The following is a 56,460-nucleotide window of genomic DNA, read 5'->3' as shown; positions in this document are numbered from 1 at the left end:
CCGAACGCGGTCATATCCACCACGAGCCCGCCGCCATTCTGCGCCGGATCCCCATAACTGCGCCCAAGCCCCCGCGCAATAACCCCGCGCGGCCCCGCCTGCCTGAGCGCCTGTGCGACCGTGTCGATATCGGGTGTGGAAAGCACATCCGCGGTGGTAGCCGCGGTGCGACTCCAGCCGGTCAGCCGCCGTTGTTGGATCGCCACTGATCCCCCTTTAGTGAAATTCACTCTCGCCACCGTAGCGCCGGATCGGCTCCACCGCAGGGAGCGAGCGCGGCAGCCCGAACCACGGCAGCGCACTGTTCTCGAAACGAGTCATGGCGCTGATCCGGTCACCGGCCAGGGTGAGCACCATGAGACCGGTGCCGTGCCGAATGCCATTGGGGGCAGTCAGATATGCCCCGAACGCGGGCTGACCATTGGCCCGGGTCGGCACCAGGCTGAGCGTCCGTCCCGAGGCGAAGAGCAGGGCGCAGAAGCGGGCGACCGCATCGCGGCCTTCGTACTCGAAGGGCATGGGCGGCATAGACACGAAGGCGTCATCGGTCAGCAATGCCACCAGCGCGTCCAGATCGGCCGACTCGTACGCGGTGACGAACCTCGCCACGATCGCATCCTCGGCGGGTGACTCGGGTGTGGGCGGGCGTTCCCGGTCGAGCGGTGGAAGCCGGTGTCGCAAGCTGGTGCGCGCCCGCTTCAATGCGCTATTGACCGATTCGACAGTCGAATCCAGCATCCCCGCCACCTCGCTCGCACGAAATCCGAGCACGTCGCGCAGGATCAGGACGGCCAGCTGACGAGGCGGCAGCACTTGCAGGGCGGTCACGAAGGCGAGGGAAATGGATTCGGTCTGCTCATAGCGCGCCTCCGGGCCCGGCGGCATATCGACCGCACCGGTCAGCAGCGCATCGGGAAACGGCTGGAGCCAGACGATTTCGCCGAGCCGGGTCGGCTCCGGCGGTTCGATTCCGGCAATATCCCACTCCTTGGCGATTCGCCGACCCGCCGCACGACGCACATTGAGACACCGATTGGTGGCAATCCGGTACAGCCAGGTCCGCAGCGAGGCCCTTCCCTCGAACCCGTCGAGTCCCTGCCATGCGGTGAGCAGCGTGTCCTGTAGCGCGTCCTCGGCATCCTGAAACGATCCGAGCATCCGATAGCAGTGCACCTGTAGCTCGCGCAGATGCGGCGCGGTCGCCGCCCGGAACGCCTCGCCGTCCCCGGCTCGCGCCTTCGAAAGCAGTTCCGCTGTCGCGCTTCTCGCGGTAGCATTCACGTCTTCGCTCACGTCGTCCTCGTCTTCCTGCGGCTGGTCACACCTTCCATCGGTATAGACACCGCCCGCGGCCCGAACTGGGCGCTCGCCGAACGCCCATTTCCTCGACGGCCCGGTGTCTACCTCATCATGAGAAAGCTGATCGTTTCGACCTATATGACTCTGGACGGGAAAGTGGACGGGATCCAGGATTGGGCACCCGCCTTCAACACGGACGAGGCGGTGAAGTACCACACCGAATTGCTCGCGGACAGCGATGGATTGCTCTTGGGCCGCAAGACCTATGACATTTTCGCCGCCGTGTGGCCTTCGCGTGCAGGGCAGCTGGCCTACGCCGACCAGCTCAACACCATGCCCAAGTACGTAGCCTCGACCACGCTCGAGCAGCCCGCGTGGGAGAACTCCCATCTGCTCGAAGGCGATATCCCGAAAGCCGTCGCCGAACTCAAGGAGCAACCCGGCCGGAACCTGATCCTCTACGGCTGCCACGACCTCATGCACAGCCTCCTGCCTCACGACCTCATCGACGAATACCGCATCTTGGTCTGCCCGGTCCTGCTCGGGCAGGGGCGAAGCTTCCTCGATAATGGTTCGGAGCGGGTGAATCTCGAACTGGTCGACAGCGTTTCGACTGCTTCGGGAATGGCGATCAACGCGTACCGGCCCGTGCGGTAGCCGGATGTCACCCAGCGCTTGAATCATGTTCTGCCGGAACATGATTCAAGCGCGTGTATACAATCTCGCCATGCCCGGAACTGAGTTTGCCACTCTGCGTGATCAGGTGGCCGCATTGCAGGCGAGGGCCGTTTCGGCCGTCGAACTGCTGGAGCAGACAATCGCGCGGATCGAAACGTACGACGACAAGGTGAACGCTGTCGTGGTGCGGGATTTCGACCGCGCACGTACCGCCGCGAAGGAGGCCGACGCGGCGTTGGCCCGCGGCGAGCGCGCACCACTGCTCGGCGTGCCGATCGCAGTGAAGGAATCCTTCAATGTCGCCGGTCTGCCGACCACCTGGGGATTTCCCGATGCCGAGGGCTGGCAGCCCGCCGAGGATGCGGCGCTGGTGACGCGGGTCAAGGCCGCGGGCGCGGTCGTGGTCGGCAAGACCAATGTGCCGCGGGCACTGCATGACTGGCAGTCCTATAACGACATCTATGGCACTACGAACAATCCGTGGGACCTGACGCGCTCGCCCGGTGGCTCATCGGGCGGCTCGGCGGCGGCGCTTGCGGCCGGGTATGTCTCGCTTGCGCTCGGTTCCGATATCGGCGGATCGCTGCGGGTTCCGGCGCATTTCTGCGGCGTCTACTCGCACAAACCGTCACGGACACTGCTGCCCGGCCGGGGACATATACCGCCCCGGACGCCCGCGACGTCCGCTCCGCAAGACCTCCCGGTGGTCGGGCCCATGACGCGAAGCGCTGCCGATCTGACATTGGCGACCCTGCTGCTGGCAGGCCCCGACGAGGTGGAGGCGGTCGCATACAAGCTGGCGCTGCCACCACCGCGCGCCGCCGAGCTGGAGAACTTCCGGGTGTTGGTGATCGACACTCATCCGCTCTTGCCGACGTCGACCGTCATCCGAGACGGCTTCGATCGGATCGTGCAGGGACTCGAGAAGGCCGGTGCCACGGTCGCCCGGGAAAGTGACCTGCTGCCCGATCTCACACTGACCGCGAACACCTACGCGACGCTGCTCATGTCGCAGTTCGGCGCGGATGTGCCAGCCGAGGCCTACCGAGCGCTGCAAGCCGTCGAAATTCCGCCGGAGGACAACACGCTGGAGGCGGTCACCCGTCGAGCGTTCGCCGCCACGCACGCGGACTGGATCCGGGCGGATCGCGTCCGCATCGATCTAACCAGCCAGTGGCGGCGTCTCTTCCGCGACTTCGATGTGGTGCTGTGCCCGATCACGCCCACGGTGGCCTTCCCACATGACCATTCGGACGTGAACACCCGCACGATCGAAATCGATGGCACCCCACACCCATACGGCCGCCACCTGGTCTGGGCGAGTATCGCGACACTGCTCGGGTTGCCCGCGACCGCGGCACCGATCGGGCGCTCTCCGGAAGGGCTGCCCTTCGGCATGCAGATCATCGGCCCGTTCCTCGAGGATCACACCACCCTGAGGTTCGCGGAATTGATCGAGCAGGAGTTCGGAGGATTCACCCCACCGCCCGGGTTCGCATAAAGCGCCTGAGAACAACGAAGGGAAAGGAGTAATCACTCCTTTCCCTTTTCAATATATAACGCACCCGGGGACTTGCGGCAAGGCCCCCGTGGTGCCGCATACTCGCTGATTCAAGCCTGAACCTGCGGCTGATTTCTTCAAGTAAATGGGAGTTACGAGTTGCGACACGATCCGTACCGAAACGAGGGGCGCATGACGGCTCAGGGGTTCGACGGCGAGTTGCGGTCCGAGCGGACCTACGTGGAGGGGCTGTACGCGCGGCTGGATGCCGAGCGGGCGCGAGCGAAGGGACTGTACGGCGAGGCTCTCAAGAGTAAGGGCGGGGCACTCGTCGATCGAGATGTCGAGGTCCGGGCGCTGAACAAGGAAGTCAGGCGGCTCGACGTAGCCGATAATGGGCTGTGCTTCGGGCGGCTCGACACGCTCGACGGCGAGGCCTCCTACATCGGGCGCATCGGGCTCTTCGACGAAGCGAACGAGTACGAACCCTTGCTGCTGGATTGGCGGGCACCGGCCTCGCGGGCGTTCTATACCGCCACCGCCGCCAACCCGGAGAACATGAGCCGACGCCGCCAATTCCACTCTCGCGGGCGGACTGTGGTCGATTTCACCGATGAAGTGCTCGGCCGCCCGAGTGGTGACGAACACGGCGGGGATGCGGCGCTGCTGGCGGCGGTCAACGCACCGCGCGGCGAGGGCATGCGCGATATCGTCGCCACGATCCAGGCCGAGCAGGACCAGATCATCCGGCTCGACCACCCCGGCGTGCTGGTGATCGAAGGCGGTCCCGGCACCGGCAAGACCGTGGTGGCGCTGCACCGGGTCGCATACCTGCTCTACACCCAGCGCGAGCGGATCGAACGCCACGGTGTGCTCGTGGTCGGCCCGAATCCGGCCTTCCTGAACCACATCGGACGCGTACTGCCATCGCTGGGCGAGTCCGACGTGGTGTTCATGACCACCGGTGACATCGTGCCCGGCATGCATGTCACCGCCGATGACGCTCCGGAAGCCGCGCGGCTCAAGGGATCTCTGAAGATTCTGGATGTGTTGAAGGCCGCGATCGCGGACCGGCAGCGCCTGCCGGAGGTGCCGATCGAGATCGACCTGGCCGATATCACGGTGCGGATCGACGCTGCCACGGCCGAGTGGGCTCGCGACGAGGCGCGTGCCAGCGGGCGGGCGCACAATGAGGCCCGCCCGGCATTCATCGAGATCATCACCTATGTCCTCACCGAGCGTGCGATCGCCAAGATCGGCAAGGGCTGGCTGAGCCGGTCGGACAAGGAAGCCTGGGAGGAGATGCGCACGGATCTGCTCCAGGAGCTCGCGGAGAACGAGAGGTTCCTCGCCGCACTCGACGAGCTCTGGCCGATCCTGACTCCAGAAACTCTTCTCGCAGAACTGTATTCGTCGCCCGAACGGCTGCGTGCCGCCGGTGCCGACCAGGCGCTGTGGCGCGCCGATGGCGAAGCCTGGACGGTATCGGACACTCCGCTCCTCGATGAACTCGTCGACCTGCTGGGCCGCGACAAGGCGGCGGACCGTGCCGCCGAACAAGCCGCCGAGCGCGAACGTAAGGCCGAGGCAGAATACGCCGCCGGTGTCATGGACATCCTGGTCGACCGCGCCGACATGATGGACGACGAAGACCATCTCTTCGCCACCGACCTCCTGTACGCCGAGGATCTCGCCGACCGCTTCGTCGAACGCGACACTCGCGAACTCGCCGAACGCGCCGCCGCGGACCGTGATTGGACCTATCGTCACGTCGTCGTGGACGAGGCCCAGGAACTCTCCGAAATGGACTGGCGAGTCCTCATGCGCCGCTGCCCCAGCCGATCCTTCACGGTCGTAGGCGATCTCGCCCAACGCCGGACTTCGGCCGGAGCGACCTCGTGGGCCACCATGCTCGACCCGTACGTCCCCAACCGCTGGGTTTACCGCTCGCTCACGGTGAACTACCGCACCCCGGCGGAAATCATGTCCGTCGCCGCAGCGGTTCTCGCCGAGTTCGCCCCCGACGTCAAGCCTCCGGAGTCGGTTCGTTCCTGCGGTGTGCAGCCTTGGTCGCGTGAGGTCACCGAGAACGAACTGTCCACTGCCATTGAGGAATTCGTCCGGGATGAAGCCGGTCGCGAGGGCACCAGCGTGGTGATCGGCCCACCCGGCATGCCCGGAACCGTCCCCGCGTCGGAAACCAAGGGGCTCGAGTTCGACGCCGTCATGCTGGTCGACCCGGACCGAATCCTCGACGGCCCCCGTGGCGCGGCCGAACTCTATGTGGCCCTGACCCGCGCCACCCAGCGCCTCGGCGTCCTGCACCAGAACCCACTGCCCCAGGTCCTGTCCGGCCTCACCGAAGTCGGAACCCCGGTCCAGGCATAGCGCTTCGTGCACGGCCTCCGGCTACATGCCGGAGGCCGGTCCCGCTTTCCACCGCTAACGAACTATCTGTTACGCTCTGTAACATCTTTGACCAGGGGTGTAGCGCGAAATGGGGCTGCGCGACCACGTGGAGGGACTGACATCCGCATGACATCAGCACGGCTCGCACACGGCAGGCGGTACGCCCGATGATTCCCGGCACCCTGCCCCTCGCGCTGCGCAACAGCTGGGCGCTGACCTTCGGCGGCGGCGTGGAAGCGCCCGTCAGAACACCCTCGACGGTCCTCTACGACCGCCCGCATCAGCAGCTCCGGCGATTCGACCGCGGCACCCCCGCCATCGGCAATCCGGTCCTGCTGGTCCCGCCGCTCGCGGTCGACGCCTCCTGCTACGACCTGCGCCCCGGCCAAAGCCTGGCCCAATTCCTGCTCGACACCGGCAGACAGCCCTACGTGATCGACTACGGCCGCATGACCGAGGCAGACCGCGACCTAGGCTTCGAGCACTGGATCGACGAAATCCTCCCCACCGCAATCGAATCCGTCAGCGCCGAGCATGAGGGCGCACCCGTCGACATCATCTCCTGGTCCCTGGGCGGCATCCTCTCCCTCCTGACCGCCGCCGACCGCGCCGACCTCCCCCTGGCCTCAGTCACCGCCCTCGGCACCCCGATCAACTTCGCGAAGAACATCCCACTCGCACCCGTCCGTCTATTCGGAAAACTCACAGGCGGCCGCGAAATCGACTATGCCACCGCCCTATTCGGCGGCATCCCCGCCTTCGCCGTCCAAGCCGGATTCCGCGCATCGGCCTTCACCCGCGAACTCACCCGCCCCTGGTTCATCGCCCGCAATATCACCGGCACCGAAGCCCTCGCCCGCATGGAAGCGATCGACCGATTCATCGACGCCATGCCCGGCTACCCCGGCCGCGTCTACCGCCAGCTCTACAAACAGGTGATCCTCCGCAACCAGCTAGCCTCCGGAACCATCCAGCTCAACAAAGACCGGGCAATAGAACTAGCCAAACTCACCTGCCGAGTCCACCTGATAGCCAGCCGCACAGACCATCTCGCCCCCGCCCCCACCGTCTCCTCCGGCACCGGCGTCTTCCCCTCAGCCAAAGAAGTCGTCTACAACGAGGTAACCGACACCAACCACCTAGCCCTCATCGCCGGTTCCGACGCCGCCACCACCACCTGGCCCTTCATCGACCAATTCCTCAGCGGTACGCGCTGAGTAGCCCAACCCCAGTCATTCGATTGCCGGAAGGTAGCCATACAGTGGGTGACGCCTAGTTCCGGAGTTTCCCCAGGGAAGGTGCCGAAATGAATGCTCGGGTAATCAGCGCTTTGATGGTCGCAACGGGGGCTGTCGCGGTCTCGCTCACCGGCGTCGGAGTGGCACAGGCGCAGGAATTCGCGGCTGGCGTGAATTGCACCGGGATGACCTGCACGAACGACAACGATGAGCCATACACGGTCTCAGGTGTCGCCTTCTGCCTGACCAACCCATACACAGCCCCCACCGTCCCCGGCCAGCCCCCCGCAGCCCAAACCCAGTACACCAACGGCTTCAGCGGCGTAGTCGGCCCACATTCAACCCTCACCTTCAACCCAGGATGCCGCGGCGGCGACAGCCTGACCGGCTTCGCAATCAACGGCGCCGCCCCCGGCGCCGCGGTACCCCCGTCCGGCTCTGGAGGCTGAGCTTCCTGTCTCCACTCGATGCGGCGAGGGCTGGAATTTCATCCAGACCCCGCCGGGCATCGATGCGGCGTCTCCAGGATGTCTATGCGACGCGGCAAGGCGAGACGTTGCTCTCGGCGTGCTCGGGCCGACCTATTGACGGGCCTACTGCCCGTCGCCGAACGGATGCGGGTGCGGATGCTTAGCGCGGCAAGGGGTTCGGGTGTCGGCTCAGGTGGCCGTCGAGCCAGGTGTGGATGTCGTCGAGTGCGGCCTGGGCCATCGGGGTCGGGTGGCCGGTGAACCCGTGGGGCGAGTCAGGGTAGACGCGGAGATCAACGTCCGCACCGCAGGCTGATAGTCGAGCGGCCATGGCCAGGTTGTCCTGAAGCAGGATGTCGGCGGTGCCGACGACCATGAGGATCGGGGGCAGGTTGGACAGGTCGGCGTAGATCGGCGACAGGTCCGGGTCTGTCCGGTCCGGTGCCGCCCCGGCATAGGCGTCGAGGAAATACTCGTCGGCGATCAGGCGTCCCGCCGGTGTTTGTGCGCTCAGGTCATAGGTTCCGAACTGCAGCACAGCACAGTTGAACTCGGTGATTCCCCGATTACGCAGGCGCAGCAGTGTCTTCATCGCCAGTGTTGCGCCAGCTGACGCGCCGCCGACAGCGAGCTTCGTTGTGCCGAAACGCTCCTGGGCATGCTCAACGAGCCAGAGTGCGGCGGTTTCGCAATCGTCGGGAGCGGCCGGCCACGGGTGCTCGGGCGCGAGCCGATAGTCCACGCTCACCACCGCGATGCCGAGTGTGTCGGCGAGTCGACGGTTGCGGACGTCGCCGGCGGCGGCCGAACCCATGTAGAAACCGCCCCCGTGGATCTCCAAGAACACCCCTTTCACCGTCGTGTCCACTGGAGTGTGGATCCGCAGCGTGGCGCTGCGTCCATCGACAGTGACGAACTCTTCGACGGCTGGCGGGTTCGCTGGGGCAGGGCTGGCGACAGCGGCTCGGAATGCGCGAAGTTCCTCCGAACTGTTCGGACCTCGTCCGGCCGGACGCTTTTCGTAGAACGCGCGCGACTGGTCAGCAAGAAGCCGTCGGCGAGGGTCGATCAGATTTGTCAGTCCGAGGTCCACGGATACCCACCATACGGATCGCTGGTTTTCGCCCGAGGATCTGCGGAACGAGGGCGATGACATCTGACCTGTTGCGGCCCAGTAGATCTGGTGAGCGCTGATAGACATGGCGGCGTGGACATTCACGAACTTCAGACGCAGGCGATCACAATCCATGACCTCTACGACGCGTTGAACCTCGCCGAGCGGGGCCGGACTTGGACCCGCGCGGACTTCATGCTCGGTTTCGTCGGCGATGTCGGCGACCTCGCGAAGCTGGTCATGGCCGCCGAAGGCACCCGTGAAATGCCCGGGGGCCGCGGCGCATTGGAACACGAACTCGCCGACTGCCTTTGGTCCGTACTGATCCTTGCCCACCGCTACGAGGTGGACCTCGAAGCGGTGTTCACCAAAACCATGAACGAACTCCAGGACAACATCACAGCCAGGCTGGCCGACCAACCGAGTCCGCAACCGTAGGGCCGCGCAACCGCTGCGTCTCAATGCTGAATCAAGACGCCAACTGGTACGTGAGCGACACGGTCGGTTGCCGACAGAGATCGGCATTGCGATCTGGCTTCGCCGGTTCAGCTGGGTCAAGACACGCAGTCCCAGTACTACCGCCACTGAAGGCCACTTCGAACGTCAATGCAGTCGACTTCGAACATCAACACCTCAGGTCTCGGTGAGTGGGGCCCGTCACTGTTTCTTTAGTTAGCAACATGCAACTATATTGGGGAGCTGTTTGCACGTTCGTTTCGCTTCTGGGAGGCAAAGTTGGCTGCGGCCCCCACCACCGATCTCGATGACGGTGATGTTCAGACCATTCGGCGACGGTTGCGCGTCGATCGCGATCATCCGCACTACAAGTGGGTGGCGCTGTCCAATACGACCCTGGGCATGCTCATGGTCACCATCAACTCGTCGATCGTGATCATCTCGCTGCCTGCGATCTTTCGGGGGATCGATCTGAATCCGCTGGAACCTGGGAATGTGAGCTACCTGTTGTGGCTGCTCATGGGGTTTCTGTTGACCTCTGCGGTGCTGGTGGTGCTGTTCGGGCGGCTGGGCGACATGTTCGGGCGGGTGCGGATCTACAACCTCGGGTTCGTGGTGTTCACGGTGTGCGCGGTGGCGTTGACATTCGATCCGTTCGATCACGGGAGCGGGGCGCTGTGGTTGATCGGGTGGCGAGTGGTTCAGGGCGTCGGCGGGGCGATGTTGATGGCCAACTCGGCGGCCATCCTGACCGATGCGTTCCCGGCCAACCAGCGCGGTGTGGCGCTGGGGATCAATCAGGTTGCGGCCGTGGCGGGTTCATTCCTGGGGCTGCTGGTCGGTGGGTTGTTGTCGGAGTGGGATTGGAAGGCGATCTTCTGGGTGAGCGTGCCGTTCGGCATTCTCGGTACCATCTGGTCGTACCGGTCGCTGCATGACTCCGGCGTGCGCACTCCGGGGTCGCTCGATCTGCCGGGAACCGTGACCTTCGCGCTCGGACTCACCGCCCTGCTCACCGGCATCACGTATGGCATTCAGCCGCACGGTGATTCGAAGACCGGGTGGGACAATCCGTGGGTGCTGGCGGCCGTGTTCGGCGGCATCGCGCTGCTGATCCTGTTCTGCTACATCGAATCCAAGGTGGAGCAGCCGATGTTCCATCTGGCGCTGTTCAAGAACCGCGCGTTCGGGCTGGGCAACCTCGCGAGCCTGATGGCGTCGGTGAGCCGCGGCGGCATGCAGTTCATGCTGATCATCTGGTTGCAGGGCATCTGGTTGCCGTTGCACGGGTACGACTTCGAATCCACTCCCCTATGGGCCGGTATCTACATGCTGCCGTTAACCCTGGGCTTCCTGGTGTCGGGCCCGCTCTCAGGCTGGCTGAGCGACCGGTTCGGCGGGCGTTGGTTCACCACCGGCGGGCTCACGCTGGCCGCGGTCACCTTCGTACTGCTGGTGATCATCCCGGTCGACTTCAACTACTGGCTGTTCGCGCTGCTCATCCTGCTCAATGGCCTCGGCACCGGCATCTTCACCTCGCCGAACACCGCCGAGATCATGTCCGCGGTCCCGGCCTCGCAGCGTGGCGTCGCCTCCGGCATGCGGGCCACGCTGATGAACGGCGGCATGGCGCTGTCGATCGGCGTGTTCTTCTCGCTCATGATCGTCGGCCTGTCCGGAACCCTGCCCGGCGCAATGGATTCCGGCCTGCGCGAGCAGGGCGTGCCCGCGAATGTGGCGGGCCAGATCGCGGATATGCCGCCCGTGGGCAGCCTGTTCGCCACGTTCCTCGGCTACAACCCGTTCAAGGAACTGCTCGGCCCCAGCGGCACGCTCGACAAGCCGGGCGTCAAGGCCGACGTGCTGACCGGGCAGGAGTTCTTCCCGCACTTGATTTCCGGCCCCTTCCACTCGGGTCTGGTGGTCGTGTTCCTCGCGGCCGCGATTATGATGCTGGTCGGAGCGGTGGCGTCGTGGTTCGCCGGCGGCGGGAAGGCACCCGACGAGGCCGAGGAACTGCGTGAGGCTGCCCGCGCCGGAATCTGATCCGATAAGCCAGGAGGCAGCGCTACCCGTGAGCTACGAGCCGACGAGTCTCGCCGACAGGTCCGCGGAGGTGCCGGCCCCCGGCCAGCTCACCGAGGCGGCCGAGCTCTACCACGCGATCGGCAGACTGCTTCGGTTACTGCGCCACGCAGGCGACCTCGGGGCCCTGAGCCCCGGGGCCGCCTCGGCGCTCGCCTCCCTGGCTCGGACCGGCCCCATGCGCCTGAGCGATCTCGCGAACATCGAACGAGTCAGCGCCCCCACCATGTCGCGCATGGTCACCGGCCTCGAGAAGGCGGGCTACCTCGTCCGCGACGCCGACCCCGAAGACGGCCGAGCCCAACTCCTCAGCGCCACAACACAGGCGCACGACCTCGTCAACGGCCTCACCTCCGCCCGCATCCAACGCTTCGCCGCGGCAATCGAACACCTCGACGGCCAGCAACGCGAAACCCTCATGACCTCCCTGAGCACCTTGATCACCGCACTGGACCAAGACCCGGCCTGATCACTGGGCCCGGCGGTAGTCGAATGTCGGTGCCTGCCGGTAACTTTCGACACATACTGATCGAATCAGTAGCTCATAGTGATCGATCGCCTTGTGGGCTGGTCGGGAGCGGGTCAGGCGGCGGATCGGCCGGATAGGGCCGAGCCCAGGCGGCGGGCCTGGTTGTGCGACTCGAGCATGGACGTCTCGTGCAGCGGCAGTAGCGGCGTCATCCCAGGCACATGCGGAGCCATGGTGAGTTCGGGAGTGATGACAGTGAGGTCGAGACCCAGGATGGGTTCTCCCAGAATGTGTTCCAGCGTCGGTACTAGATGGTCCATGCCTTCCTTCGGGGTGCCCGGTCCATAGCCGCCGCCACGGGCGGAGATCACCACGGCGGGGCGACCGGCCGTCGACACGGGCTCTGTGAGGCTCATGGTGCGGCCGACGACCAGGATCTGGTCGAGCCACGCCTTGAACACCGATGGCACGGTGAGGTTGTACAGCGGCACGGTGAACAGGTAAGCGTCGGCGCCGAGGAACTCCTCGATCAGCTCGTCCTGGATTGCCAGCGCCTCGGCCTCCTCGGCGGTGCGGTCGGCGGGGTCGGTGACGCGAGCGGTGACGCCCGCCGCGCTCAGATGTGGCACGGGGGTAAGGGCCAGGTCGCGGTGAACGACCGGCCCCTGCCACTCGTCACGGAAGGACTGGGCGACCTGACGGGAGATGGATCCCTCGCCGAGTGCGGAAGCATCGATGTGGAGCAGGTACGACATGAGAGGTTCCTCCAATTCATACTTTTTGTTCGTGGCGCCATACTGGACCAGTATTGGAGGCGATACAAAAGGCACAGCGGTGTGCGTGACGGAGAGGAATGTGTGCCATGGAGGTCAGCGACAGTTCGGGAGCGGCGGCCGCGGCAGGCCCGTGCGCGAACATCCCCGCCGAGCAGATGGATTTCATTCGCACGGTCCTCGACCGCGTCGGAGACAAGTGGAGTCTCCTCGTCATCGCCACGCTCGACGCCGGACCCCTGCGCTACACCGACGTGCATTATCGAGTCCCCGGCATCTCCCAGCGCATGCTCACCCTCACCCTGCGCCAACTCCAGCAGGACGGCCTGATCACGCGCACCGCCTACGCCGAAGTCCCCCCGCGCGTGGAGTACACCCTCACCCCCCTCGGGCGCGGTCTCCACGAGATCGTCGCCTCCCTGATCGGCTGGGCCACCGCCCATCACGACGAGATTCGTGACCACCGCGCACACGCCACCGCCACACCCTGAGGGATCGTGTCAGCGATGCCCTCGGTGATCGGGAAATTCGAGTCCGCGGATCGCGGTGGCGTACTTGATCATGCGGGTCGCAGGTTGTTCATGAGTTGGCCGAGGGCGAAATTGAAGCGGTCGTGGCTGGTGCCGGAGATCAGGGCGGCGGCGTGGCGGCGAGTGTGCGGGAATTGGTCGGCGGGGAGTGCGGTGAAGCGGTCCAGGAGTTCCTCGTGGGTGAGTACCCAGTCCTGGTCCGGGTTGCGGCGGCGTTGCTGGACCAGGGACTGCTCCAATGCGTAGCCACTGACGTAGAGGGACAGGGCGTCGCGGGCCCATCCGGCGGTCTTGGGTTCGACGCCGCCTGCGAGCAGGATTGCCAGGATTCCTTCGCCGACGCGCAGGGTTTCCAGGTTGGTCGAGACCATGGCCAGGGCGGCGCGGGAGATTCCGGGGTATTTCAGGTATAGGTCGCGGATCTGCGTGTACACATCGAGCAGCTGCTCGCGCCAAGCGGCCGGGTTCGGTTCGGGGAGAACGACTTCGGCGTAGAGCCTGCCGATCAGTAGATCGTCGATGTCGTTCTTGTTGACAATGTGCGCGTAGAGCGATGACGGACCGGTGCCGAGCAGGGTGGCGACACGGCGGATGGTCAGCGCGTCGTATCCCTCGGTGGCGACGACTTCCAGGGCCGCGTCGGTGATGCGGTCGGTAGTGATCGGCTTCTTGCGTGGTGCCGATGCGGCGGCCTCCGTTGCGGGTTGGGCGTGGCGAGCTGCGCGACGTTGGCGGGGATCGGCGGACATGTCGGCCACTATAGCTTGATACGAACTTAGTTCGTTGCGTAGAACTTAGATCGTCATAACGAACTAAGTTCGTGTCGATGTTTCGGAGGTGCGTGATGCGAGTTTCCGTTGTCGGAGCCGGTCTGGGAGGTCTGGCTCTCGCGCAGGGGCTGCGTGGGGCCGGGATCGAGGCCGAGGTGTTCGAGCGCGATCCGGGGATCGTCGCCCGTTTCCAGGGCTATCGGCTCGTGTTGAACCCGATCGGTTTTCAGGCGGTGCGCGATTGCCTGCCGACGCGCTGGCATTCGCTGCTGGACGAGATCGTCATGGAGGCTTCCGCCGAACAGCTGATCCTGGACCCGCAGCTGAACGAGATCGGCAGGCTCGGCGCGAGCCGGACCGGCATCGTGGTCGACCGCCAGGTGCTGCGGCACCTCTTGTTAACCGGCCTCACCGTGCACACCGATGCCGCGTTGACCGGCTATGGCTTGCTGGCCGACGGCAGTGTTCAGGCCCGTTTCGCCCGCCGCGACCCGGTCACCTCCGACCTGCTCGTCGGCGCGGACGGCGTCACCTCCCCGGTGCGCGGACAGTTGTCGCCGCAGACCACTCCGACCGACACCGGCGTCCGGTTCGTCATCGGCCGTACCCCGCTGACCGACGAGTTCGCCGTGCTGTCCAAGGCTTTCGGCTCGAAGATCGCGGGCGATGGCGTCAGCCTGCTGCTCGGCGCGATGCGCTTCCGCACTCCGCCCAAGCAGGCCGCCGAACAACTGGCCCCCGAGATCACGCTGCCGGATATCGGCGACTACGTGCGCTGGGCCATGATCCTGCCGCCGAATGGCTCGCTGGAGAACCTGACCGCGCAGGACGCCGTGCTGTCCAGGATGGAAGGTTGGCACCCGGAGTTGCGCGCGCTGATCGAACAGGCCGACCCGGACAATAGTGCGCTGCTGTCGATCCGGGTGGTCAAGCCCGGCGCGCGCTGGGCTTCCGGCCCGGTCACGCTGCTCGGCGACGCGATCCACGCCACCTCCCCGACCGGTGGCAATGGCGCGAATACCGCGCTGCGCGATGCCGACCTGCTGCGCCGCTGCCTCATCGAGGCCAACGAAGGCCGCCGGGATCTGCTCGGCGCGGTCGACGATTACGAGCGGCAGATGTTCGAGTACGGCGCGGAGGCCGTGCGCAGCAGCCTGGAGAGGCTGCCCGCGTTCGCCCCCGGAGCGACACTGTCCTGAGGCCGAAACTGCACCTTGTGCAATCGAATTGGCAGCCGGAGACCCGGGGCTCAGCTTTGGATGTAGCGGACCAGTTGTTCGCGTTCGGTTTCCAGCTCGGAGATCTGGCTCTTCACTACGTCGCCGATGCTGACTATGCCGATCATGCGGCCGTCCTCCATGACGGGGAGGTGCCGGATGCGGTGTTTGGTCATCGTTGCATTGAGTGTCGCGACGTGATCTTCGGGTGAGCAGGTGTGGACTATCGCGGTCATGATGTCGGAGACCGGGGCGTCCAGGACTGCCGCACCGTCTCTGTGGAGACATCGGACGATGTCTCGTTCGGAGACTATGCCGGACATGATCGCCGCATCGGGTGAGACCACCACCGCGCCGACATTGTGTGCCGCCAGCACTCTCAGCAACTCACGCACTGTTGCATTCGGTGCAATCGTGACTATGTCCGAGCCCTTACGCCGCAAGATTTCCGAGATTCGCAATATGCCCACCGCCCAACCGATCGGGTTTATCGATGTCTCTCAGGATCTCGCGATTTCGAGCGTATGACCAGCAATGATTACGATCCGATACTTAATCAATTCGTCTGTGTCATATATCCGGTAGGGGTTGCGTCGGGGGTGAAGGGGCGGTGTCCCAGGGTTTGCCGGGGTTCGGTTCACGATGGTTTCAACCCGGGACTTTCCGGGTTTCTCGAGTTCCGATGGTGTCTGCTGCCGGATAACCGGATCCCGCACCAATCGAAGGACGCCCCATGGGTCGGAACTCTTATCGGATTTTCGCCGCGTTCGCCGTTCTCGGCCTGTCGGCGCTTGCCGCGCCGCCCGCTTCCGCCGAGCCCGCGGCGTTGAACGGGCTGTTCGCACTCTCGCCGGGGGTTTGCTCAGGGGGCTCGGTGACGGGCAGTTTCTTCAGGATGATTCTGCCGACCGGGGATGCGGGTGGGCCGTATCTGCAGAACAGTGACTCGCGATGCAGTGATCAGACGGTGACGCCGCTGTCGGCGGGCAGTGACGGCGGGTTGGTCAGTGGCGGGTATCAGCCGCAGCCCGCGGCGGCATTCGATGCCGCGGGGAATGCGCAGTCGGGGCGGGTGACCACGCCGGTGCGGTTCTATGGCGTCGATTTCGCGACCGCGACGAATCCGACCGATCCGCAGACTGGGGGCGGTACCGGGGTGCCGCAGCTCTACTCCGACGGCGGGAACATCTCGGGTGATCTGAGCAGTCTTGGAGTCACCTGGAACAACCAGGTGTTCAATCAGGGCTCGCCCAAGCCGGGCGGCGGACTGCCCGGGAAGACCAGTCCGATCAGCGGAAGCATCGACGGGGCGGGCAATTTCGTCATCGAATGGACGAGTCAGATCGTGGGCGGGCCGTTCAATAACTTCACCGGGTTGTGGCATTTGGCGGGGCAGTATCGGGGCGGATCGGTGCCGCAGGCGGCTCCGGCGGCCTCGCCGTTGGCGACCACGCCGGGCGCTCCCGCGGCCGCTGTACCTGCGGCTCCGGTACCCGGTGCGTCGACGGACAGTGCGCCGGGCGCGGCGGTGGCTGCACCCGTTGCACAGTCGCAGCCGGTGCAGGCAGACCCGGTGCTCGCCACGAAAACCGTCGAAATCGCACGTGGACATGACTATCCGGGCTGGCTGGTGCCCGGACTGGTCGTGCTCGCCGTGGTGGCGGTCGGCGCGTTCTTCGGGGCGGACCGCTTAGCGAACCGAAAACGATGACCGCCGTGACGTCGCCACGCAGTTCGGCGTCGGAGAGCTCGGGGCTGCCCGCGTATTCGGATTTCGTCTCGAATCGCGAAGCGCCGCCGCCACCTCCGGCGACGAGGTGGCCATTCGTGGTGCTCATCGTGGTCGGCACGCTGCTGGTCCTGGCGCCCATTGTGACCGGGATGTTCCCGCGAGCGGTCAAGGGCGAAGCCATGATCGACTCGTTCGCGCCGCACGTCACGCAGTCGCGCATCGAGGACTATCGAACCGATCTGCGGGTGCTCGATGACGCCAGAACCAACGTGATCGCGCTGCGGGCCGCCGGTCAGGAGCAGGGCCGATCCGGTCGCGTCGACCAGTTCGTCAATGACTACCCGGGGATCCGGTCGGACATGTCCGAGATGGTCGATGCGATCGACGCCAATCGGGGCAACTACGAAAAGCTCGCCGGAATACCGCCGTTCGGTGATCTCCCGTGGCTGCTCGCCCTGCCGGGCCTGGTGTTGATCGTGGCCGGGGCGTTCGGCCTACGTCGTGCGCAGGCAGGTAATCGCGCGCTCGCGTGGCGATCGACGGCCGCGGTCGCCGCCCTCGCGCTGATAGCGGTTCCCCTTGTGGGAGGCCTGTTCCCCGCCGCGCCCGCCGCGCAACCGCTGATCGACGGCTTCCGGCCGATCCTCACCCACGACGAGGTACGCAAGGTCCAAGGCTATTTCGTCACGTTGGTCGCGGCCGACGGCGAATTGAACAGCACCTACACCGGCGCGGTCCGCACCGCACACCCCGACGCCGACCTGACCGGCATCACCGCCCTCGAATCCCGATGGCAGCCGATGACGTCCCGATTCGCGGGATTGATCGGCGTCATGAACGACAACATCGTCAACTTCGATGCCGTCGTCGCACTGAACGACTCGACGAAACCGCTCGGCTTCACCGCATTCCGCGGATTGGGCTGGTTCTTCCTGTTGCCCGGCGTGCTGGCCTTGGTCGCCGCGGCATCCGCGATCCGCTCGCCGAGTCGGCCGAAACCAGGAGGTGGCTCGTTATGAGGGCACGTATGACGATCGCGGCGACCGTGGTGGCCGCCTTGACCCTGGTGTTGCCCGGATGTTCCAGCAGCGAGGGCGATACCGCGAAATCGGGCGCGCCCGAACAGCTCATCGGATTGCTGCGGTTCACACCGGGTGCGGTCAGCGGCGACACCGTCACCGGCACCTGGTTCCGGATGGCGCAGCCGGGCGGGACGCCGGAGCAGGGCCCGTACATGCCCAATGGCGATTCGCCCGCCCAAGGCGGCGCGACCACGCTGCTCGAGCCGGGCACCGCCGGCGGGCTGCGCGTCGGAGCATTCCAGAGCGAGCCCAAGCCCGGTTTCGCGCACGGCAATTCACTGTCCGCGTCGATCACCAAGCCGACCAAGTTCTTCGCCGTCGAGTTCGGCATCTCCACCAACCCGGTCGATCCGCAGACCCAGCGCGAGGTGTCACCGCCGACCGTCACCCGTGAGGGCGACAAGCTCACGGCGAACCTCGCCTCCTGGGCGGCGTCCTGGAACGACCAGGAGTTCAATCAGGGCGCGCCGAAGCCACCGGAACGTCAGGGCGCGCAGGTCGCGGGTGCCGAACAGGTGCAGAAGGTTTGGGATTTCGTCGCCCACGAATGGTTCGACCGCCCGAAATCCGACGCTACGCAAGGCCCCTCCGCGACCGGCACCTACGACCCCGGCACCCGCCACTTCACCTTGCAATGGACCAGCCTGATCGTGGGCGGCCCATTCAATGGTTTCACCGGCGTCTGGCATCTGGAAGGCGTCTTCGAACCCGACGCCGCCGCACCGTCCGCGCCACCCACATCGCCTGCGGCACAGCCGAAATAGCCCCGAGAAGGACACGATCTCGATGAATTCCCGCCCGAACACCAGGCCCGCCCTGTCCAGCGCGATCCGAGCCGTTGCCGCGGTCACCGTGATCGGCAGCGCGGTCGCGGTGACCGCACTGACGGTCCGCGAAAACGAAGACGTCGCCACCGTGGTGGTCTCCCAGAACCAGCCCGCCGCAGCGCCGCTGGCCGCGCCCCAGACGCAGACGCCCCCTTCGACACTCGACTCTGTGCCACCCGCAACCGGAGGTGCACCCGTCGCAGCGGTTCCGCTCGCGAGTGTCCCGGCTGCCGTCGCACTCGGTCCGGCCAGCTCGCCGGGCACGAATCCCCAGCCCGCAGGCCCGGATTCGGCGGTTCCCCTTGGGACCAGCCCATTCGCCGCCGCACCGGTCAACACTCAGCCCGCCTGCCCGCTCGGCTGGCCCGCACCGAAACAACAGGGCGGCCTCGCTTCCCTGATCGGTCTAGCGCCCCTGGCGGGCCCGTTCTCCTCGGAGGCCTTTGCCCTGGGCTCGGTCTACCAGCCGATCCTGCAACTGGTCGGTCCGGTACTCGCCGAAATAGCCCCGGTGATCACCCAATTCCAGCCGCAGATCGACCCCTTGATCACCCAGGTGCAAGCCGTGGAAACGGTTGTCCTGCAAGCAATCCTCCCCTACTACGGCCCTTACCGTGACCAGCTCATCGCCGCCGAGGGGGAGTTCGCCAAAACCTTGACCCCCATCCTCACCCGCGCCTACAACAGCGAAATCGCGTCCTGCTTCACCGCCTGGCAGGGCCAGATCATCGACCAGGCCAAGGGTGGCCGCATTACCGTCGCCTCCCTCGCCCGCCCCGGCACGGTGGTGGAGCTCGGTCCGGAGTCCTAGCGTTCCGCGGCGTTCTCCTGCCCCATGCGGGTGAGCGCGGTGAGTGCGGAGAGGTGTTCGCGATAGGCCTTGCGACCGTCGGTGGTGAGGGCGAGCCAGGTTCTCGGTCTGCGGCCCACATACCCCTTGGTGACGGTGACGTACCCGGCGGCTTCCAGGGTGGTCATCGCCTTCGACAGGGTGGATTTATTGAGGTCGCAGAGCTCGGTGATCGCACCGAATTCGGCCTCCTGGCAACCCTCCAGGAATGCGACCAGCTTCAGGCGCGGCACCGAGGCGAACGCCTCGTTCAGTTCGGGCATGCCCTGGCCCGCTTACGCGCCAGCTGATACCAAACCCAGCCCGCGATAAGCACTCCGCCCAGAATGCTCATCCAGCCATTGAGGCTCGCGCACAACCCGCCCAGCAAGAGCGGCGGCAGCTCGAACGCCACGAGCTGCTTCCATGGCTGGACGGGTTCCTGGAAATAGGCTCGGGGCATGACGCCGCCGCTTCGCCAGGTCTGCATCACCCGCCCGACGAGAATGAAGTAGGCGGCCCCCGTGACGGTTCCGGCCACCAGGAGAAGAAGATTCGCCGGGATGTCCGGGATCGCAGTGACGATCAGGGGCACGGTGAGCCCGGCCAGCAGCCCTCCGACCGGTGGGGCCCACCAATGCGTAGCCGGAGCGGCTTGGGCTCGCTGTGTGGTGTTCGAGGCGATGTCCAGCGCTTCTTGTGGTGTCAGTGCTTCACTCACCTCTGCCACAGTACAGAAACTAGTTTCCATGCGCGAACCTAAATTCGATCGAGTATCCGAGCCTCACCCCTCGGTGAGTGCGTCGAGGGCGGCTTCGATGGCTCGATGAAAAGTGGGATAGGCGAAGATCATTCCTCGCAATGTCGCAGTCGGTACCTGGGCGTGCACGGCTACAGCAAGGGCGCTGAGGACTTCGCCGCCGACCGGCCCCATGGAGGTGGCACCGACCAGGACGCCGCGATCGGCGTCTTCGATGAGCTTGATCAGACCCTCGTTGCCCGCTTTGTGAATCCAGCCGCGCGTCGAGGAGGGGATATCAACCTTGCCGATGCGGAGGGTGAGGCCTGCGGCTCGGGCTTGCTCTTCGGTCAGGCCTACGGCACCGACCTCGGGATCGGTGAAGGTCACGCGCGGGACCGCGTGGTAGGCAGCGGGTTCGGTGGATGAGCCGAGGATGTCTTGTGCCGCGAGTCGAGCCTGGTACATCGACATGTGGGTGAATGCGCCCGTGCCGGTGATGTCACCGATCGCCCAGACGCCGTCGGCGGCCCGCAGGTGGTCGTCGACGGGAATCGATTTCGCGGACTCGTCCAGGCCGATCGCACCGATTCCCAAGGCGGACAGGTCGGTTCGGCGGCCGGTGGCGACCAGGAGGCGCTGGGCGCGGAGGGATTCGCCATTGTCGAGTTCGACGGTGAAGCCGGAATCGTCGTATTCGACCCGGGTGCCGCGCACGCCTGCGCGAACGGTGATTCCTTCAGCGGCAAATACTTCGGCCAGCAGCTCCCCGGCCTCGGGTTCATCCTGCGGCAGGAGACGGCGAGGCACCACGACCGTGACTTCGGCCCCGAACCGTGCGAAGACCTGCGCGAACTCCACACCCACCGGACCGCCACCCAGCACGATCAGCGATTCCGGCGCTTGGGTGGCGGTGACGGCATCCCGATTGGTCCAGTAGGGCGTGTCCGCCAGACCGGGCAGCGGCGGGATCGCCGGAGCCGTACCGGGATTGAGGACAATAGCGCGTCCGGCTCGGAACACCCGGTCGCCATCCGCGGTCGCCACGGTCACCTCACCCGGTGCGGTGATCCGGCCCCAGCCGCGCACGAAGCGACCGCCTGCCTTCTCGAACCGCTCCACCGCGACGGCATCGTCCCAATTGTCGGTGGCCTCATCGCGAATGCGGGTCGCGACCGTACTCCAATCCGCTTGCACCGTCGCCGATCCCGCGAGCTCCTCGACCCGCCGCGCCTCAGCGAGCGTACCGGCCGCGCGCACCATCATTTTGGTCGGAATGCAGGCGTAGTACGGGCATTCACCGCCGACCAAGCGCCCCTCGACGCCGATGACCGACAATCCGGCCTGCGCCAATCGCGTCGCCGCGTCCTCGCCTCCCGGACCCATTCCGATCACCACGACATCCACGGCCTCGCTCGGCACAGTCTCTCCTTCGATCGTCGGTAGCTGACTCGAACGCTATCCGACCAGCCGTCCAGGACAGCTCCCCGGCGGTGCGGCATCACCGGAATGTCACAACTGCCCGCCTACCACTGGGCGTCGAGGGTGAATATGCGCCCGCCCAGCAGGATCTGACAGCCTGCCGTGACGATCACCGGATGGCCCGGCGTCGCGCGCATCCACTCGGGTCGCCCGGGTGTGCGGATGTGGGTGCCGTTGGCGGATCCTCGGTCCAGGACCAGGACGTCCCAATCCACCAGGCGGACTTCGGCATGCACGCGGGACATACCGCCGGAGGAATCCTCGATTCGAATCGGCCTGGCCCCGTGCCGGACCTGTGTGGATCTGTCCGGTTCACGGCCGATGACCAGATCCGCATCCAGGGTGAAGCAGTTGCCGTCGTCGAGCCGTAGTACGCCCAGCGGCGGCCGGACGCCCTCGGTCAGCACCCCGGAGAGCTGATCGATGCGATAACCACAGACCGCGCAGGACATCACGCGCGGATCGTTGAGGTGATGCCTCGGGCATTCGTATCCGCGAACGATCACGCCTCGTCCGGGACGCGGGGGCTTCTCCCATTGCATCCCCGCCAGCCCCGCCGCTGCCCTGGTCTCCCCTGGTCCCTCGTCCGCTGTTCTCGTCTCCTCGCTTGTCTGCCCGGTGCCAGCCTCCTCGGCGCTTGTCTCGCCGGTTCCCTTTGTCCCGGTCTGGTCCTTGCCATTGCCCGGTGTCGGCCGGTGCCCTTCGCCCGATTCGGTGCCTTTCCCCTTACCGGACGTCGCACCCCGCGTTCGCGTATCGCGGACCTTGGCTGCCCCACTGCCGGAAGGCTTCTCGGCCTCCGCGCCCAGCCATACCACCGCCCCCGCCCCCGGCATCCGTCCCTCGCTCAGCGCCCACACCCCCGGCTCCGGCAACTCCTCCCGTGGTGCCTGTTCATCCACGAAGATTGCCGCCGCCCGCGCGGGTGGCGGCACGACCATCCGGTCCACGCTGAATCCGGCATCGCGCCCATGCAGGATTTCCTTGCGGTCCCCGCCATCCAGTACGGCCGTCACCCCGCCGTGCAGAAACACCGCCAGTCCCCGGCCCCCGGGTGTGAGCACCCCGAACTCGATTCGCTCCTCATCGTCGCGACTCATCACCCAGTCGCTCACCAAGCGCGCGAAAGTTCGCCCGGTTCGCCGGGTTTCCCGCGAGGCTGCCTCTCCCACCAGTCGCAGCACCGTCTCCAGCACGCTCAGTGCGGCCGAGTCGGCCGTCACCGGCTCCGGATCGCGGTGTGCGACAACCACGACGACCCCGTCCACGGTGGCCACCAGATGCCCGCCGGGCACCACCTCGACCCGCCCTGTCATTCGAAGCCTGCGGCGCATGGCCGACACCGCGGCCTGCTCCTCGTGTTGCGCGCCTGCACCCACATCGGCCAGCTTTCCTCCGGGAACGGGGACGCGCCGGGGTCCGAAGGCCCCGCATCCCCCACCCGCACATCGGTCGGCACGTCGGTTTCGATAACTCCCCGGACGACGTGTCCGCTCATTTGCCGGATGCTACCGCTCACCCCTGCCGATTAGACAGCCATCAACCCATTGGGCGGCAGTCCTTTCCGCGACGCGCGGACGTGTTCGGCCGAACCTGCTCCCGAGAGTCCTATCAGCGACGTAGCATGCGAACCGTGGCCGATGCGAACCGTTCCACCGCTTTGCGGGTGCTGGTCTACAGCAACGATGCCGATACTCGGAGCCAGGTGATGCTGGCGCTGGGTAGGAGGCCGCATCCGGATCTACCGCCCATCGAGTACCTCGAGGTGGCGACCGCGCCGATCGTGATCGAGCACATGGACGCCGCGGAGCTCGATCTGGCCATTCTGGACGGCGAATCCGCGCCGACCGGCGGGCTCGGGCTGGCCAAGCAGTTGAAGGACGAGATCGCCGACTGCCCACCGATCGTCGTGCTGACCGGTCGCCCGGACGATGTGTGGCTGGCGAATTGGTCGCGCGCGGAGGCCGCGGTGTCGCATCCGATTGATCCGATTCGCCTCACCGATGCGGTGCTCGGCGTGCTCCGGAGTCGTTCCGCCGCTTGATACCGGGCCCGTTTCGGTCCGCAATTACACCACCCCCTCACCTGGGGAAACCCATGTCACGTGACGCTCGCGATTGCGTCCAATCGGTCATAAAAGACCGTTCCGAATTCGATCAAACGCGGTCGCGAAACGTCATGTATCTTCTCCTCTGAGTTGTAGGCTGTGCCGTAGCTCACAGAGCGCGGGCATCGGTATCAATGACGCCGCCGCCTCAGTTCCCGAAGTCCACGCTGTCGTCGAGCGGTGCCCGGGGAACGAGACTGGCCGGCGGACGACGATGTCAGCCCGCGCCTCGGCAGCTGCCGTCCGTATTGCGTCGTCCAGCTCGCAGGAGGGGTAGTGCTGTTGTGAATATCGAGGTGCCGACCCTTGTGCTCGGCGCGGTGGCTGCCGCGTTCGGGCTGTTTTCCATTGGCCTGGCGGCCCTCATCGGTCCCAAACGCTATAACCGCGCCAAGCTCGAAGCCTATGAATGCGGTATCGAACCCACCCCGCACGCCGTCGGCGGCGGTCCGGGAAATGCTGCGGGACAGCGCTTTCCGGTGAAGTACTACCTCACCGCGATGCTGTTCATCATCTTCGACATCGAGATCGTCTTCCTCTATCCGTGGGCGGTGCACTTCGACTCGCTCGGGCTGTTCGGCCTGGCCGCGATGGCGTTGTTCATCTTCAACGTCTCGGTGGCGTACGCCTACGAGTGGAGGCGAGGCGGGCTCAGCTGGGATTGATTGCGCCAGGGGGAATTCCGACCAGTACCCCCGCGCGTGCGGGGTTGAGTCACGGGAGATGTAGTCCGACATGGGTCTCGAGGAAAAACTGCCCAGTGGGTTCCTGCTGAGCACGGTGGAAGATTTTGCCGGCTATCTGCGCAAGAGTTCGCTCTGGCCGGCCACGTTCGGCTTGGCATGCTGCGCGATCGAGATGATGGCCACCGGCGGCGGGCGATTCGATATCGCCCGCTTCGGCATGGAGGCGTTCCGCGCCTCGCCGCGCCAGGCCGATCTGATGATCGTCGCGGGCCGGGTAAGCCAGAAGATGGCCCCGGTGCTGCGCCAGGTCTACGACCAGATGACCGAACCGAAATGGGTGCTGGCCATGGGCGTCTGCGCGTCCTCGGGCGGCATGTTCAACAACTACGCCATCGTGCAGGGCGTCGACCACATCGTGCCGGTCGACATCTACCTGCCCGGCTGCCCGCCGCGGCCGGAGATGCTGTTGAACGCGATCCTGAAGCTGCACGAGAAGATTCAGGAAATGCCGCTCGGCGTCAATCGCGAGGAGGCCGTGCGCGCGGCCGAAGCCGCCGCGCTCGCCAGCACCCCGACCATTCAGCTGAAGGGGATGCTGCGATGACCTTCGATGTCCCCACCGGCACGGAATCTCCTCCGGAGGATGCCGTGAAATCACACGGTGAAGCCAACCCGACCAATCCGTACGAGCCGGACGAAACCCCCGCTGCCGCACCGGAATCCCCGGCTGCGGCCGCTCCCGTCGATGAGGTCATCGGCGTGCGGCACGGCATGTTCGGCGTCTCGGGCACGGGCGACACCTCCGGCTACGGCCGCCTGGTGCGCACCATCAAGCTGCCCGGCGGCACCCCGCCACCCTATGGCGGCTACCTCGATGCGATTGTCGTCGAACTGCGAAACGCCTTGACCCCGCCCCGTTTCGAGGAGGCGATCGAGCGGATCGTCGTCTTCCGCGACGAGTTGACACTGCACGTGCGACGCGAACATCTGCTCGAGGTGGCGAAGACGTTGCGCAATAGCGAGGCCCTGCGCTTCGAGCTGTGCCTGGGCGTCAACGGGGCGCACTACCCCGACGACAAGGATCGCGAATTGCACGCGGTCTACCCCCTCAACTCCATCACCCACAACCGGCGCGTGCGCCTGGAAGTGTCGGTGCCGGACGCCGATCCGCACATCCCATCCCTGTATTCGGTCTACCCGACCAATGACTGGCACGAGCGGGAGACCTATGACTTCTTCGGCATCCTGTTCGACGGTCACCCCTCGCTGACCCGTATCGCCATGCCGGACGACTGGCGCGGACACCCGCAGCGCAAGGACTATCCGCTCGGCGGAATCCCGGTCGAATACAAGGGTGCGCGCATCCCGCCGCCCGACGAGCGGAGGTCTTACTCGTAATGAACGACATCGACATCGAAACCCCGCCGGATACCGCCCAACGCCCGGAACGTGACGTCACCGTCGTCGGGAATGACTGGGACGAGTTCACCGCCTCCCTCGATGGCGCGGCCGAAGAACGCATCGTCGTGAATATGGGCCCGCAGCACCCCTCCACACACGGGGTGCTGCGCCTGATCCTCGAGATCGAGGGTGAGACCGTCACCGAGGCTCGGTGCGGCATCGGCTATCTGCACACCGGTATCGAGAAGAATCTCGAATACCGCAACTGGATCCAGGGCGTCACCTTCGTCACCCGCATGGACTATCTGTCGCCGTTCTTCAATGAGACGGCGTACTGCCTCGGGGTCGAGAAACTCCTGGACATCACCGACGATATTCCCGAGCGGGCCAGCGTCATTCGCGTCATGCTCATGGAGCTCAACCGCATCTCCTCGCATCTGGTGGCCCTGGCCACCGGCGGCATGGAATTGGGTGCGCTCACCCCGATGCTGTTCGGCTTCCGCGAGCGCGAGCTGATCCTGGACGTGTTCGAGAACATCACCGGCCTGCGCATGAACCACGCGTACATCCGGCCCGGCGGCGTCTCGCAGGACCTGGCCGACGACAGCGTCGACAAGGTCCGTGACTTGTTGCAGCTCATGCCGAAACGGCTGCGCGATATGGAGCTGCTGCTCAACGAGAACCCCATCTGGAAGGCCCGCACCCGCAATGTCGGGTACCTGGACCTCACTGGCTGCATGGCGCTCGGCATCACCGGCCCGATGCTCCGCTCCACCGGTCTGCCGCACGACCTGCGTAAGTCTCAGCCGTACTGCGGTTACGAGAACTACGAATTCGATGTCATGACCGATACCGGCTGCGACTGCTACGGCCGCTACCTCATTCGTGTGAACGAGATGAAGGAGTCGCTCAAGATCGTCGAGCAGTGCCTGGACAAGCTGCGACCGGGCCCGATCATGGTCGAGGACAAGAAAATTGCATGGCCTGCGGACTTGCAGCTCGGGCCGGATGGACTCGGCAACTCCCCCAAGCACATCTCCAAGATCATGGGGACGTCCATGGAGTCGCTCATCCACCACTTCAAGCTGGTGACCGAGGGCCTGCGGGTCCCGCCCGGCCAGGTGTATGTGGCGGTGGAGTCCCCACGCGGTGAGCTGGGCGTGCACATGATCAGCGATGGCGGCACCCGGCCCTACCGGGTGCACTATCGCGATCCTTCCTTCACGAATCTGCAAGCGGTGGCGGCGACCTGCGAGGGCGGCCTGGTGGCCGATGTCATCGCCGCCGTGGCCAGCATCGACCCGGTGATGGGTGGAGTCGACCGATGACAGAGATCATGCTGAACCTGACCGTGCGGCCGATTCCGTATCCGCAGGAGGTGCACGACCGGCTTCAACTCGAGGCCAAGGAGATCATCGAGCGGTATCCGCATCCGCGTTCTGCACTGCTTCCCATGTTGCACCTCGTGCAATCGGTGGAGAGCTATGTGTCTGGCACCGGCATCGAATTCTGTGCCGAGCAGCTGGGATTGACCGATGCCGAGGTGACCGCGGTGGCCACCTTCTACTCCATGTACCGACGCAGTCGCACCGGTGATTACCACGTCGGCGTGTGTACGAACACGCTGTGCGCGGTCATGGGCGGCGACCAGATCATGGCGGATCTCAAGCAGCACTTGGGCATCAAGCACGGGGAGACCACCGCCGATGGCGCGGTCACCTTGGAGCACATCGAGTGCAATGCTGCATGCGATTACGCCCCTGTGGTGATGGTCAATTGGGAGTTCTTCGATAACCAGACGCCGGAATCGGCGCGCGGGCTGGTGGATTCGCTGCGCAGGGGCGAGCAGGTCACGCCGTCGCGCAGTGGCATCCCGCCGTGCACCTTCCGGGAGACCGCCCGCATTCTCGCCGGATATCCGGACCAGCGTCCGGGCGCGACCGACGGCGTCGCGGGCCCGGCGACCCTCGCGGGCCTGGAAGTGGCCGACAAGGATTCGACCGACGGAGGCGCTCAGTGACCACTGCCCTCACCCCCGTCCTGAGCAAGCACTGGGCGGAACCCGACGGCTGGACTCTGGCGGCCTATCGCCGTCAGGGCGGCTACCGGGCCCTGCCCAAGGCGTTGCGCATGAACCCGGACGAGGTCATCGCCACCGTCAAGGACTCCGGTCTGCGCGGTCGCGGCGGCGCGGGCTTCCCGACCGGTATGAAGTGGGGCTTCATCCCGCAGGGCCCCGGCCCGGACGGCACCACCAAACCGCACTACCTGGTGGTCAATGCCGACGAGTCGGAACCGGGTACCTGCAAGGACATTCCGCTCATGCTGGCGACCCCGCACACCCTCATCGAGGGCGTCATCATCGCCTCCTTCGCCATTCGCGCCTCGCACGCGTTCATCTATGTGCGTGGCGAAGTGGTTCCGGTTTTGCGTCGACTGCAAGCAGCGGTCCAGCAGGCCTATGAGTCCGGCTATCTGGGCCGCAATATTCTCGGCTCCGGCTATGACCTGGAGGTCGTGGTGCACGCCGGTGCGGGTGCCTATATCTGCGGTGAGGAAACCGCGCTGCTGGATTCACTGGAGGGCCGTCGCGGTCAGCCGCGCCTGCGTCCGCCGTTCCCCGCTGTCGCCGGGCTCTACGCCTGCCCGACGGTGGTCAACAATGTGGAATCCATTGCGTCCGTTCCGGCCATCCTCGCCAATGGCGTGAATTGGTTCCGGTCCTTCGGCAGCGAGAAGTCGCCGGGCTTCACCCTCTACTCGCTCTCCGGTCACGTGACGCGACCGGGCCAGTATGAAGCGCCCCTGGGAATCACCTTGCGGGAGTTGCTGGAACACGCGGGCGGCGTCCGAGCCGGGCACACCCTCAAGTTCTGGACCCCGGGCGGCTCGTCGACTCCGATCTTCACCGACGAGCACCTCGATGTGGCCCTCGACTACGAGGGTGTCGCCGCCGCCGGATCCATGCTGGGCACCAAGGCCCTCCAGATCTTCGACGACACCACGTGTGTGGTGCGCGCCGTGCTGCGCTGGACCGAGTTCTACGCCCACGAATCCTGCGGCAAATGCACCCCCTGCCGCGAGGGCACGTACTGGCTCGTCCAACTCCTGGAACGCCTGGAGAACGGCCAGGGACACGAGACCGACCTCGACAAGCTCCTGGACATTGCCGACAACATCAATGGCAAATCCTTCTGCGCTCTCGGCGACGGTGCGGCCAGCCCGATCTTCTCCTCACTGAAGTACTTCCGCGACGAGTACGCCGAGCACATCCGTCTCGGCGCGTGCCCGTTCGACCCGGCCCGGTCCACCGCCTGGGCTGAAGGAGTGCGATGACCGCAATAGCCAACTCCGATACCAGCGGCGACACCGCGACCAATATGGTCAGCGTAACCATCGACGGCACAACGGTTTCCGTGCCCGAAGGGACGCTGGTGATCCGCGCTGCCGAACTCATCGGCATTCAGATTCCGCGCTTCTGCGACCATCCGCTGCTGGATCCGGTGGGCGCGTGCCGTCAGTGCATCGTCGAGGTCGAGGGGCAGCGCAAGCCGGTTGCGTCCTGCACCCAGACGGTCGCGGACGGCATGGTGGTGACCACGCAGCTGACCTCGCCCGTCGCCGCCAAGGCACAAGAGGGTGTGATGGAGCTGCTGCTCATCAATCACCCCCTGGACTGCCCGGTGTGCGATAAGGGCGGCGAGTGTCCGCTGCAGAACCAGGCCATGTCCACCGGGCGCGCCGAATCCCGGTTCGAGGGTGAGAAGCGCACCTATCCCAAGCCGATTCCGCTGTCCTCGGCGATCCTGCTGGATCGCGAACGCTGCGTGCTGTGTGCGCGGTGCACCCGGTTCTCGCAGCAGGTCGCGGGTGATCCGTTCATCGAATTGATGGATCGCGGTGCGCTGCAACAGGTCGGGATCGCCGCCGGGGAGCCGATGGACTCCTACTTCTCCGGCAATACCGTGCAGATCTGCCCGGTGGGCGCGCTGACCGGCAGCACCTACCGGTTCCGGGCGCGGCCCTTCGACCTGGTGTCCAGCCCTGCGGTGTGTGAGCATTGCGCCTCGGGCTGCGCCCAGCGCACCGATCACCGGCGTGGCAAGGTCATGCGCCGTCTGGCCGGTGACGACCCGCAGGTCAATGAGGAATGGAACTGCGACAAGGGGCGATTCGCCTTCGCGTATGCCACCGAGCGGGACCGGCTCACCACGCCGCTGGTACGCAGCTGGGATGGGACGTTGCAGCCTGCGTCGTGGTCGGAGGCGATTACCGCTGCGGCGCGGGGACTCGCGTCCGCACACGGCAATGCGGGTGTGCTGGTCGGCGGACGCGTGACCTTGGAAGACGCCTACGCCTACTCCAAGTTCGCGCGAGTGGCCTTGGGCACCAATGACATCGACTTCCGGGCCCGCGAGCATTCGGCCGAGGAAGCCGACTTCCTCGCCGCTCGCATTGCCGGGCAGGGCGTCACCGTCGATTACGCGGCCCTGGAACGTGCCCCGATCGTGCTGCTCGTCGGGTTCGAGGCCGAAGAGGAATCGCCGATCGTGTATCTGCGGCTGCGCAAGGCGGCTCGCAAGAATGGCACGGTCATCCACGCCCTCGCGCCCTATGCGACGCGGGGGCTGGAACGCATGTCCGGCCGCCTGCTGCCGACCGCACCCGGTGCGGAACCGCATCTGCTCGAGGCCCTGCGCACCGGCGAGATCGATTCCACGGCACTGGATTCCGAGCAGCTTCGCGAGATCGCGGTCATGCTGCGCGAGCCGGGTGCGCTGATTCTGGTCGGGGAACGGCTCGGCGGCATCCCCGGTGGTCTGTCGTCCGCCGCACGGCTCGCCGATGACACCGGAGCCGGTCTGGCGTGGATTCCGCGTCGTGCCGGTGAGCGCGGCGCATTGGAAGCGGGCGCACTGCCCGTGCTGCTGCCGGGTGGTCGCCCGGTCGCGGATGCCGCTGCCCGCCATCAGGTTCGGGATGCCTGGAATGTCGAGGATCTGCCGGTCACCCCCGGCCGGGATACCGCGGCCATCCTGGCTGCCGCGCCGACACTGGGTGCGATCCTGGTCGGCGGTGTCGAGGTCGGCGATATGCCCGACCCGCATGCCGCCCTCGCCGCGATCGATGCGGCGGGCTTCGTGGTCTGTATGGAACTGCGGCGCAGCGATATCAGCGATCGGGCGGATGTGGTGTTCCCGGTGGCCTCGGCCATGGAGAAGACTGGCACCTTCCTCACCTGGGAAGGCCGCCACCGCCAGTTCGATGCCGCATTGAAGGATTCCACCGTGCGCCGCGAGGCCGCGCCGCTGGCGGAATACCGCGTGCTCGATGCCATCGCGCAGGAGATGGGCGTCCGTCTCGGCCTGCCCGATGCGGCAAGTGCCCGTGCGGAATTGGCGGATCTCGGGACGTGGGACGGCCCGGCCGCGGGCACCCCGGTGCATCGGCCGCATCCGCTCGTGCAGCCGTCGTCGGGCACCGCCATTCTCGCCTCGTGGCGCATGCTCATCGACCGCGGTCGGCTCCAGGACGGTGAACCGAACCTGGCGGGCACCGCTACCGCCCCCGTGGTGCGGCTCTCGCATCGCACCGCCGCCGAAATCGGTGCCACCACAGGCGATCCCGTCACGGTCGGCAATGACCACGGCCACATCACCCTGCCCTTGGTCATCACCGTGATGCCTGATCGCGTGGTGTGGCTGCCCATGAACTCCCCCGGCTCCGATGTGCTGGTGCAGCTCGGCACCACACCCGGCCACCTCGTGCGCATCCGAAGGGAAGACCACCGTGAGTGAGCTCATTCCAATTTGGGAGTCCGCGGGGCCCTCCGTGGTGACGCAGGCAAGCGCAGGGAGGTGGAGCGGCGCCTCCGGGCCTGACGCGAACCCCCTGAGCATGTTCGGCCACGACCCTTGGTGGCTGATCCTGGTGAAATCCGTCGGCATCTTCATCTTCTTGCTGCTGATTCCGATGCTTGCGGTATACGCCGAACGCAAGATCGTGGCATTCATGCAGATGCGCGTCGGTCCCAACCGAGTCGGTCCGCGCGGCAGCCTCCAGTCCATCGCCGATGGCGTGAAGATGCTGCTCAAGGAAGACATCGTCCCGGCCATCGTGGACAAGCCGATCTTCATTCTCGCGCCGGTGATTTCGCTGATTCCGGCCGTGATGGCGTTCGCGGTTATCCCGTTCGGGCCCGAAGTATCGATGTTCGGGCATCGCACCATGCTTCAGCTGACCGATCTGCCGGTGGGTGTGCTCTACATCCTCGCCATGGCCTCGGTCGGCGTGTACGGCATCGTGCTGGCGGGCTGGGCGTCCGGATCGACCTATCCGCTGCTGGGTGGTCTGCGCTCCACCGCGCAGGTGATCTCCTATGAGATCGCCATGGCGCTGTGCTTCGCGGCGGTATTCCTGCTCTCGGGCACCATGGCCACCTCCGGAATCGTGAAGGCGCAGTACGGAACCTGGTACGTCTTCCTGTTGCTGCCGTCGTTCCTCATCTACGCCATCTCCATGGTCGGTGAGACCAATCGCGCCCCCTTCGACCTTCCCGAGGCCGAGGGCGAGCTGGTCGGCGGATTCCACACCGAGTACTCCTCGCTCAAGTTCGCCATGTTCATGATGGCCGAATACATCAATATGGCAACGGTTTCCGCGCTCGCCACCACGCTGTTCTTCGGCGGCTGGCACGCGCCGTTCCCGATCAGCCTGTGGGCGGGCGCGAACTCGGGCTGGTGGCCCATGCTGTGGTTCGTCGCCAAGGTGTGGGCGTTCCTGTTCGTGTTCATCTGGCTGCGCGGCACGCTGCCGCGACTGCGCTACGACCAGTTCATGAATCTCGGCTGGAAGCTGCTGATTCCGGTATCGCTGGCGTGGGTCATGTATGTGGCGACGCTGCGGGCCTTGCAGAACGACGGCATCAAAATTCAGACACCGGGCATGGTGATCGGCGGGCTGGTCGTCTCGGCGCTGATAGTCGGCATGTTCCTGCGCGCCGGGCATGCGGGCGACGATCGCACCAAGGCCGCACCGGACGAGCATGCGACATCGCAGTACTCGGACTTCCCGGTGCCGCCCATGCCGACCGAACCGGCAAAGGCCACAGCGAAACCCGGTCTGCTGGAACCGCTCGGCGGCTTCATGGTCACCGGGGCGACGATGTTCAAGAAGCCGAACACCGAGATGTACCCGGAGGTCAAGACGCCGACCGCGCCGCGCTATCACGGGCGGCATCAGCTCAACCGGCATCCGGACGGACTCGAGAAGTGCATCGGCTGCGAGCTGTGCGCCTGGGCCTGCCCCGCCGACGCCATCTATGTCGAGGGAGCGGATAACACCGAGGAAGAGCGCTTCTCCCCCGGTGAGCGTTATGGCCAGGTCTATCAGATCAACTACCTGCGCTGCATCGGCTGCGGCCTGTGCATCGAGGCCTGCCCGACCCGGGCGCTGACCATGACCAATGAGTACGAGATGGCCGATGACAATCGCGCCGACCTCATCTTCGAGAAGGATGATCTGCTCGCCCCGCTGCGGAACGGCATGCTGGCCCCGCCGCACGCCATGTACCCGGGCGCGGACGAGGGCTCCTACTACCGCGGTGAAGTCCCCGGTGCCGCAACCGAAATGGTCGAAGGAGGGAAGCGGTGATCGATCTCGCCAACGTACAAGCGGCGCAGGAGGTGGTCACCCACACCTCTACCGGTGAGGCCGTGCAGTTCTGGGTGCTGGCGGTAGTCGCGGTGGTGGGCGCGCTCGGGATGGTGTGCGCTCGCAAGGCCGTGCACTCCGCACTGTGCCTGGCCGCCACCATGATCACGCTGTCGGCGTTCTACATCGCGCAGAGCGCACTGTTCCTCGGCATCGTGCAGATCGTCGTCTACACCGGCGCGGTCATGATGCTGTTCCTGTTCGTGCTCATGCTGGTCGGTGTGGACTCGGCGGAGTCGCTGCGGGAAACCCTGCGCGGACAGCGGCTTTCGGTGGTGTTCGTCGGCATCGGTTTCGGCATGCTGGTGATCGCCGCCATCGCGCGCGGCATGAACGAGACCAGCGTCGCCAATACCGGGCCCGGCCTGGGCGGCAATTACGCCATCGGCGCACTGGCCGAGCTGATCTTCGTGCGCTACGTGTGGGCGTTCGAACTCACGGGCGCACTGCTGATTACGGCCACCATCGGCGCGATGGTCCTCGCACACCGCGAGAAGTTCGGTCCGCCGACCGGTCAGCGCGCCCAGGCCATTCGCCGATTCAAGGACGGCACGCGGGTCACGCCGTTGCCGACCCCCGGCGTGTACGCCCGCCACAATGCCGTCGACGCCCCGGCGCGACTGCCGGACGGCTCCTTCGAGGAGCTCTCGGTCAGCACCATCCTGCGGCACCGCCGCAATCGTGCCCACACCGAAGCGGTGGTGCGGACCGTCGGCCACAACGGCAATAACGGCGGCGGCAATGGCAATAACGGCAACGACTCCCATGAGGAAGGCTTGCGGTGAACCCGGACAACTATCTGTACCTCTCGGCACTGCTGTTCACCATCGGCGCGGCCGGAGTTCTGGTGCGGCGCAATGCCATTGTGGTGTTCATGTGCATCGAGCTCATGCTCAATGCGGTCAACCTCGCATTCGTCACCTTCGCCCGTCTGCACGGCAATCTCGACGGGCAGGTGTTCGCGTTCTTCACCATGGTGGTCGCCGCGGCCGAGGTCGTGGTCGGGCTGGCCATCATCATGACCATCTTCCGTGCCCGCCGCTCGACCTCGGTCGACGACGCGAATCTGCTGCGGTACTGACATGGATACCGCACAGATGATGCTGTGGCTGCTGCCTGCGCTGCCCCTCGGTGGGGCTGTAATCCTGTTGCTGTTGGGCAAGGTCAGCGATAAGTGGGGGCACCTGCTGGGCTGCGTGATGGCGTTGGCCTCGTTCGGGGTGGCCGCGTGGGCGTTCTCGGCGATGCTGGATCGGTCGAATGCCGAACGGGGCGTGCACTACAACCTGTTCAGTTGGTTGCCGGTCACCGGGTTGAAGGTGGACTTCGCGCTGCAACTCGATCAGTTGTCGATGTGCTTCGCGTTGTTGATCACCGGGGTCGGGTCGCTGATCCATATCTACTCGATCGGCTACATGTCCGACGATCCGGAGCGGCGGCGATTCTTCGCCTATCTCAACCTGTTCCTGGCCGCCATGTTGGTGCTGGTGCTCGCGGACAACTACCTGGTGCTGTATCTCGGGTGGGAAGGCGTGGGTCTGGCGTCGTATCTGCTGATCGGGTTCTGGTACCACAAGCCCACGGCCGCAACGGCTGCAAAGAAGGCGTTCGTGGTCAACCGGGTCGGTGATATGGGGTTGGCCATCGCGCTGATGGTCATGTTCGCGACCTTCGGCAGCGTGGACTTCGCGACCGTGTTCGGGGAGGCGGGGCAGGCGAGCACCGGAACCATCACGGCCATCGGGCTTTTGCTGCTGCTCGGGGCGTGCGGTAAATCGGCGCAGGTGCCGCTGCAAGCCTGGCTCGGGGATGCCATGGAGGGTCCGACTCCCGTGTCGGCGCTCATCCACGCGGCCACCATGGTCACCGCCGGTGTGTATTTGATCGCGCGATCGAATGCGATCTTCGATCTGGCTCCGGGCGCGCAGGCCGCGGTCATGGCGGTGGGTGCGATCACGCTGCTGTACGGCGCGATCATCGGTTGCGCCAAGGACGACATCAAGAAGGCTTTGGCCGCTTCCACCATGAGTCAGATCGGGTACATGTTCCTCGCGGTCGGACTCGGGCCGGTCGGGTATGCGGCGGCGATCATGCATCTGCTCACCCACGGGTTCTTCAAGGCCGGGCTGTTCCTCGGCGCGGGCTCGGTCATGCATGCCATGAACGATGAGACCGATATGCGGCGCTATGGCGCGCTGCGGAAGGTTCTGCCCGTCACGTACGCGACCTTCGGGCTCGGATATCTTGCGATTCTTGGGGTTCCGCCGTTCGCGGGATTCTTCTCCAAGGACCGCATTATCGAGGCGGCCTTCGCGCACGGTGGGTTCGGCGGGATCATTACCGGATTGGCCGCGCTGGCCGGTGCGGGCATTACCGCCTTCTACATGACTCGGGTCATGATCTTCACCTTCTTCGGTGAGAAGCGGTGGAAGGAAGGCACGCACCCGCACGAGTCGCCTGCCTCGATGACCGGGCCGATGATTCTGCTGGCTTTCGGTTCCGTGTTCTCCGGCTTCCTGCTGGCATACGGTTCGGCATTGCAGAACTGGCTGGCACCGGTGGTCGGTGAACATCACGGTGAGCCGATCATTCCGGCTTGGGCCGTCACGTTCTTCGCCCTCGCGGTGGTCGCCGCGGGTGTGTGGGTGGCCTACGACCAGTACGCCCGGCAGGCCATCCCCGAAACCGCCGCTGCCGGAACGCCGCTCACCGAAGCCGCACGCCAGGACCTCTACGGCGACGCTTTCAATGAGGCCGCGTTCATGCGTCCCGGCCAGCATGTGACCCGCTCGCTGGTGTTTGTCGACAATCGCGGCATCGACGGTTTGGTCAATACGACCGCCGCCGTCATCGGCGGTCTGTCGGCCCGAATCCGGCGCGTGCAAACCGGTTTCGTGCGCTCCTACGCCCTGTCCATGTTCACCGGCGCGGCCCTGGTGGCCGCCGCCCTGCTGGCGGTGAGGTTGTTTTGAGTGACTTTCCCTGGCTGACAACACTGTGGGTGGTTCCGCTGGTCGGAGCCGCGCTGGTGCTCATGTTCCCGGCGAGCTGGCGGACGGGGGCGCGGTCGTTCGCGCTGTTCGTCTCGCTCGGCACCCTCGGGATCGGGATCTGGCTGGCTACCCAGTTCGAGCCCGGTAGCGAGCAGTACCAGTTTGTCGAGAAGCATGAGTGGATCCCGGCTTTCGGGGCGGGCTACACGCTCGGCATGGATGGCATCGCACTGGTGCTGGTGCTCTTGACCGCCGGTCTGGTGCCGCTGCTCATTCTCGCCGGGTGGCAGGACGAGCGTGAGGTCGGTAGCGGACGGCGAGTGTCGCACTACTACATGGCCCTGACCCTGGTGGTCGAAGGCATGGTGCTGATCTCGTTCACCGCCTTGGACATTCTGCTGTTCTACATTTTCTTCGAGGTCATGCTCATCCCGATGTACTTCCTCATCGGAGGGTTCGGGCCGCGCACCACGGATCTGGCGGTGCGGCAGCAGCGCTCGCGCGCGGCGGTGAAGTTCCTGCTGTACAACCTGTTCGGCGGGCTGATCATGCTGGCAGCGGTGATCGGGCTGTATGTGATCACCGCGCGGGAGAAGCTCGGCACGGACGGGGCCGGGACCTTCGATTTCCGGGTCGTCATGGAGGCCGCCAATTCCGGGCAGCTCGGGGCCGCGCCCGCGGTGTTGAACGCCGTGTTCCTCGGCTTCATGTTCGCGTTCGCGGTGAAGGCTCCGCTGTGGCCGCTGCACACCTGGCTGCCGGATGCGGCCGTCGCGGCCACGCCCGCCAGTGCGGTGCTCATGATGGCGGTCGTCGACAAGGTCGGCACCTTCGGCATGCTGCGGTACTGCCTGCTGCTGTTCCCTTCGGCGTCTTCGACTTACGCGCCGGTGATCAGTGTGCTCGCGGTGATCGGCATCATCTACGGAGCGCTGCTGGCGATCGGGCAGACCGATGTCATGCGGCTGATCGCCTACACCTCGATCTCGCACTTCGGGTTCATCATCCTGGGCATCTTCGCCATGACCACCCAGGGCGGGACCGGGGCGACGCTGTACATGGTCAATCACGGCATCTCCACGGCGGCACTGTTCCTGATCGCCGGATTCCTGGTGTCGCGCCGGGGAACTCGCCTCATCGCCGAATACGGCGGGGTGCAGAATGTCGCGCCGATTCTGGCGGGCACCTTCCTCATCTCCGGTCTGGCCACGCTGTCGCTGCCGGGGCTCGCGCCGTTCATCAGTGAATTCATGGTGCTCATCGGCACATTCACCCGCTACCCGGTCGCGGCCGTCTTCGCCTCCACGGCGCTGGTGCTCGCCGCGCTGTATGTGCTGTGGATGTACCAGCGGATGATGACCGGGCCGGTGAAGCAGGGCAATGAGAAGCTCTACGACCTGTTGCCACGGGAACTTGTGGTGGTGGTTCCGCTCATCGCGGCGCTGCTGTTCCTCGGCGCGTACCCCAAGCCCGCGCTGGATCGGATCGATCCGGCCGTGGCCAACACACTCACGAAGATCGGCCAGCATGACCCGGCACCGGCCGTGAAACCCGAAGCCGGGCAGACGACTAACGGAGGTGCTCACAAGTGAGTGGAACACCCCTTGTGATTCACGCGAGCACCACGCTTGCCGCTTCGGTGCCCGCGCCGAGCATCGAATACCGGGATCTCGCACCGATGCTCATCGTTTTCGGTGTGGCGGTCGCGGGAGTGCTGGTGGAGGCGTTCGCGCCGCGGAGCTCGCGGTATGTGATCCAGTTGATTCTCGGGCTGGGCGGGATGGGGGTCGCGCTGGGCGCGGTCATCGGGCTGCGCGGGACCAATGAGACCGCGGTCGTCGGCGCGGTGGCTGTCGATGGCGTGACCTTGTTCTTGCAGGGCACGATTCTGGTGGTCTCCATGCTCGGGTTGCTGTTCATCGCGGAACGTCGGGCGGATCGCATGCCCGTTCATCGTGAGGGCCCCGGTACCTGGAGTCTCACCGCCTCGCGAGGCGTGGACGCGTTCGCCCCGCAGGCGGCGTCCATGCCCGGCAGCTCGGATGAAATCGCCGCTACCAAAGCGGGAGTCGCGACCACCGAGGTCTTCCCACTCACGCTGTTCGCGGTCGCCGGTCTCATGCTCTTCCCGGCATCCAATGATCTGCTGACCATGTTCGTGGCCCTGGAAGTCCTGTCGCTCCCGCTCTACCTGCTCTGCGGGCTGGCTCGGCGGCGGCGGTTGCTCTCCCAGGAAGCCGCGCTCAAGTACTTCCTGCTCGGAGCGTTCTCCTCCGCGTTCTTCCTCTACGGCATGGCCCTGCTCTACGGCTACGCCGGAACGGTCCACATGGCCGGTATCGCCGATGCCGTCGCCCGCGACACCAGCAAGTCGCACACTCTCGCCATCCTCGGCGTGGCCATGCTCGCCGTGGGCCTGCTGTTCAAGATCGGCGCGGTGCCGTTCCAGTCCTGGGTGCCCGACGTCTACCAGGGCGCGCCCACCGCGGTAACCGCATTCATGGCCGCCGCCACCAAGATTGCCGCAGTCGGTGCATTGTTGCGCGTGCTGTACGTAGCCGTGCCGAACCTCCGCAACGACTGGCGACCAGTACTGGCGGCCATAGCCATCGCCACCATGGTGGTCGGCGCGATCCTCGCCATCACCCAAACGGATATGAAGCGCATGCTCGCGTATTCGTCCGTGGCGCACGCCGGTTTCATCCTGGTGGCGCTGGTGGCAGCCAACAACTCCGGCGTCTCCTCAGTCCTGTTCTACCTCGCCGCCTACGGCCTCGGCACCCTCGGCGCGTTCGCCATAGTCAGCCTGGTCCGAGACGAAAACGGCGACGAAGCAACGGCGCTGTCCCACTGGGCCGGAATGGGCCGCCGCTCCCCTTGGCTCGCCTGCATCTTCTCTTTGTTCCTCTTGTCCTTCGCGGGTATCCCCCTGACAAGCGGCTTCATAGCCAAATTCGCAGTCTTCGAAGCGGCTTCCTCCGGCCGCATGACCCCCCTCGTCATAGTCGGCGTAATCACCAGCGCCATCGCCGCCTTCTTCTACATCCGCGTGATCGTCCTCATGTTCTTCACCGACCCCCCCACCACCCCACCCACCCTGGTCTCCCCCACCCTCACCACCACCGTCGTAGCCCTCACCGCCGCAACAACTCTCGCCCTCGGCATCTTCCCCCAACCCCTCCTGGACCTCGCCAAAAACGCAGCCACCTTCGCCCGCTAACCCTCCCCAACCCCCTTCGGGCCCGTCGCGACACCGCGCCGGGCCCGAACTCATGACGAAGTTGATTGGTTCAATCAGATCCTTCATCTGGCGACAGAGCTGACGGGATACACCTGTGGAACCCCGACCACGACCCTGGAGGACGAGCCCTTCGAGATTCTCGTTCCGAGCGTAGGCCGCGGAGCATCGGCAGATTAATGATCCGTATACATCAGGGAGACCCCGGTGCACTCGCTCTCGCTCCCGCCGGGGCCGACATCGATTCCGATGGTCCGCTCACTGCCGTCCTGCACGGCGTGCAGCGTGTGCAAACCAGGGGTGTGCGGTGTCCACGTGACGAGGACATCGCCGGTGCCGCTCGATGGATTGAATTCGCCGTCCTGGCTGTCGTAGAAACTGATCTGGGAGCCAGACTCGGTGGTCGCCCGAGTGATGTAGGCACAGTCCGTGACGAAGGCCGGATCCAGCAGCTTCACAGTGAAATCGGTGATCGCGGCAGGCGCGGCGGGCGCAGTCAGCACGAGCGTGGCCGCCAGCGCGCCCATCGTCGATATCGCGGCCGCGGTGGACCTGTGCGATCGGAGCATGAGAGGCCTTTCGAGTCATCGTGAATTGCGCCGACACGAGCCTAGCGATCGGACCGTACTCCGGGGAGCACCATTTCTGGGGCCATCCCCAGGTCTATGACGAGGCAGTCGCGAGAATCAGCTGCCAGGGTTGACCCATTCCCATATCAGAGTATGAATTCTGTTATGGGAGTTAGTTTTACGGCGCAGACCATGGCATTGCAGCGCGCGCTGGAGACCGCTCGCCCGGCGGGATCTCGGCTGTTCGCCGACCCGCTGGCCGTCTCGTTCCTGTCCGGGGGTCTGCGGATCGCGGCACAGTTGGCGCGTGTGCCGATGGCGGGGCGGCTGGTGTCGCGGGCCTATGACGCGGTGTGGCCGGGACCGCGTCCATCCGCGGTGGTGCGAACCCGATTGATCGACGACACGGTGACGGCGTTGGTGGCCGACGGGGTGCGGCGGGTTGTTCTGCTCGGCGCTGGATTCGACAGTCGCGCTTGGCGGTTGGATGCCCTCCGCGAGGCAACAGTGGTGGAGATCGACTTGCCCGCGACGCAATCGGCGAAGCGAATCGCGGTCGAGCGCGCGGGTGCCGATCCCGACAGGGTCCGTTTCCTGCCGGTCGACCTGGAGACCGCCGACTTGGAGAAAGCCATCCGGGCAACGGGTTTCGAGCCAGATGTGCCGACATTGGTGGTGTGGGAAGGGGTGACGAACTACCTGACGGCCGAGGCCGTGGATCGCACGCTCGCAGCGATCTCCGCTCTCGTCGGCCCCGACGGTTTGCTGCTCTTCACCTTCGTGCACGCGGGCGCGCTGGACGGCTCGACATACTTTCCCGAGGCCGAGCAGTGGGTGCGCAGCGTGGCACGGGTAGGCGAGCCGTGGACCTTCGGGCTGGACCCAAACCGACTCGCTGCCTTTCTCACCGACCGCGGCTACGAACTGGTGTGGGAGCAATCCACGGCCACCGCCGGTCACGACTACTTCACGCCGTTGGGACGGAGCGAACGGGCCTCGGAGCTGTATCGGGTGGCACTTGCGACGGTCTCGCGCCCCGAGTGACCGGGCGGGGACTACCTGCTGACACACCGACTTGTGGCGCGACCAGTCGGCTAGTCGTCGGACGACGCGCGGCGGTTGCGTTTGGTGATGCCACGCCGCTTCTTCGCGGCGATGCGACGTTCCTTAGCTCCGCGCGAAGGCTTGGTGGCGCGGCGATCAGGTGGCGGTGCCGCAGCAGCGTCACGCAGCAGCGAGGCCAAACGATCACGAGCGGCCGCGCGGTTCTGCAGCTGTGCACGCTGCCCCGACGCGGCAATCGTGAGCACCCCGTCAACCAAGCGGGTAGCCAACCGATCCAGCATCCGAGTGCGCAGCGACTCCGGCACAGACGGCGAATTGGCCAGATCGAACGACAGCTCCACCCGACTGTCGGTGGTATTGACGTGCTGCCCTCCCGGCCCGGACGACCGCGAAAACCGCTCACGCAACTCCGACGCCGGTATAACCAGCCCCCGAGTCACGATCAAGTCCTCCGCCACGATCCGACGCCACTCTCTCCGACCCACGAGTTGGGCCACGCCGGTCCAGCTGCGACTCGAGGGTGACCTTGTCGTCCACGATAGCGACCGCCATGTCGACGTATAACAAGCAGGCCGTCCGCACATACCGGGGTCCGGATTACCGGTCTATTCATGCACTAACCTCTGTTGCCGGTCAGTTTTCTGACTGATCATGGGTCTAAGTGCATGTTCAGGCCGGCTGGCCACGAACGTCCACGGCCTGTCCCCCTCGACCATTCGTGTACTCAGGTATAGACATTTCGCCCGTACTCACCGTGCGGCAGCGTGAAATCGTCCGGCCGTTCCGCGCGCAGACGGTTATAGCGTCGCTCAAACTCATCGATGGCCTCGTGGAGGCTGCAACCCATCTCGGTCATGATGGCTCGCAGCGCCAGGACAACCTTCTCCCTGACGATCAGGTCGTCCACCGAGGTCTCGTCATTCACGTGAGCAGTGTGTCGGTGCGCCGAGAGGATCGGCAACCGAATTTCGATCAGTCAGGAGTGGGACGGTGCGGTGTGGCTGAGCTGCATGGCGTGGTTGGCGATATTGCCGCCGATGAAGGAAGGGACCGGTACCAGCAGCAGGGTTGCCACTGCCCAGATGGCAAGCCGGGTTCGGGTGATCGCCGCGATGAGCATGCAGACTGATCCGATCACCAGGGTCCCGACCATTCCCAGCAGCGAGATGTTGATGCCACGGCCGACCTCGTCCATGCAGGGACTCGTGGGTGCACAGGAATCGCCCGCCATCACGAACATCCCGGTCAACCCTGTAAGGAAGATCGCGGTCATGAAAGCGAGAACGAGGCACAGGATTGCGATGCCCTTGTCCCACTTGGGAATCGGTCGCCGTAGCGTTGGCAGGCTCGGGGCCGGGGCGGATGTCGTTGTCACGCATACGAGCATCGCCGCAACGTGCCTCTCGACAAATGCGTAGAACTACCCGGACGTTCTGGGTGCTGTTGCGGCCACCTCGCCGATGACTGGTTCGTTCACCCACCCGAAGCGGCCAGGAACGGCAGCACGAGGGTGAGCAGTTCCTGGGGCCGGTCCAGCGGGATGATGTGACCGCAGTCGGGGATGACGTGGCCTGTGAGATCGTCGGTGATGGGGCGTAGTTGCCGTTCGAGTGCGTTGCCGACCGGGTGGGCGCCGATCGCCAGGGTGGGGGTGGTGAGCCGACGGGTCGCTGCGGCGTCGTTGAGTTGCTGGGCGCTTGTGGGTAGTGCGCGGTAGTAGGAGAAGGCGGAGCGTAGGGCATCGGGTTCGGTGTAGGCATTTATGAAGGCGTCGTGGATGTCCGCCCGAATGCCTCGGCCGCGGGTGCCGGTGCTGAGGAACCATTCGATATATCGCGCCTCCTGGCCGAACAGGACCGTTTCGGCGAGGCCGGGGACGGCATGGAATCCGAACCACCATGGCGGACCTGCGGCGAGGAAGTCTTCTGCGCCGGGCAGGGTGCCCAGTAGGGCTTCCATGACCACCAGCTGTCGTACTCGGTCGGGATGGCGTAGGGCGAGCAGGACTGCGACGGGGGTGCCCGCGTCGATCGCGACCACGGCTGCGGCGGGTTCGGCGAGGGCATCGAGGATCCCGGCTAGATCGGTGGCCAGGGTGTCGGCGTCGTAGCCGTTCGAGGCACGGGTGGTGGCGCCGAATCCGCGGAGGTCCGGGGCGATGACCCGGTAGTGCGCGGACAGCGGGCCGATGATCTCGCTCCACAGGCGCCAAGTGTGTGGAAAGCCGTGCAGCAGAACGACTGCGGGGCCACTACCGGCGATGGCGACGTTGGCGCAGATGCCGTTGGTCTCTATGCGGCGCAACTCGATCGCCGGGGTATGGGGCAGCGGCGTGCAGGACATCGAGCCTCCCAGATATGGTTACCATCGGTTACCAGGCAACGGTAGGTAACCCCAGTTAGGCTGCCAAGACGGCACTTTGGCTACAGGTGGTGAGGTTCAGGTGACTACTCGATCGGTGCGTACGAAGACCACGGATCGTGGTGATCTGTTCGATCGCGAATGTCCGACACGTCAGTTGCTGGACCGCATCGGCACAAAATGGACGTCGATGGCGGTCAAGGTCCTCGCGCAGGCCGCTCCGGGGGAGGTCAGGTTCGCCGAGTTGCGGCGGCGAATGCCCGGCGTTTCCCAGAAGATGCTTTCGGTAACCCTGCACAGCCTGGTTCGAGACGGGCTGGTCACTCGCCGAGTGGAGCCGACCGTGCCACCTCGCGTGCACTATCGGCTCACCGAACTGGGCTTGTCCCTGGAGATTCCGTTGGCAGCACTGCGGATCTGGGCCGAGGAGCACATGGCCGCGATCGACCGCACCAATGCCGTCCACGACGCACAAGCCGCGATCAGCGAATAATGCTCCTACATAAGGCTTTAAGGCTTCCCAACGACCCCTCATGTCGCTGACCGCTCGGCGACAGACGAGGCCCGGCAGTACAGTGCCGGGATGGCTGTCACCGTGGAATCACTGACCGAGGTCAACGACGAGATCGTGGAAGCTTTCGACCGGCTACTGCCCCAGCTGTCGAGCACTGCGAAGCGGTTGAGTCGAGAAGCGTTGGCAGAGTTGCTCTCTGCGGAGTCGACCACGATTCTGGTCGCACGAAGTGGCGGAAAGAGCGTCGGGACACTGAGTTTGGTGATGTTCCCGATCCCCTCCGGACTTCGAGCGCGGGTCGAGGATGTGGTGGTTGACGATTCGGCGCGCGGGAAAGGCATCGGAGCGAGCCTGATCGAAGAGGCCAAGGCTCAAGCCTCGGCAGCTGGTGCGCGGACAGTGGATCTGACCTCGCGAGTGTCGCGGGAGGCGGCCAATCGCCTCTATGAGCGTCTCGAATTCCAACCGCGCGAATCGCGCGTCTATCGCTACACGCCAACCGACTGACCACCGTGGGCGGCGGGCTGGGTGAAGTCGACGTAGCCTTTCAGTCGCCGAGTGCCTGCTCTTCCCGAGGCCGTGGGCGTGCCTTGGCGGCGGCTCCGGGCCGTGTCGTGCCCTCGACAGTGGTGCAGATGCCGAACACTCGGGAGTGAGTCGTCCATCCATTCACTCGCCCGCGATTGTTCGCAATCTGGACCCGGGAACGACCAGGGTCCAGTGCTGAAACACGGTGTAGGTAAACGGTTCCGGAAACCCGGGCGAGCACGATGTCGCCAACCTCGAGCTTGGTGGCATCCACCGGGACGACCGTCACCAGATCACGGCTCCGGATCAGTGGAATCATCGAGGAGCCTGCGGGCCGGAACTGCACGGTGGCACCGGCAGCGACCCGCGCGGCGATGGCGTCCAGTTTCCCCATGATCTTCAGTGTCCGGCGGCCGCACCGCCAAGTCCACCGAATTACTGTGGGAGCGAGGCGATCTAGTTCGCCAGGTACGCGAACTCCGGGCAGAACGCACTGATGGACGCGCCGATAATCACGCCGGTCTGCTTCATTTCGAACTCCGTGCCCTTTGTTATCCGGCGCGAAATGCGATCCAGCACTCTCGAATCCACGTCAGCGCCCAGGACCGCATTCCGCTGCAACGAGGCGCACACTGTCCGGCCCATTTCCGCCGTGACGTCCCTGTCTTTGAACTCGACGCCCTCCTTCTGCAACGTGGCGATGAATACATCTTTCGAGCCGGGACCATCCGGAATGTATTCGATATCGGACTTCACCAGTTTGATCGGCATGCGGGAGGTCGTACCCGGAATCGACTGCGCATCATCCGACATCTGGCACCCCGAAATAAGCAGCAGCAGCGCAATTCCGGCAACAATCTTGTGCATGGTCCGGACGTTAGTTCGGGCCCGTCATGATCCGATCATGTGATGATCCATTGCATCTCATCAAACAAGCCGTCTACCCGGAGCCGATCTCCGCCTACTATCGGACGTATGGGAGGAAGTGTCGACGCTGTCGTCGTGGGAGCCGGGCACAATGGGCTGGTGGCCGCGAATCTGCTGGCCGATGCCGGATGGGATGTCCTGGTACTCGAACAAGAGGCCGATTTCGGCGGGGCGGTGCGGTCCGCGGAGCTGTTCGAGGGTTTTCAATCCGATTTGTTCAGTGCGAATCATCCACTGGCCCTCGTCTCTCCGGTCCTGCGCGGCCTGGCCCTGGCCGACCACGGGCTACGGTGGGCACACGCGCCCACGGTGCTCGCCTCGGCGCGGACCCCGAATGACGGGGTGGGGCTGTACCCGGATCCGCAGCGCACCGCGGACGAGTTAGGTCGCCACCATCCCGACGATGCGCGGGCCTGGCTGGAACTGCTCGCGCAGTGGCGGCGGCTTCGAGATCCCTTGCTGGAAGCCGGATTCGGCGGTCCGCATCCGATTCGGCAGACATTGCGCCTGGTGCGCGATATGGGCATACCGGAGCTGACCCGGCTGGCGCGATTCCTAACGCTGCCTGCCGACACCATGGCCCGGGAACTGTTCCGCAGCGAGCACGCCCGGCTATTGCTGCTGGGCAACTGCGGTCATGGCGACCTCGCGGTCAACGTCCCACTCTCGGGTGCCACGGGCTGGTTGCTGACCATGCTCGCGCAGGACAGCGGATTTCCCTGCCCGGTCGGCGGCGCGAGCGGATTGACCGACGCCCTGGTCGCCCGTGCCCGCGCGGGCGGTGTCGAATTGCGGAGTGGCATAGAGGTTTCGGGCCTGGACGTTCGCAATGGCCGGGTCGTCGCGGTGCGTACGGCTGCCGGGGAGACCATCACGGTGCGACGCGCGGTCATCGCCAATGCGCCCGCACCGACCCTGTATGGACGGCTGCTACCGGCCGATGTAGTGCCGCAACGGGTGCGGGAGGATCTGCGCCGATTCGAACCCGACAGTGCCGTGGTGAAGGTGAATTACGCCGTATCGCAGTCGATTCCATGGAATTCGCCGGAACTGCACGGCGCGGGCACCGTGCATCTGGGTGCGGACCGGCACGGCATGATCCGCTGGGGTGCCGAACTGGCCTGCGGCGCGGTCCCCTCACAGCCGTTCATGCTGTTCGGCCAAATGACCACCTGTGACCCCACCCGGTCTCCCGCCGGAACCGAATCCGCGTGGGCGTACACCCTCATGCCCCGCGGCGTCACCGACGACACCGCGGCCGAACTGCTCGCGAAGAACATCGACGCCGTGATCGAGGATCATGCGCCGGGGTTCGCGAACGCCCTGATAGGCCGGAAAGTGCAGCGGCCCAGCGATATGACCTCGATCGGCACCCGCATCGGCGGCACCATGGCGCTGCATCAGCAGCTCGTCTTCCGGCCCATCCCCGGCCTGGGCGGTCCGGAAACCTTCGTGCGTGGCCTGTATCTCGGCAGTTCGGCCGCCCATCCGGGTGCGGCCGTACACGGTGCCTGCGGTGCCTTCGCCGCACGCGCCGCCCTACACCGGAACGGTATCCGAGGCCGTGCCCGCCGCCGCCTGCATGCGGCGATCACCGGTCGCTGACCACCGCGGGCGGGCCCTTTGCGAGGATGCTCGGGTGCGCGTACTAGTCACCGGAGCAGGCGGATACCTCGGCCGTGCGGTCGTCGCCGCCCTGAACACGGCGGGACACACCCCCATCGCCATGGTTCACACCCCAGGTGACCCGATCTCCGGTGCGACGGAAACGCGGATCGCCGACCTGCTCGACGTCCATACCCTCGCACGCACGGTCGACGGCATGGACGCGGTTTGTCACCTCGCGGGCCTGACTCGCGCCCGTGAATCCCTCACCGATCCCCTTCGCTACTTCCGCGTGAATACCAGCGGCACAATCACTCTCCTCGAGGCCATGGCCGAAGCCGGTGTCCCCCGGCTCGTCTTCGCCTCCACCGCATCGATCTACGCACCTTCCGAGGGGGAACCCCTCACCGAGGACGCGCCCGATGCACCGCCGCACCCCTACGCGGCGAGCAAACTGGCCGCCGAACACGTCATCGAGGCGCAAGCCCGCACCGGCGCGCTCGCCGCGACGATCCTCCGCGTGTTCAACCTGACCGGAGGTTCCGGCGCGGACCCGACCGGCCTGACCCCCCGCACTCTCGCCGCCACTGCGGCTTCCCCGCTTCAGATCAATGGTTCCGGCACCGCTATCCGCGACTACCTGCATGTCAGCGATGCGGCCGACGCCTTCGCCGCGGCGATCTCAGTTCCCCAGATCACCGGCGTCGTCGACCGCTACAACATTGGAAGCGGCACCGGCACAAGCCTTCTCGACATAGTCGCCATGGTCGAACGGGTCACCGGCCGCCCAGTCCCCCGCACCCACAAACCCCCCGTCCCGGAACCCGCCGCGCTGGTGAGCGCCCCGGGAAAGGCCTCCGCCAACCTTTCCTGGTCCCCTACCCGCTCCAACCTGGAATCCATCATCCGAGACGCTCCTCGGTAGAGAACAGTCACGATCGAGCACCTCACCGCACAGGACGATTCCGTGGCAATGAGCAAGCGTGCAACAACATCTGTGCGATGTCTTCGAGAAGCCACTTGCGCATTCACGCCGTCCCTGGTCGGCGTGCCGCACCCTGTTAGGCGGGGTTGACACGCGATTGGTGGCAAACGTTTGGTGCGTCGGCTACGAATCCCCTGTGTGGCGCTCAATATGCCCGTAGCGTTGACAGTCAGTGCGTGCCCGACCCAGTAGGAGAACGGCGAGATGCGGCCACAACCGGCAGCTATCGGATTCCTCCGACACGACGTGTCCGGAGCGCAACAGCAGTGGGACGAGGCGCAGATACAGCACCTCGCCCGAAGACTCGGGTATGACCTGTGTAAAACGCTGATCTTCGGCCCGGAGACGGACCGGCCGCTGCTGCGGGTGCGGACGGCGGTATCGCGGCTCGACGCCGATGCGGTGATCACGCCGAGTCTCGAGCATTTCGACGGCCAGGTGCCCGACGATGTGGTCGAGGTCGCGGATGTGATCACGGTCAGTCCCGAGAACACCTATGCGCGCTGGGTGTTGCCACCACCTCCGGAGTGACGAGCGGCTACCCCCTACCTCGAGCACGAATTCGAGCGATGAATTCCGTCGCGGCATGGCGTCTGCACTCCAGGGCTATTCATATCCGGAGGTAGGAAACATGACCAGAACCGAATCCATCACGCCCACCGTGCTGTTGGAAGGACTCGGGCTCGGTGAATCCCCGCGCTGGCACGACGGCAAGCTCTGGCTGTCGGACTGGCTGGCCGGACAGATTCTGACCGTAGACGAGCAAGGTTGTCGCCAGGTTGCACTCGAAATGACCGGGATTCCCTTCTGCTTCGACTGGCTGCCCGACGGCCGTTTGCTGGTGCTCTCCAATGGTGAGGGCCGCAAACTCCTGCGCCGCGAACCCGACGGCACCCTCGTCGCCCACGCCGATCTCACCCACATCTCCGAATACCCTTGGAACGAAATAGTCGTCGACGCCCAAGGCAATGCCTACGTCAACAGCATTGGCTACGACATGATGGCCGGCGAAGACCCCCGACCCGGCGTCCTGGCCCTCGTCACCCCAGACGGCACCGCCCGCCAGCTCGCCGACGACCTCTACTTCCCCAACGGCATGGCGATAACCCCCGACGGCTCCACTCTCATAGTCGCCGAATCCCATGCAAAACGCTTGAGCGCCTTCACCATCGACTCCGATGCCACTCTCTCCGACCGCCGCATCTGGGCCGAGGTGGACGGCTACCCCGACGGCATCTGCGTCGACGCCGACAATGCGGTCTGGACCGCCGCCATGGACCGCTGCCTGCGCATCGCCGACGGTGGCGAAGTCCTCGCCGAAGTCCCCCTCGACCGCAGCGCCTTCGCCTGCATGCTCGGCGGCCCCGACGGCACCACCTTGTTCGTCGTAGCGGCGGAATGGAAAGGCACGGAAGGCATGGCCCCGGACACCCGCACTGGCCAGGTCCTCACAGCCAAGGCCCCCACTCCGCACGCCGGTCGCCCCTGAAACCGCCCGGCGCAAGCGCTGATTCGACCCGCTTTCCGACCACTTCACCCGTGTAGCTATGTGCTGCTACACGGGTGAAGTGTGTGATCGGTGGATCGATTCGACTATGCCCGTGTCCGAGTCGGCGTCCGTCAGATCACCGCTCCACCTGGTCGGGCGTGATCTTCACGTCTCCGTGGCCTCCTGATTTGTGTTCTTGCTCCTGCGCCCAGGTGATCGCCCATTCGTCGAGCGGATTGAGGGCGTCACGGAGTGCTGTCCCCAGCCGAGTCAGATCGTAGCCATCGGCCGAGGGGGCGATGATCCCGCTCGATGCGAGTTCGCGGAGCCGCTGGTAGAGGACGCTGGATGATAGCCCTTCGCACCGCGTCAGCAACGCGCGCGCACCGAGCGGACCTGCACGCAGTTCCCAGAGAATTCGCAGCGCCCACCGACGGCCGAACAGGTCCATCGCGGCCATGAGGGGACGGCCGGTAGTCGATCCACGAACCGGTGTTCCTGGGCGCGGTGTCGGCATGACCCTCCTTGCGTTTCGTTATTGCGTTTCGTTATTCGAAACACTAGCATTCATCTAGTGTTTTCTGATTTCGAAACAAACTCGACAGGAGAGCCGATGTCGCGGATAGCGCTGCTGGAACCGCTGTCTCTGGACGGAGGCCGTCTTGCATAAGCTTGTTGTCCTGTATTCCAAGCCAGCTGACCCTGACCACTTCCGCGACTACTACGTGACCAACCACCTTCCGTTGGTCAAGAATTGGCCCGGCCCACTTGCGTGGCGCTACAGCTTCGATGTGGCGGCGATCGAGGGAACCACGACCGAGGGAGAAGCGCCGTATTTCGCGGTCTTTGAAGCCGACTTCGCTGACCGCGCCGCCATGGACGCGGCGCTGACATCAGCGCACGGAGAGCGGCTGTCCGCCGATGTCGCCAACTACGCCACCGGCGGTGCGGTCATCATCCACTATCCGGTACAGGACGGCATCGGCTGAGGCAGGCCGGTACGCATTCGGGTCGGCCGGTTAAAGCCAGGTCCGGCTAGGACGTGTTGATGGGCGGGCATCGCACAGCAGTGCCCGCCCATCGGCATGTTCGGTAGAGGTCAAGTCCCGGGGTTGTGGCGTAACCGAGGTGGTCGCCGCATGATCTGAAACATGTCGAAAGAGATTGGGGGCGTGTGGAATCGGGGTTTCGGCCAGCGGATGATGCTGTGCCAATTGGACCCCGACGCGCTGACGACGTAGCAGGAATCGGCGCACGCCACGGCCCGGCTGTTCACCACGGGTGATCCCCGCATCGATACTGCCGTCGGCGACCGCGGCAGAGATCTCCGGTATCGCCATCGGGACCGCGCCGACCTCGAGTCCTGGGCTGCTGCGAATGCGCCTGTCCACCAACGCCGGTGCCGTTTCGGCCCCTGCGCTGAGGCTGTATCCGATGCGCAGTGTGCCCAGTTCATCGGCCGTTTCGGGCGGTGTCCCATGCCCGGTCCAGTGCTGCCAGCGCGGGCGGCGCGGACTCCGCCAAAGCCGCACCGGCCGTGGTCAATACGACGCTGCGCGTGTTACGAACCAGCAGTCTCGTACCGAGTTCCGCCTCCAACCGGCGCATACGGGCACTGAGCGCGGGCTGCGCGATACCGATTCGTGCGGCCGCGCGGGTGAAGTTCAACTCCTGCGCCAGCACCAGAAAGTACCGCAGGCTCACCGTATCCGGCGCCACATGCCCTCCCCGATTAATAACGATCCGCTCTGAGCCTGACCCGTCGGTCTTTCCCTCGACCACACATCAAGCCCAAGGTGGTGGGTTCTGGGACTTTCCGCATCACACCTGCATTCAACTCTCCTGCGCCATACAGCCTTCGATGCTCACCGGAGCCTCGAGCGGATAGCAACAGCCGTGGCGAGCCGATCTAGTTGTGCCGCAGTAGCTTCCCAGTCCAGGCAGGCATCGGTGATGGACCTGCCGTACGCCAGATCGGCACTGCGACCCAGCGTCAGGTCCTGACGGCCCGCGAGCAGAAAGCTCTCCATCATCAAGCCCACCACGCTACGATCCCCGGCGGCGATCCGCTCGACAATCTCGGTGATCACATCGACCTGCCGGTTGTGGTCCTTATTGCTGTTGCCGTGGCTGGCATCGACCACCACCCGCTGCGGCAGCGTCGCCTTCTCCAACCGCAGGCACGCCTCGGCGACGGAGGCCGCGTCGTAGTTGGTCCCGTTGGTACCGCCGCGCAAGATGACGTGGCAGTCCGGGTTGCCGATCGTGCGGATCAGCGCGGACCGGCCATCCAGGTCGGTGCCGGGGAACACATGGCTGGCGGCCGCGGCCCGCACCCCGTCGACGGCCACCTGCACGTCGCCGTCGGTGCCGTTCTTGATCCCGACCGGCATCGACAGCGCGCTGGCCAGCTGCCGGTGCACCTGGCTGGCCGCAGTACGGGCGCCGATCGCGCCGTAGGAGACCAGGTCCGCGATGTACTGCGGGGTGATCGGGTCGAGGAACTCGCACGCTATCGGCAGTCCGAGTGCGGTTATGTCGACCAGCAGTCCCCGGCCCAGTCCGAGACCGGTGTTGATGTCGAAGGTCCCGTTCAGGTGCGGGTCGTTGATCAGACCCTTCCAGCCCAAGCTGGTGCGCGGCTTCTCGAAATATACCCGCATCACCACGTGCAGGCGGTCCGACAGCTGTTCGGCCTTGGCGGCCAGACGACGGGCGTAGTCCAAGGCGGCGTCGGGATCGTGCACCGAGCACGGGCCGACCACCACCATCAGGCGGTCGTCGTCGCCATTGAGCACCTCGACGGTGGTCCTGCGACCGGCACGAACTACACCAGTGTTCGCCTCGTTGATCGGGTGTGTGGAGCGGACCTCGGCGGGCGAGAGCAGCGGGCTGATACACAGCGTGCGCTGATTATCCAAATCTGCCGTGTCGACGAAGTCGCAAGTATCAACACTCGATGTAACTGTCACAAGGTTCCTTTCGCAGCCCAACCCGCCCGACGTCGCGCTGGTTCTAAGCCGTCTTCTTAGTCATGCCGCCACGTAAGCCAGAAGAAATTTGGGCTAGATCGATTAAATGGTCATACCGCGCGCTGATCACCCGCTTCGAGGGGGCCAGCGCAATCGATCCGGTATTCTCAATCGTAGGCGTTTCCAGTCATCTTGCGCTTGAAGTCATCGCTATGTTGGACGTACTCGGCGATCGTTCCGTCCGGACTCATGGCACGTAAGTTGTGGCCTGAAGGAACCACTTTGACATCATCGATGATCTTGACCCTGGTCTGGATGAAATATGCGCGCAACGCGTCCAGGTCATCCACCAAACAGGTCAACTTGGTGGCCTCGAACCGCTCAGTGTCAGCCTTATCTCCCGCGATCAAGAGGACACTTCCGATTCCTACGATATCGAGCCTGAACGCCTCGTAATAGAATTCGTGATGCGGACGGTTCACTCCTTGGAGTGCCATGTAGAACTTTTTGCATGCTTCAAGTTCCGTCTTTCGAAGGTATATCCTGTAAAAACATTTAACGATCTTCATGGCTACTCCCAATCCTCAGCGCGCCAGCGGCTAATCAGCGAGGAACCGCTGCCACGCGTGCAGTGTGGGCTCCGCACTCAGGTCGCGGAACGACACACGAATTCCGGCCCGCCGCCACCTGTTGGCGAGTCTCATCATCCCGAGCGAAGTCACACCCATGTGATAGAGATTCGCCTCGAGCGGGACGTCGGCAGGTGTCACGCCGACCATCTCGGCGACTGCCGTGCGCAGGTCGTCGAGGGTCGGAGGGGCGGGCTTGTCGTGCGTTGTGGACATCAGCGGGTCTCCGATACAACGTCGTGTGTGGACAAGCGGACCAGCGCCGACTTGTCGACTTTCCCCAAACCGGTCAGCGGGAGGTCATCGATGATCTCCAGGCGGTCGGGCAGCTTGAATTCGGCGATCCCCCGGCCGCGCAGGGCATCGCGCATTTCGCGGAGTAGCGGCGGCGACCCCGCAGGCATGATGTAGGCGCAGATCGCCTCGCCCAGGTCGGGGTCGGCCTGGCCCACCACTGCGACCCGGTCGACACTCGGCAGCGCAAGCAGGTGACCTTCGAGTTCGGCAGCGGAGATCTTCTGACCTGCCCGGATGATTACGTCTTTGATCCGGCCTTCGATGATCAATTCGCCGGCGCCGGTCAGCCGCGCCAGATCGCCGGTGCGGTAGAACCCGTCGGCAGTGAAGGCACGGGCATTGTGTTCGGGGGCGCGGTAATAGCCGCAGAGCGTATAGGGGCCGCGCACGAGCAGCTCGCCGGTCTGCTCCGGCACGAGGACCGCGCCCGACTCGTCGACGATCCGGACTTCGTCAAAGGGTGAAATGGGACGCCCTTGCGTGCTCAGGATGGTCTCGGTGCTGTCGGAGGGCAGCGTGAAGCTGATCATCCCCTCCGCCATTCCGAACACCTGCTGCAGCACGCAGCCGAACTCGGCGCGAACTCGTTCGGCGACATTACGCGCCAGTGGAGCCCCGCCGATCTGCAGCACCCGAAGGCTGGAGACGTCGAAGGGCGCTTCCGCGAGCGCCTCGAGCCACAGCTGTGCCACAGCCGGAACCACCGAGGTGAACGTCACCTGCTCCCGCTCGATCGCCTCGAAACACTCGTACGGATCCGGGTCGGCCGCGAGCACCACGCCGCCACCGACGGACAGCGTTCCGAGAACTCCGGGGCATCCCCAGGTGAAGTTGAACTCCAGCGGCAACGTGGCCAGATACCGATCGTCGGACGATATGCCCAGCAGCTCAGCTGTCCTCGAGATCTGATACAGGTAGTCGTCATGCGTCCGCGGAATCAGCTTCGGCAAGGCGGTAGTGCCGCCGGACAGCAGGAAGAACGCCACATCGCCCGAGTCGGGTACGGGCAACGCCGTCGGCTCGGCGTCCACGTCGGACAACGGCACGAACGTCACCGGCGCGGCCGCCCCGGTCTGGTCGGCCGAGGTCTCCCCACGGCTGACGAAGACCATACGCAGGGTGGGGCATTCACCGATCACGTCGCGGGCCAACGCGATGTGATCCAACCCGGGCTGATCGCCGGCCACGATGTGTGCCACCGCACCCGAGGCGGCGCACAGGTGCCGAATCTCGTTGGCACGGTGCGCGACCAACGAGAACACGGGTTTGGCGTCGATGCGCAGCAACGCGAAGAACACCACCACGAACTCGGCGGTGTTGGGCAGCTGCACTATGACACGATCACCGGCCCGGAGGCCGCGAGCGAGGAACCCGGCCGCCATACGATCGACACGAACGGCGAGCTCCGCGTAACTCGTGCGGCCGTTCACCTCGATCAGCGCGGCGCGATCCCCGAACGCGCGCGCCCACTGTTCCGGCAGCGCGGACAGTGTCTGTCCGCGCCAGCATCCGTTCTCCCGGTAGGCTTTCGCGCGTTCTTCAGGATAAGGTGTGCATCCTTCGAGCATCGGCTCAGCTCCTCCAATCATCACGCGCTCTGCGGCACCAAGAACTGGGCCACGCTGTCCAACTTCTCGCAGGTCTCCTCGAACTCTCGCTCCGGACTCGACTGCCCCACGATGCCCGCGCCGGCCCGCAGCCACGTCCGCCCGTCCTGCCGATAGACCGAGCGCAGCACCAGTGCGGCGTCCATCGCCCCCTCGTCGTCCACCGTCAGCACCGAACCGCTGTAGAGACCGCGCTCGGACTCTTCGATTCGCCGGATGCTCTGGTACGCCGCCGATCTCGGCACTCCGGAAGCGGTCACCGCGGGAAAGGCCGCTCCGAAGGCGTCCCACGCCCGGCGACCGTCCTCGAGTCGGCCGCTCACCCGCGAGGCCAAGTGCTGCACCGAACCGCGTTCACGGATGGCCATGAACTCCTCGACCACGATCGACTCGGGGACGCAGACGCCCCGCAGATCGTCGCAAGCGACCTGAACCGAAATCGCGTGTTCGTAGATCTCTTTCGAGTCCGATAGCAATTCGGCACGCAACCGCTGATTCTCCGCGGCGTCGGGCGAGACCACGCGCGTTCCCGCCAACGGCTGGATGGTGACTTTCCCGTCCGTGGTCACCTGGACCACGATTTCCGGACTGAAACCCGCCACTTCGACACCGCCGAGGCGAATCAGGAACGAGCGTGCCGGATTATTCGCGCGCCGTCCCACCACGAATGTCGACACCAGATCGATCTCGTGTTCGACCGCGACCACCCGGGAGCAGATCACCTTCTGGACGCGGCCGTCGTTGATCTCGGCGATGGCATTCGCCACGGACTGCCGGTACTGCTCACGGCCTCGCTCCCGCACGGCGAGCGGCGTCGCGGCAGCCTCGGTTTCGGGTGTCGTGCCTTCGACCAGTTCGACAAGCCGCTGCAGCGCCGCCTCCTCCGTGGCGCGCACCAGCGCCACGGAGGGGCCGAAGCGGACTTCGGCGCCGGGAATCATCAGGTGAAGCAACTGCTGATCGCCTACCGCGCCCGCGTCGCCGTCCTTGGCATAAGCCAGCTCGAACGCCGACCACCCGTATGCCCGCCAGCCGCGGACCGGAAGTCGATCGAGCAACGTCTGAACATCGCGG

The 56,460-nt window shown here is 65.4% G+C and carries 59 protein-coding genes and 2 pseudogenes (2 of these 61 running past the window's edge); 37 read left to right on the top strand and 24 right to left on the bottom strand.

Going from position 1 to position 56,460, the window contains the following annotated elements; translation table 11 throughout:
- Positions 1-206, bottom strand: the beginning of a protein-coding gene (locus AB0N05_RS32845) for an FAD-binding oxidoreductase (protein ID WP_364701171.1). It extends 1,180 nt beyond the left edge of the window; 206 of the gene's 1,386 nt are visible here — the first part of the coding sequence; it begins with the start codon at positions 204-206; its stop codon lies beyond the left edge, outside the window.
- Between the two features lie 10 nt (positions 207-216).
- A complete protein-coding gene (locus AB0N05_RS32840) occupies positions 217-1,293 on the bottom strand; it encodes a sigma-70 family RNA polymerase sigma factor (RefSeq protein WP_364701169.1) in 1,077 nt (358 codons plus the stop codon).
- 117 nt (positions 1,294-1,410) lie between these two features.
- Between AB0N05_RS32840 and AB0N05_RS32835 the strand changes: the two genes are divergently transcribed.
- The 5 genes from AB0N05_RS32835 (at position 1,411) to AB0N05_RS32815 (ending at position 7,574) form a co-directional block, all read left to right on the top strand.
- Complete coding sequence (locus tag AB0N05_RS32835) at positions 1,411-1,956, top strand: dihydrofolate reductase family protein (protein ID WP_364701167.1); 546 nt, start codon at positions 1,411-1,413, stop codon at positions 1,954-1,956.
- A gap of 70 nt (positions 1,957-2,026) precedes the next feature.
- Positions 2,027-3,478: an amidase gene (locus AB0N05_RS32830; protein ID WP_364701165.1), complete on the top strand. Its 1,452-nt coding sequence runs from the start codon at positions 2,027-2,029 to the stop codon at positions 3,476-3,478.
- Positions 3,479-3,670: 192 nt separating this feature from the next.
- Positions 3,671-5,866, top strand: a complete 2,196-nt coding sequence (gene helR / locus AB0N05_RS32825; protein ID WP_364701163.1) for an RNA polymerase recycling motor ATPase HelR — start codon at positions 3,671-3,673, stop codon at positions 5,864-5,866.
- Positions 5,867-6,054: 188 nt separating this feature from the next.
- Positions 6,055-7,104 (top strand): alpha/beta hydrolase, encoded by a 1,050-nt coding sequence (locus AB0N05_RS32820; RefSeq protein ID WP_364701161.1) that lies wholly within the window; start codon positions 6,055-6,057, stop codon positions 7,102-7,104.
- Positions 7,105-7,193: 89 nt separating this feature from the next.
- Complete coding sequence (locus AB0N05_RS32815) at positions 7,194-7,574, top strand: hypothetical protein (protein ID WP_364701159.1); 381 nt, start codon at positions 7,194-7,196, stop codon at positions 7,572-7,574.
- Positions 7,575-7,755: 181 nt separating this feature from the next.
- Here AB0N05_RS32815 and AB0N05_RS32810 read toward each other — a convergent pair whose 3' ends face one another.
- Entirely contained in the window at positions 7,756-8,688 is a 933-nt protein-coding gene (locus AB0N05_RS32810) for an alpha/beta hydrolase (RefSeq protein ID WP_364701157.1), read from the bottom strand.
- Positions 8,689-8,778: 90 nt separating this feature from the next.
- Between AB0N05_RS32810 and AB0N05_RS32805 the strand changes: the two genes are divergently transcribed.
- The 3 genes from AB0N05_RS32805 to AB0N05_RS32795 all read left to right on the top strand — a co-directional run bounded on the left by AB0N05_RS32805 (position 8,779) and on the right by AB0N05_RS32795 (position 11,719).
- On the top strand, positions 8,779-9,147 hold the full coding sequence (locus tag AB0N05_RS32805; RefSeq protein WP_364701155.1) for a MazG nucleotide pyrophosphohydrolase domain-containing protein: 369 nt from the start codon (positions 8,779-8,781) through the stop codon (positions 9,145-9,147).
- 297 nt (positions 9,148-9,444) lie between these two features.
- A complete protein-coding gene (locus AB0N05_RS32800) occupies positions 9,445-11,211 on the top strand; it encodes an MFS transporter (RefSeq protein WP_364701153.1) in 1,767 nt (588 codons plus the stop codon).
- A gap of 28 nt (positions 11,212-11,239) precedes the next feature.
- Entirely contained in the window at positions 11,240-11,719 is a 480-nt protein-coding gene (locus AB0N05_RS32795) for a MarR family transcriptional regulator (protein WP_364701151.1), read from the top strand.
- Positions 11,720-11,832: 113 nt separating this feature from the next.
- Here the strand turns inward: AB0N05_RS32795 and AB0N05_RS32790 are convergent, their stop codons facing one another.
- Complete coding sequence (locus AB0N05_RS32790; RefSeq protein WP_364701149.1) at positions 11,833-12,474, bottom strand: NAD(P)H-dependent oxidoreductase; 642 nt, start codon at positions 12,472-12,474, stop codon at positions 11,833-11,835.
- Between the two features lie 176 nt (positions 12,475-12,650).
- Here AB0N05_RS32790 and AB0N05_RS32785 point away from each other — a divergent pair, with 176 nt between their 5' ends.
- Entirely contained in the window at positions 12,651-12,983 is a 333-nt protein-coding gene (locus AB0N05_RS32785) for a helix-turn-helix domain-containing protein (RefSeq protein ID WP_364701668.1), read from the top strand.
- 68 nt (positions 12,984-13,051) lie between these two features.
- On the opposite strand, the gene AB0N05_RS32780 is transcribed toward AB0N05_RS32785, so the two are convergent.
- Complete coding sequence (locus AB0N05_RS32780) at positions 13,052-13,771, bottom strand: TetR/AcrR family transcriptional regulator (RefSeq protein WP_364701147.1); 720 nt, start codon at positions 13,769-13,771, stop codon at positions 13,052-13,054.
- A gap of 95 nt (positions 13,772-13,866) precedes the next feature.
- Here AB0N05_RS32780 and AB0N05_RS32775 point away from each other — a divergent pair, with 95 nt between their 5' ends.
- On the top strand, positions 13,867-14,991 hold the full coding sequence (locus tag AB0N05_RS32775) for an FAD-dependent monooxygenase (protein WP_364701145.1): 1,125 nt from the start codon (positions 13,867-13,869) through the stop codon (positions 14,989-14,991).
- A gap of 50 nt (positions 14,992-15,041) precedes the next feature.
- On the opposite strand, the gene AB0N05_RS32770 is transcribed toward AB0N05_RS32775, so the two are convergent.
- Positions 15,042-15,470, bottom strand: a complete 429-nt coding sequence (locus tag AB0N05_RS32770; protein WP_364701143.1) for a CBS domain-containing protein — start codon at positions 15,468-15,470, stop codon at positions 15,042-15,044.
- Between the two features lie 272 nt (positions 15,471-15,742).
- Between AB0N05_RS32770 and AB0N05_RS32765 the strand changes: the two genes are divergently transcribed.
- From AB0N05_RS32765 to AB0N05_RS32750, 4 genes are read left to right on the top strand one after another with little or no spacing between them, the layout of a single operon-like run.
- The gene (locus tag AB0N05_RS32765) at positions 15,743-16,720 is read left to right on the top strand and encodes a hypothetical protein (protein ID WP_364701141.1); all 978 of its coding nucleotides are present in this window, start codon (positions 15,743-15,745) and stop codon (positions 16,718-16,720) included.
- Between the two features lie 5 nt (positions 16,721-16,725).
- Positions 16,726-17,760 carry a hypothetical protein gene (locus tag AB0N05_RS32760; protein WP_364701139.1) on the top strand — a complete coding sequence of 345 codons (1,035 nt, stop codon included), beginning with the start codon at positions 16,726-16,728 and terminating at the stop codon, positions 17,758-17,760.
- Positions 17,757-18,587, top strand: coding sequence for a hypothetical protein (locus AB0N05_RS32755; RefSeq protein ID WP_364701137.1), 831 nt, complete (start codon positions 17,757-17,759; stop codon positions 18,585-18,587). Before AB0N05_RS32760 ends, AB0N05_RS32755 begins: the two co-directional genes overlap by 4 nt.
- A gap of 22 nt (positions 18,588-18,609) precedes the next feature.
- On the top strand, positions 18,610-19,461 hold the full coding sequence (locus tag AB0N05_RS32750; protein ID WP_364701135.1) for a hypothetical protein: 852 nt from the start codon (positions 18,610-18,612) through the stop codon (positions 19,459-19,461).
- Here AB0N05_RS32750 and AB0N05_RS32745 read toward each other — a convergent pair.
- The 4 genes from AB0N05_RS32745 to AB0N05_RS32730 all read right to left on the bottom strand — a co-directional run bounded on the left by AB0N05_RS32745 (position 19,458) and on the right by AB0N05_RS32730 (position 23,079).
- Positions 19,458-19,763: a transcriptional regulator gene (locus tag AB0N05_RS32745; protein WP_364701133.1), complete on the bottom strand. Its 306-nt coding sequence runs from the start codon at positions 19,761-19,763 to the stop codon at positions 19,458-19,460. The two genes, AB0N05_RS32750 and AB0N05_RS32745, sit on opposite strands and share 4 nt — an antisense overlap.
- On the bottom strand, positions 19,751-20,200 hold the full coding sequence (locus tag AB0N05_RS32740; RefSeq protein ID WP_364701131.1) for a hypothetical protein: 450 nt from the start codon (positions 20,198-20,200) through the stop codon (positions 19,751-19,753). The genes AB0N05_RS32745 and AB0N05_RS32740 overlap by 13 nt, the downstream gene beginning before the upstream one ends.
- A 63-nt stretch (positions 20,201-20,263) precedes the next feature.
- A complete protein-coding gene (locus AB0N05_RS32735; protein ID WP_364701129.1) occupies positions 20,264-21,640 on the bottom strand; it encodes an NAD(P)/FAD-dependent oxidoreductase in 1,377 nt (458 codons plus the stop codon).
- A 104-nt stretch (positions 21,641-21,744) separates the two neighbouring features.
- Complete coding sequence (locus AB0N05_RS32730; RefSeq protein ID WP_364701127.1) at positions 21,745-23,079, bottom strand: FHA domain-containing protein; 1,335 nt, start codon at positions 23,077-23,079, stop codon at positions 21,745-21,747.
- Between the two features lie 245 nt (positions 23,080-23,324).
- Here AB0N05_RS32730 and AB0N05_RS32725 point away from each other — a divergent pair, with 245 nt between their 5' ends.
- The 15 genes and pseudogenes from AB0N05_RS32725 (at position 23,325) to nuoN (ending at position 39,820) form a co-directional block, all read left to right on the top strand.
- On the top strand, positions 23,325-23,744 hold the full coding sequence (locus tag AB0N05_RS32725) for a hypothetical protein (RefSeq protein ID WP_364701125.1): 420 nt from the start codon (positions 23,325-23,327) through the stop codon (positions 23,742-23,744).
- 347 nt (positions 23,745-24,091) lie between these two features.
- Complete coding sequence (locus tag AB0N05_RS32720) at positions 24,092-24,472, top strand: NADH-quinone oxidoreductase subunit A (protein ID WP_364701123.1); 381 nt, start codon at positions 24,092-24,094, stop codon at positions 24,470-24,472.
- Positions 24,473-24,542: 70 nt separating this feature from the next.
- Positions 24,543-25,097 carry an NADH-quinone oxidoreductase subunit B family protein gene (locus AB0N05_RS32715; RefSeq protein ID WP_364701121.1) on the top strand — a complete coding sequence of 185 codons (555 nt, stop codon included), beginning with the start codon at positions 24,543-24,545 and terminating at the stop codon, positions 25,095-25,097.
- Positions 25,094-25,891, top strand: a complete 798-nt coding sequence (locus AB0N05_RS32710) for an NADH-quinone oxidoreductase subunit C (protein WP_364701119.1) — start codon at positions 25,094-25,096, stop codon at positions 25,889-25,891. The genes AB0N05_RS32715 and AB0N05_RS32710 overlap by 4 nt, the downstream gene beginning before the upstream one ends.
- On the top strand, positions 25,891-27,222 hold the full coding sequence (gene nuoD, locus AB0N05_RS32705; protein ID WP_364701117.1) for an NADH dehydrogenase (quinone) subunit D: 1,332 nt from the start codon (positions 25,891-25,893) through the stop codon (positions 27,220-27,222). Before AB0N05_RS32710 ends, nuoD begins: the two co-directional genes overlap by 1 nt.
- Positions 27,219-27,914, top strand: a complete 696-nt coding sequence (gene nuoE / locus AB0N05_RS32700) for an NADH-quinone oxidoreductase subunit NuoE (protein ID WP_364701115.1) — start codon at positions 27,219-27,221, stop codon at positions 27,912-27,914. The genes nuoD and nuoE overlap by 4 nt, the downstream gene beginning before the upstream one ends.
- Positions 27,911-29,230 carry an NADH-quinone oxidoreductase subunit NuoF gene (gene nuoF, locus AB0N05_RS32695; protein WP_364701113.1) on the top strand — a complete coding sequence of 440 codons (1,320 nt, stop codon included), beginning with the start codon at positions 27,911-27,913 and terminating at the stop codon, positions 29,228-29,230. The genes nuoE and nuoF overlap by 4 nt, the downstream gene beginning before the upstream one ends.
- Entirely contained in the window at positions 29,227-31,692 is a 2,466-nt protein-coding gene (locus AB0N05_RS32690; RefSeq protein WP_364701111.1) for an NADH-quinone oxidoreductase subunit G, read from the top strand. Before nuoF ends, AB0N05_RS32690 begins: the two co-directional genes overlap by 4 nt.
- Positions 31,693-31,792: 100 nt before the next feature.
- Positions 31,793-33,001: pseudogene (gene nuoH, locus AB0N05_RS32685) on the top strand (NADH-quinone oxidoreductase subunit NuoH); the annotation flags it as partial.
- Positions 32,978-33,547 carry an NADH-quinone oxidoreductase subunit NuoI gene (nuoI, locus tag AB0N05_RS32680; protein ID WP_364701665.1) on the top strand — a complete coding sequence of 190 codons (570 nt, stop codon included), beginning with the start codon at positions 32,978-32,980 and terminating at the stop codon, positions 33,545-33,547. The pseudogene nuoH and the gene nuoI, both read left to right, overlap by 24 nt.
- A complete protein-coding gene (locus tag AB0N05_RS32675; protein ID WP_364701109.1) occupies positions 33,544-34,392 on the top strand; it encodes an NADH-quinone oxidoreductase subunit J in 849 nt (282 codons plus the stop codon). Before nuoI ends, AB0N05_RS32675 begins: the two co-directional genes overlap by 4 nt.
- Positions 34,389-34,688 (top strand): NADH-quinone oxidoreductase subunit NuoK, encoded by a 300-nt coding sequence (gene nuoK, locus AB0N05_RS32670; protein ID WP_067538598.1) that lies wholly within the window; start codon positions 34,389-34,391, stop codon positions 34,686-34,688. The genes AB0N05_RS32675 and nuoK overlap by 4 nt, the downstream gene beginning before the upstream one ends.
- 1 nt (position 34,689) lies before the next feature.
- Positions 34,690-36,579 carry an NADH-quinone oxidoreductase subunit L gene (nuoL, locus tag AB0N05_RS32665; RefSeq protein ID WP_364701106.1) on the top strand — a complete coding sequence of 630 codons (1,890 nt, stop codon included), beginning with the start codon at positions 34,690-34,692 and terminating at the stop codon, positions 36,577-36,579.
- On the top strand, positions 36,576-38,192 hold the full coding sequence (locus AB0N05_RS32660) for an NADH-quinone oxidoreductase subunit M (protein WP_364701104.1): 1,617 nt from the start codon (positions 36,576-36,578) through the stop codon (positions 38,190-38,192). The genes nuoL and AB0N05_RS32660 overlap by 4 nt, the downstream gene beginning before the upstream one ends.
- Positions 38,189-39,820, top strand: coding sequence for an NADH-quinone oxidoreductase subunit NuoN (gene nuoN / locus AB0N05_RS32655; RefSeq protein ID WP_364701102.1), 1,632 nt, complete (start codon positions 38,189-38,191; stop codon positions 39,818-39,820). The genes AB0N05_RS32660 and nuoN overlap by 4 nt, the downstream gene beginning before the upstream one ends.
- 194 nt (positions 39,821-40,014) lie before the next feature.
- Here the strand turns inward: nuoN and AB0N05_RS32650 are convergent, their stop codons facing one another.
- Positions 40,015-40,365 (bottom strand): hypothetical protein, encoded by a 351-nt coding sequence (locus AB0N05_RS32650; protein ID WP_364701100.1) that lies wholly within the window; start codon positions 40,363-40,365, stop codon positions 40,015-40,017.
- A gap of 207 nt (positions 40,366-40,572) precedes the next feature.
- On the opposite strand from AB0N05_RS32650, the gene AB0N05_RS32645 reads away from it, so the two are divergent.
- Positions 40,573-41,451, top strand: coding sequence for an SAM-dependent methyltransferase (locus tag AB0N05_RS32645; protein WP_364701098.1), 879 nt, complete (start codon positions 40,573-40,575; stop codon positions 41,449-41,451).
- 50 nt (positions 41,452-41,501) lie between these two features.
- On the opposite strand, the gene arfB is transcribed toward AB0N05_RS32645, so the two are convergent.
- The 4 genes from arfB to AB0N05_RS32625 all read right to left on the bottom strand — a co-directional run bounded on the left by arfB (position 41,502) and on the right by AB0N05_RS32625 (position 43,815).
- Positions 41,502-41,930 (bottom strand): alternative ribosome rescue aminoacyl-tRNA hydrolase ArfB, encoded by a 429-nt coding sequence (gene arfB, locus AB0N05_RS32640; RefSeq protein WP_364701096.1) that lies wholly within the window; start codon positions 41,928-41,930, stop codon positions 41,502-41,504.
- Between the two features lie 266 nt (positions 41,931-42,196).
- The gene (locus tag AB0N05_RS32635; protein WP_364701094.1) at positions 42,197-42,397 is read right to left on the bottom strand and encodes a hypothetical protein; all 201 of its coding nucleotides are present in this window, start codon (positions 42,395-42,397) and stop codon (positions 42,197-42,199) included.
- A 51-nt stretch (positions 42,398-42,448) separates the two neighbouring features.
- The gene (locus AB0N05_RS32630) at positions 42,449-42,847 is read right to left on the bottom strand and encodes a hypothetical protein (RefSeq protein ID WP_364701092.1); all 399 of its coding nucleotides are present in this window, start codon (positions 42,845-42,847) and stop codon (positions 42,449-42,451) included.
- A 98-nt stretch (positions 42,848-42,945) separates the two neighbouring features.
- The gene (locus AB0N05_RS32625; RefSeq protein WP_364701090.1) at positions 42,946-43,815 is read right to left on the bottom strand and encodes an alpha/beta hydrolase; all 870 of its coding nucleotides are present in this window, start codon (positions 43,813-43,815) and stop codon (positions 42,946-42,948) included.
- 115 nt (positions 43,816-43,930) lie between these two features.
- Between AB0N05_RS32625 and AB0N05_RS32620 the strand changes: the two genes are divergently transcribed.
- Both AB0N05_RS32620 and AB0N05_RS32615 read left to right on the top strand, forming a co-directional pair.
- The gene (locus AB0N05_RS32620; RefSeq protein ID WP_364701088.1) at positions 43,931-44,326 is read left to right on the top strand and encodes a helix-turn-helix domain-containing protein; all 396 of its coding nucleotides are present in this window, start codon (positions 43,931-43,933) and stop codon (positions 44,324-44,326) included.
- Between the two features lie 90 nt (positions 44,327-44,416).
- Entirely contained in the window at positions 44,417-44,854 is a 438-nt protein-coding gene (locus AB0N05_RS32615; protein ID WP_364701086.1) for a GNAT family N-acetyltransferase, read from the top strand.
- Between the two features lie 40 nt (positions 44,855-44,894).
- Here the strand turns inward: AB0N05_RS32615 and AB0N05_RS32610 are convergent, their stop codons facing one another.
- Together AB0N05_RS32610 and AB0N05_RS32605 are read right to left on the bottom strand one after the other, a co-directional pair.
- Positions 44,895-45,269, bottom strand: coding sequence for a S24/S26 family peptidase (locus tag AB0N05_RS32610; RefSeq protein ID WP_364701084.1), 375 nt, complete (start codon positions 45,267-45,269; stop codon positions 44,895-44,897).
- Positions 45,270-45,331: 62 nt separating this feature from the next.
- Entirely contained in the window at positions 45,332-45,742 is a 411-nt protein-coding gene (locus AB0N05_RS32605) for a DUF732 domain-containing protein (protein WP_364701082.1), read from the bottom strand.
- A 108-nt stretch (positions 45,743-45,850) separates the two neighbouring features.
- On the opposite strand from AB0N05_RS32605, the gene AB0N05_RS32600 reads away from it, so the two are divergent.
- The 4 genes from AB0N05_RS32600 to AB0N05_RS32585 all read left to right on the top strand — a co-directional run bounded on the left by AB0N05_RS32600 (position 45,851) and on the right by AB0N05_RS32585 (position 49,881).
- Positions 45,851-47,407, top strand: coding sequence for an NAD(P)/FAD-dependent oxidoreductase (locus AB0N05_RS32600; RefSeq protein ID WP_364701080.1), 1,557 nt, complete (start codon positions 45,851-45,853; stop codon positions 47,405-47,407).
- 34 nt (positions 47,408-47,441) lie between these two features.
- Positions 47,442-48,332, top strand: coding sequence for an NAD-dependent epimerase/dehydratase family protein (locus AB0N05_RS32595; RefSeq protein ID WP_364701078.1), 891 nt, complete (start codon positions 47,442-47,444; stop codon positions 48,330-48,332).
- Between the two features lie 264 nt (positions 48,333-48,596).
- A complete protein-coding gene (locus AB0N05_RS32590; RefSeq protein WP_364701076.1) occupies positions 48,597-48,923 on the top strand; it encodes a hypothetical protein in 327 nt (108 codons plus the stop codon).
- A 100-nt stretch (positions 48,924-49,023) separates the two neighbouring features.
- Entirely contained in the window at positions 49,024-49,881 is an 858-nt protein-coding gene (locus AB0N05_RS32585) for an SMP-30/gluconolactonase/LRE family protein (RefSeq protein WP_364701074.1), read from the top strand.
- 136 nt (positions 49,882-50,017) lie between these two features.
- On the opposite strand, the gene AB0N05_RS32580 is transcribed toward AB0N05_RS32585, so the two are convergent.
- A complete protein-coding gene (locus AB0N05_RS32580; RefSeq protein WP_364701072.1) occupies positions 50,018-50,341 on the bottom strand; it encodes a helix-turn-helix domain-containing protein in 324 nt (107 codons plus the stop codon).
- Positions 50,342-50,543: 202 nt separating this feature from the next.
- Between AB0N05_RS32580 and AB0N05_RS32575 the strand changes: the two genes are divergently transcribed.
- Positions 50,544-50,870, top strand: a complete 327-nt coding sequence (locus AB0N05_RS32575) for an EthD family reductase (RefSeq protein WP_364701070.1) — start codon at positions 50,544-50,546, stop codon at positions 50,868-50,870.
- A gap of 198 nt (positions 50,871-51,068) precedes the next feature.
- Here the strand turns inward: AB0N05_RS32575 and AB0N05_RS32570 are convergent.
- The 6 genes and pseudogenes from AB0N05_RS32570 to AB0N05_RS32545 form a co-directional block, all read right to left on the bottom strand.
- Positions 51,069-51,600 (bottom strand): annotated as a pseudogene (locus AB0N05_RS32570) (LysR family transcriptional regulator); the annotation flags it as partial.
- A gap of 146 nt (positions 51,601-51,746) precedes the next feature.
- Positions 51,747-52,802 (bottom strand): 3-deoxy-7-phosphoheptulonate synthase, encoded by a 1,056-nt coding sequence (locus AB0N05_RS32565; protein ID WP_364701068.1) that lies wholly within the window; start codon positions 52,800-52,802, stop codon positions 51,747-51,749.
- Between the two features lie 218 nt (positions 52,803-53,020).
- Positions 53,021-53,422 carry a hypothetical protein gene (locus AB0N05_RS32560; RefSeq protein WP_364701066.1) on the bottom strand — a complete coding sequence of 134 codons (402 nt, stop codon included), beginning with the start codon at positions 53,420-53,422 and terminating at the stop codon, positions 53,021-53,023.
- Between the two features lie 30 nt (positions 53,423-53,452).
- Positions 53,453-53,698 carry a phosphopantetheine-binding protein gene (locus tag AB0N05_RS32555; RefSeq protein ID WP_364701064.1) on the bottom strand — a complete coding sequence of 82 codons (246 nt, stop codon included), beginning with the start codon at positions 53,696-53,698 and terminating at the stop codon, positions 53,453-53,455.
- Positions 53,698-55,347 (bottom strand): AMP-binding protein, encoded by a 1,650-nt coding sequence (locus AB0N05_RS32550; protein ID WP_364701062.1) that lies wholly within the window; start codon positions 55,345-55,347, stop codon positions 53,698-53,700. Before AB0N05_RS32550 ends, AB0N05_RS32555 begins: the two co-directional genes overlap by 1 nt.
- A gap of 20 nt (positions 55,348-55,367) precedes the next feature.
- A protein-coding gene (locus AB0N05_RS32545; RefSeq protein WP_364701060.1) for a salicylate synthase crosses the window boundary here: on the bottom strand, positions 55,368-56,460 show its 3' portion. 236 nt of this gene lie beyond the right edge of the window; only the last 1,093 of its 1,329 coding nucleotides appear in the window; its start codon lies off the right edge, out of view; its stop codon occupies positions 55,368-55,370.

Source organism: Nocardia sp. NPDC051030, from assembly GCF_040683015.1.
Classification (GTDB): domain Bacteria; phylum Actinomycetota; class Actinomycetes; order Mycobacteriales; family Mycobacteriaceae; genus Nocardia.
Note: the sequence above shows the minus strand (reverse complement) of the source record. Positions and strands in the feature narration are given on the sequence as shown.

Coding starts and splice junctions, on each gene's coding strand:
- AB0N05_RS32610 (WP_364701084.1), bottom strand. CDS start 45,269: ATGGGGAAACTGGACGCCATCGCCGCGCGGGTCGCTGCCGGTGCCACC.
- AB0N05_RS32605 (WP_364701082.1), bottom strand. CDS start 45,742: ATGCACAAGATTGTTGCCGGAATTGCGCTGCTGCTGCTTATTTCGGGG.
- nuoD (WP_364701117.1), top strand. CDS start 25,891: ATGAACGACATCGACATCGAAACCCCGCCGGATACCGCCCAACGCCCG.
- AB0N05_RS32725 (WP_364701125.1), top strand. CDS start 23,325: ATGCGAACCGTGGCCGATGCGAACCGTTCCACCGCTTTGCGGGTGCTG.
- AB0N05_RS32815 (WP_364701159.1), top strand. CDS start 7,194: ATGAATGCTCGGGTAATCAGCGCTTTGATGGTCGCAACGGGGGCTGTC.
- nuoL (WP_364701106.1), top strand. CDS start 34,690: ATGGATACCGCACAGATGATGCTGTGGCTGCTGCCTGCGCTGCCCCTC.
- AB0N05_RS32745 (WP_364701133.1), bottom strand. CDS start 19,763: ATGCCCGAACTGAACGAGGCGTTCGCCTCGGTGCCGCGCCTGAAGCTG.
- AB0N05_RS32820 (WP_364701161.1), top strand. CDS start 6,055: ATGATTCCCGGCACCCTGCCCCTCGCGCTGCGCAACAGCTGGGCGCTG.
- AB0N05_RS32645 (WP_364701098.1), top strand. CDS start 40,573: ATGGGAGTTAGTTTTACGGCGCAGACCATGGCATTGCAGCGCGCGCTG.
- AB0N05_RS32835 (WP_364701167.1), top strand. CDS start 1,411: ATGAGAAAGCTGATCGTTTCGACCTATATGACTCTGGACGGGAAAGTG.
- AB0N05_RS32790 (WP_364701149.1), bottom strand. CDS start 12,474: ATGTCGTACCTGCTCCACATCGATGCTTCCGCACTCGGCGAGGGATCC.
- AB0N05_RS32580 (WP_364701072.1), bottom strand. CDS start 50,341: ATGGCCGCGATGGACCTGTTCGGCCGTCGGTGGGCGCTGCGAATTCTC.
- helR (WP_364701163.1), top strand. CDS start 3,671: ATGACGGCTCAGGGGTTCGACGGCGAGTTGCGGTCCGAGCGGACCTAC.
- AB0N05_RS32755 (WP_364701137.1), top strand. CDS start 17,757: ATGAGGGCACGTATGACGATCGCGGCGACCGTGGTGGCCGCCTTGACC.
- AB0N05_RS32780 (WP_364701147.1), bottom strand. CDS start 13,771: ATGTCCGCCGATCCCCGCCAACGTCGCGCAGCTCGCCACGCCCAACCC.
- nuoI (WP_364701665.1), top strand. CDS start 32,978: ATGCCGACCGAACCGGCAAAGGCCACAGCGAAACCCGGTCTGCTGGAA.
- AB0N05_RS32590 (WP_364701076.1), top strand. CDS start 48,597: ATGCGGCCACAACCGGCAGCTATCGGATTCCTCCGACACGACGTGTCC.
- AB0N05_RS32560 (WP_364701066.1), bottom strand. CDS start 53,422: ATGAAGATCGTTAAATGTTTTTACAGGATATACCTTCGAAAGACGGAA.
- AB0N05_RS32600 (WP_364701080.1), top strand. CDS start 45,851: ATGGGAGGAAGTGTCGACGCTGTCGTCGTGGGAGCCGGGCACAATGGG.
- AB0N05_RS32690 (WP_364701111.1), top strand. CDS start 29,227: ATGACCGCAATAGCCAACTCCGATACCAGCGGCGACACCGCGACCAAT.
- AB0N05_RS32550 (WP_364701062.1), bottom strand. CDS start 55,347: ATGCTCGAAGGATGCACACCTTATCCTGAAGAACGCGCGAAAGCCTAC.
- AB0N05_RS32710 (WP_364701119.1), top strand. CDS start 25,094: ATGACCTTCGATGTCCCCACCGGCACGGAATCTCCTCCGGAGGATGCC.
- AB0N05_RS32775 (WP_364701145.1), top strand. CDS start 13,867: ATGCGAGTTTCCGTTGTCGGAGCCGGTCTGGGAGGTCTGGCTCTCGCG.
- AB0N05_RS32615 (WP_364701086.1), top strand. CDS start 44,417: ATGGCTGTCACCGTGGAATCACTGACCGAGGTCAACGACGAGATCGTG.
- AB0N05_RS32830 (WP_364701165.1), top strand. CDS start 2,027: ATGCCCGGAACTGAGTTTGCCACTCTGCGTGATCAGGTGGCCGCATTG.
- AB0N05_RS32625 (WP_364701090.1), bottom strand. CDS start 43,815: ATGTCCTGCACGCCGCTGCCCCATACCCCGGCGATCGAGTTGCGCCGC.
- AB0N05_RS32765 (WP_364701141.1), top strand. CDS start 15,743: ATGGGTCGGAACTCTTATCGGATTTTCGCCGCGTTCGCCGTTCTCGGC.
- AB0N05_RS32555 (WP_364701064.1), bottom strand. CDS start 53,698: ATGTCCACAACGCACGACAAGCCCGCCCCTCCGACCCTCGACGACCTG.
- nuoE (WP_364701115.1), top strand. CDS start 27,219: ATGACAGAGATCATGCTGAACCTGACCGTGCGGCCGATTCCGTATCCG.
- AB0N05_RS32585 (WP_364701074.1), top strand. CDS start 49,024: ATGACCAGAACCGAATCCATCACGCCCACCGTGCTGTTGGAAGGACTC.
- AB0N05_RS32650 (WP_364701100.1), bottom strand. CDS start 40,365: ATGGGCGCGCTGGCGGCCACGCTCGTGCTGACTGCGCCCGCCGCGCCT.
- AB0N05_RS32715 (WP_364701121.1), top strand. CDS start 24,543: ATGGGTCTCGAGGAAAAACTGCCCAGTGGGTTCCTGCTGAGCACGGTG.
- AB0N05_RS32750 (WP_364701135.1), top strand. CDS start 18,610: ATGAATTCCCGCCCGAACACCAGGCCCGCCCTGTCCAGCGCGATCCGA.
- AB0N05_RS32785 (WP_364701668.1), top strand. CDS start 12,651: ATGGATTTCATTCGCACGGTCCTCGACCGCGTCGGAGACAAGTGGAGT.